This window comes from Enterobacter sp. kpr-6 (genome assembly GCF_900116015.1).
Taxonomy (GTDB): Bacteria; Pseudomonadota; Gammaproteobacteria; order Enterobacterales; family Enterobacteriaceae; genus Enterobacter_D.
The window spans coordinates 1-57671 of the sequence record NZ_FOYH01000009.1; the positions used below are offsets into that span (position 1 = coordinate 1).

51 protein-coding genes (1 of these 51 running past the window's edge) are annotated in these 57671 nt (G+C 55.7%); 34 read left to right on the top strand and 17 right to left on the bottom strand.

Going from position 1 to position 57671, the window contains the following annotated elements; translation table 11 throughout:
- The first annotated feature begins 165 nt into the window (after positions 1-165).
- The 5 genes from BM373_RS17650 (at position 166) to aceK (ending at position 6738) form a co-directional block, all read left to right on the top strand.
- Positions 166-621 carry a DUF4385 domain-containing protein gene (locus BM373_RS17650; RefSeq protein WP_090464357.1) on the top strand — a complete coding sequence of 152 codons (456 nt, stop codon included), beginning with the start codon at positions 166-168 and terminating at the stop codon, positions 619-621.
- Between the two features lie 120 nt (positions 622-741).
- Positions 742-1671 (top strand): homoserine O-acetyltransferase MetA, encoded by a 930-nt coding sequence (gene metA / locus BM373_RS17655; protein ID WP_090464360.1) that lies wholly within the window; start codon positions 742-744, stop codon positions 1669-1671.
- 244 nt (positions 1672-1915) lie between these two features.
- Complete coding sequence (gene aceB / locus BM373_RS17660; protein ID WP_090464363.1) at positions 1916-3517, top strand: malate synthase A; 1602 nt, start codon at positions 1916-1918, stop codon at positions 3515-3517.
- A gap of 30 nt (positions 3518-3547) precedes the next feature.
- Positions 3548-4852 (top strand): isocitrate lyase, encoded by a 1305-nt coding sequence (gene aceA / locus BM373_RS17665; RefSeq protein ID WP_090464366.1) that lies wholly within the window; start codon positions 3548-3550, stop codon positions 4850-4852.
- A gap of 125 nt (positions 4853-4977) precedes the next feature.
- Positions 4978-6738, top strand: a complete 1761-nt coding sequence (gene aceK / locus BM373_RS17670; RefSeq protein ID WP_090464369.1) for a bifunctional isocitrate dehydrogenase kinase/phosphatase — start codon at positions 4978-4980, stop codon at positions 6736-6738.
- Positions 6739-6818: 80 nt separating this feature from the next.
- Here aceK and iclR read toward each other — a convergent pair whose 3' ends face one another.
- The gene (gene iclR, locus BM373_RS17675; RefSeq protein WP_143102679.1) at positions 6819-7649 is read right to left on the bottom strand and encodes a glyoxylate bypass operon transcriptional repressor IclR; all 831 of its coding nucleotides are present in this window, start codon (positions 7647-7649) and stop codon (positions 6819-6821) included.
- A 193-nt stretch (positions 7650-7842) separates the two neighbouring features.
- Here iclR and metH point away from each other — a divergent pair, with 193 nt between their 5' ends.
- Together metH and BM373_RS17685 are read left to right on the top strand one after the other, a co-directional pair.
- The gene (metH, locus tag BM373_RS17680; protein ID WP_090464375.1) at positions 7843-11526 is read left to right on the top strand and encodes a methionine synthase; all 3684 of its coding nucleotides are present in this window, start codon (positions 7843-7845) and stop codon (positions 11524-11526) included.
- A 269-nt stretch (positions 11527-11795) separates the two neighbouring features.
- On the top strand, positions 11796-13427 hold the full coding sequence (locus tag BM373_RS17685) for a Na/Pi cotransporter family protein (protein ID WP_090464378.1): 1632 nt from the start codon (positions 11796-11798) through the stop codon (positions 13425-13427).
- Between the two features lie 52 nt (positions 13428-13479).
- On the opposite strand, the gene BM373_RS17690 is transcribed toward BM373_RS17685, so the two are convergent.
- The gene (locus tag BM373_RS17690) at positions 13480-13785 is read right to left on the bottom strand and encodes a type II toxin-antitoxin system YafQ family toxin (protein WP_090464381.1); all 306 of its coding nucleotides are present in this window, start codon (positions 13783-13785) and stop codon (positions 13480-13482) included.
- Positions 13766-14044, bottom strand: a complete 279-nt coding sequence (locus BM373_RS17695) for a type II toxin-antitoxin system RelB/DinJ family antitoxin (protein ID WP_090464384.1) — start codon at positions 14042-14044, stop codon at positions 13766-13768. Before BM373_RS17695 ends, BM373_RS17690 begins: the two co-directional genes overlap by 20 nt.
- 166 nt (positions 14045-14210) lie before the next feature.
- Between BM373_RS17695 and rluF the strand changes: the two genes are divergently transcribed.
- Positions 14211-15080 carry a 23S rRNA pseudouridine(2604) synthase RluF gene (rluF, locus tag BM373_RS17700; RefSeq protein ID WP_090464387.1) on the top strand — a complete coding sequence of 290 codons (870 nt, stop codon included), beginning with the start codon at positions 14211-14213 and terminating at the stop codon, positions 15078-15080.
- On the opposite strand, the gene BM373_RS17705 is transcribed toward rluF, so the two are convergent.
- The 3 genes from BM373_RS17705 to lysC form a co-directional block, all read right to left on the bottom strand.
- Positions 15077-15349: a YjbD family protein gene (locus tag BM373_RS17705; protein ID WP_090464390.1), complete on the bottom strand. Its 273-nt coding sequence runs from the start codon at positions 15347-15349 to the stop codon at positions 15077-15079. The genes rluF and BM373_RS17705 overlap by 4 nt on opposite strands.
- A gap of 98 nt (positions 15350-15447) precedes the next feature.
- Positions 15448-16389, bottom strand: coding sequence for a ketopantoate/pantoate/pantothenate transporter PanS (gene panS / locus BM373_RS17710; protein WP_090464393.1), 942 nt, complete (start codon positions 16387-16389; stop codon positions 15448-15450).
- A 93-nt stretch (positions 16390-16482) separates the two neighbouring features.
- Entirely contained in the window at positions 16483-17832 is a 1350-nt protein-coding gene (lysC, locus tag BM373_RS17715; protein WP_090464396.1) for a lysine-sensitive aspartokinase 3, read from the bottom strand.
- Between the two features lie 293 nt (positions 17833-18125).
- Here lysC and pgi point away from each other — a divergent pair, with 293 nt between their 5' ends.
- From pgi to psiE, 6 genes are all read left to right on the top strand, one after another.
- Positions 18126-19772 carry a glucose-6-phosphate isomerase gene (gene pgi / locus BM373_RS17720; RefSeq protein ID WP_090464399.1) on the top strand — a complete coding sequence of 549 codons (1647 nt, stop codon included), beginning with the start codon at positions 18126-18128 and terminating at the stop codon, positions 19770-19772.
- Positions 19773-20184: 412 nt separating this feature from the next.
- The gene (yjbE, locus tag BM373_RS17725; RefSeq protein WP_090464402.1) at positions 20185-20427 is read left to right on the top strand and encodes an exopolysaccharide production protein YjbE; all 243 of its coding nucleotides are present in this window, start codon (positions 20185-20187) and stop codon (positions 20425-20427) included.
- A 61-nt stretch (positions 20428-20488) separates the two neighbouring features.
- A complete protein-coding gene (locus BM373_RS17730) occupies positions 20489-21127 on the top strand; it encodes a YjbF family lipoprotein (RefSeq protein WP_090464404.1) in 639 nt (212 codons plus the stop codon).
- Complete coding sequence (locus tag BM373_RS17735; RefSeq protein ID WP_090464407.1) at positions 21124-21861, top strand: capsule biosynthesis GfcC D2 domain-containing protein; 738 nt, start codon at positions 21124-21126, stop codon at positions 21859-21861. The genes BM373_RS17730 and BM373_RS17735 overlap by 4 nt, the downstream gene beginning before the upstream one ends.
- Positions 21861-23957 (top strand): YjbH domain-containing protein, encoded by a 2097-nt coding sequence (locus BM373_RS17740; RefSeq protein ID WP_090464411.1) that lies wholly within the window; start codon positions 21861-21863, stop codon positions 23955-23957. The genes BM373_RS17735 and BM373_RS17740 overlap by 1 nt, the downstream gene beginning before the upstream one ends.
- A 290-nt stretch (positions 23958-24247) precedes the next feature.
- A complete protein-coding gene (psiE, locus tag BM373_RS17745) occupies positions 24248-24658 on the top strand; it encodes a phosphate-starvation-inducible protein PsiE (protein ID WP_090464413.1) in 411 nt (136 codons plus the stop codon).
- Positions 24659-24746: 88 nt separating this feature from the next.
- On the opposite strand, the gene malG is transcribed toward psiE, so the two are convergent.
- From malG to malE, 3 genes are all read right to left on the bottom strand, one after another.
- Entirely contained in the window at positions 24747-25637 is an 891-nt protein-coding gene (gene malG, locus BM373_RS17750; RefSeq protein WP_090464416.1) for a maltose ABC transporter permease MalG, read from the bottom strand.
- 14 nt (positions 25638-25651) lie between these two features.
- Complete coding sequence (gene malF, locus BM373_RS17755; protein WP_090464419.1) at positions 25652-27196, bottom strand: maltose ABC transporter permease MalF; 1545 nt, start codon at positions 27194-27196, stop codon at positions 25652-25654.
- Positions 27197-27382: 186 nt separating this feature from the next.
- Positions 27383-28573: a maltose/maltodextrin ABC transporter substrate-binding protein MalE gene (malE, locus tag BM373_RS17760; RefSeq protein ID WP_090464422.1), complete on the bottom strand. Its 1191-nt coding sequence runs from the start codon at positions 28571-28573 to the stop codon at positions 27383-27385.
- Positions 28574-28924: 351 nt separating this feature from the next.
- Between malE and malK the strand changes: the two genes are divergently transcribed.
- The 5 genes from malK to ubiA all read left to right on the top strand — a co-directional run bounded on the left by malK (position 28925) and on the right by ubiA (position 34077).
- On the top strand, positions 28925-30034 hold the full coding sequence (malK, locus tag BM373_RS17765; RefSeq protein WP_090464425.1) for a maltose/maltodextrin ABC transporter ATP-binding protein MalK: 1110 nt from the start codon (positions 28925-28927) through the stop codon (positions 30032-30034).
- Positions 30035-30129: 95 nt separating this feature from the next.
- Positions 30130-31449 (top strand): maltoporin, encoded by a 1320-nt coding sequence (locus tag BM373_RS17770; protein ID WP_090464427.1) that lies wholly within the window; start codon positions 30130-30132, stop codon positions 31447-31449.
- Positions 31450-31563: 114 nt separating this feature from the next.
- The gene (gene malM / locus BM373_RS17775; RefSeq protein WP_090464430.1) at positions 31564-32520 is read left to right on the top strand and encodes a maltose operon protein MalM; all 957 of its coding nucleotides are present in this window, start codon (positions 31564-31566) and stop codon (positions 32518-32520) included.
- 176 nt (positions 32521-32696) lie between these two features.
- Entirely contained in the window at positions 32697-33194 is a 498-nt protein-coding gene (gene ubiC / locus BM373_RS17780) for a chorismate lyase (protein ID WP_090464433.1), read from the top strand.
- Positions 33195-33207: 13 nt separating this feature from the next.
- Positions 33208-34077 (top strand): 4-hydroxybenzoate octaprenyltransferase, encoded by an 870-nt coding sequence (ubiA, locus tag BM373_RS17785; protein ID WP_090464436.1) that lies wholly within the window; start codon positions 33208-33210, stop codon positions 34075-34077.
- A gap of 155 nt (positions 34078-34232) precedes the next feature.
- Here ubiA and plsB read toward each other — a convergent pair whose 3' ends face one another.
- Positions 34233-36653 carry a glycerol-3-phosphate 1-O-acyltransferase PlsB gene (gene plsB / locus BM373_RS17790; protein WP_090464440.1) on the bottom strand — a complete coding sequence of 807 codons (2421 nt, stop codon included), beginning with the start codon at positions 36651-36653 and terminating at the stop codon, positions 34233-34235.
- 129 nt (positions 36654-36782) lie between these two features.
- Between plsB and BM373_RS17795 the strand changes: the two genes are divergently transcribed.
- The 4 genes from BM373_RS17795 to BM373_RS17810 all read left to right on the top strand — a co-directional run bounded on the left by BM373_RS17795 (position 36783) and on the right by BM373_RS17810 (position 39697).
- A complete protein-coding gene (locus BM373_RS17795; protein WP_090464444.1) occupies positions 36783-37151 on the top strand; it encodes a diacylglycerol kinase in 369 nt (122 codons plus the stop codon).
- Between the two features lie 109 nt (positions 37152-37260).
- On the top strand, positions 37261-37869 hold the full coding sequence (lexA, locus tag BM373_RS17800) for a transcriptional repressor LexA (RefSeq protein ID WP_090464447.1): 609 nt from the start codon (positions 37261-37263) through the stop codon (positions 37867-37869).
- A gap of 70 nt (positions 37870-37939) precedes the next feature.
- The gene (gene dinF / locus BM373_RS17805) at positions 37940-39259 is read left to right on the top strand and encodes an MATE family efflux transporter DinF (RefSeq protein ID WP_090464450.1); all 1320 of its coding nucleotides are present in this window, start codon (positions 37940-37942) and stop codon (positions 39257-39259) included.
- A 228-nt stretch (positions 39260-39487) separates the two neighbouring features.
- Positions 39488-39697, top strand: a complete 210-nt coding sequence (locus BM373_RS17810; protein ID WP_072570189.1) for a CsbD family protein — start codon at positions 39488-39490, stop codon at positions 39695-39697.
- Positions 39698-39778: 81 nt separating this feature from the next.
- Here the strand turns inward: BM373_RS17810 and zur are convergent, their stop codons facing one another.
- The gene (gene zur, locus BM373_RS17815; RefSeq protein ID WP_090464452.1) at positions 39779-40294 is read right to left on the bottom strand and encodes a zinc uptake transcriptional repressor Zur; all 516 of its coding nucleotides are present in this window, start codon (positions 40292-40294) and stop codon (positions 39779-39781) included.
- Positions 40295-40415: 121 nt separating this feature from the next.
- On the opposite strand from zur, the gene BM373_RS17820 reads away from it, so the two are divergent.
- From BM373_RS17820 to pspG, 4 genes are all read left to right on the top strand, one after another.
- On the top strand, positions 40416-40904 hold the full coding sequence (locus BM373_RS17820) for a cupin domain-containing protein (RefSeq protein WP_090464453.1): 489 nt from the start codon (positions 40416-40418) through the stop codon (positions 40902-40904).
- A gap of 189 nt (positions 40905-41093) precedes the next feature.
- On the top strand, positions 41094-42401 hold the full coding sequence (locus BM373_RS17825; RefSeq protein WP_090464455.1) for a conjugal transfer protein TraF: 1308 nt from the start codon (positions 41094-41096) through the stop codon (positions 42399-42401).
- Positions 42402-42508: 107 nt separating this feature from the next.
- Positions 42509-43507 (top strand): tRNA dihydrouridine(20/20a) synthase DusA, encoded by a 999-nt coding sequence (gene dusA / locus BM373_RS17830; RefSeq protein WP_090464458.1) that lies wholly within the window; start codon positions 42509-42511, stop codon positions 43505-43507.
- A 144-nt stretch (positions 43508-43651) separates the two neighbouring features.
- Entirely contained in the window at positions 43652-43894 is a 243-nt protein-coding gene (gene pspG, locus BM373_RS17835; protein WP_090464461.1) for an envelope stress response protein PspG, read from the top strand.
- Positions 43895-44071: 177 nt separating this feature from the next.
- On the opposite strand, the gene BM373_RS17840 is transcribed toward pspG, so the two are convergent.
- The gene (locus BM373_RS17840) at positions 44072-45055 is read right to left on the bottom strand and encodes a quinone oxidoreductase (RefSeq protein WP_090464465.1); all 984 of its coding nucleotides are present in this window, start codon (positions 45053-45055) and stop codon (positions 44072-44074) included.
- A gap of 63 nt (positions 45056-45118) precedes the next feature.
- Here BM373_RS17840 and dnaB point away from each other — a divergent pair, with 63 nt between their 5' ends.
- The 5 genes from dnaB to BM373_RS17870 all read left to right on the top strand — a co-directional run bounded on the left by dnaB (position 45119) and on the right by BM373_RS17870 (position 50591).
- Positions 45119-46525 (top strand): replicative DNA helicase, encoded by a 1407-nt coding sequence (dnaB, locus tag BM373_RS17845; RefSeq protein WP_090464467.1) that lies wholly within the window; start codon positions 45119-45121, stop codon positions 46523-46525.
- Positions 46526-46669: 144 nt separating this feature from the next.
- Complete coding sequence (gene alr / locus BM373_RS17855) at positions 46670-47749, top strand: alanine racemase (protein ID WP_090464469.1); 1080 nt, start codon at positions 46670-46672, stop codon at positions 47747-47749.
- A 244-nt stretch (positions 47750-47993) separates the two neighbouring features.
- Positions 47994-49187 carry an aromatic amino acid transaminase gene (gene tyrB / locus BM373_RS17860; protein ID WP_090464470.1) on the top strand — a complete coding sequence of 398 codons (1194 nt, stop codon included), beginning with the start codon at positions 47994-47996 and terminating at the stop codon, positions 49185-49187.
- 236 nt (positions 49188-49423) lie between these two features.
- Complete coding sequence (gene aphA, locus BM373_RS17865) at positions 49424-50137, top strand: acid phosphatase AphA (protein WP_090464472.1); 714 nt, start codon at positions 49424-49426, stop codon at positions 50135-50137.
- A 100-nt stretch (positions 50138-50237) separates the two neighbouring features.
- The gene (locus tag BM373_RS17870; RefSeq protein WP_090464482.1) at positions 50238-50591 is read left to right on the top strand and encodes an MmcQ/YjbR family DNA-binding protein; all 354 of its coding nucleotides are present in this window, start codon (positions 50238-50240) and stop codon (positions 50589-50591) included.
- Between the two features lies 1 nt (position 50592).
- On the opposite strand, the gene BM373_RS17875 is transcribed toward BM373_RS17870, so the two are convergent.
- From BM373_RS17875 to uvrA, 3 genes are all read right to left on the bottom strand, one after another.
- Positions 50593-50931: a hypothetical protein gene (locus BM373_RS17875; protein WP_090464484.1), complete on the bottom strand. Its 339-nt coding sequence runs from the start codon at positions 50929-50931 to the stop codon at positions 50593-50595.
- Between the two features lie 9 nt (positions 50932-50940).
- On the bottom strand, positions 50941-51363 hold the full coding sequence (locus BM373_RS17880) for a hypothetical protein (RefSeq protein WP_090464487.1): 423 nt from the start codon (positions 51361-51363) through the stop codon (positions 50941-50943).
- A gap of 131 nt (positions 51364-51494) precedes the next feature.
- The gene (gene uvrA / locus BM373_RS17885; protein WP_090464490.1) at positions 51495-54320 is read right to left on the bottom strand and encodes an excinuclease ABC subunit UvrA; all 2826 of its coding nucleotides are present in this window, start codon (positions 54318-54320) and stop codon (positions 51495-51497) included.
- Between the two features lie 256 nt (positions 54321-54576).
- Here uvrA and ssb1 point away from each other — a divergent pair, with 256 nt between their 5' ends.
- A complete protein-coding gene (gene ssb1, locus BM373_RS17895; RefSeq protein ID WP_090464495.1) occupies positions 54577-55110 on the top strand; it encodes a single-stranded DNA-binding protein SSB1 in 534 nt (177 codons plus the stop codon).
- A gap of 58 nt (positions 55111-55168) precedes the next feature.
- Here ssb1 and BM373_RS17900 read toward each other — a convergent pair whose 3' ends face one another.
- Positions 55169-55450 (bottom strand): YjcB family protein, encoded by a 282-nt coding sequence (locus BM373_RS17900; RefSeq protein ID WP_090464499.1) that lies wholly within the window; start codon positions 55448-55450, stop codon positions 55169-55171.
- A 570-nt stretch (positions 55451-56020) separates the two neighbouring features.
- Here BM373_RS17900 and BM373_RS17905 point away from each other — a divergent pair.
- A complete protein-coding gene (locus BM373_RS17905; protein ID WP_090464502.1) occupies positions 56021-57583 on the top strand; it encodes an EAL domain-containing protein in 1563 nt (520 codons plus the stop codon).
- A 6-nt stretch (positions 57584-57589) separates the two neighbouring features.
- Here BM373_RS17905 and soxS read toward each other — a convergent pair whose 3' ends face one another.
- A protein-coding gene (soxS, locus tag BM373_RS17910) for a superoxide response transcriptional regulator SoxS (RefSeq protein WP_090464505.1) crosses the window boundary here: on the bottom strand, positions 57590-57671 show its final stretch. Its footprint extends 242 nt past the window's final position; 82 of the gene's 324 nt are visible here — the last part of the coding sequence; the start codon falls outside the window, past its right edge — the gene reads right to left on this strand; it ends in the stop codon at positions 57590-57592.

Genomic DNA, 57671 nt, shown 5'->3' on the forward strand with positions numbered 1-57671 from the left:
GGTCTCCCCATGCGAGAGTAGGGAACTGCCAGGCATCAATCAAGTGAAGAGGCCATCCGGAAGGATGGCCTTTTTGCGTTTCTGCGCGTCAGACGCCGGCGGGCAGCGCGCACCCCCGATCCCGCCTACAATGATCATCATCAGCCCTTAACGATGAGGTCACCTTTGCCAAATCCGCCTTTCAACTATCAGCAGGATTTTAAAAACCTCGATTTTCGCCAGCACCCTGAGCTTTATCAGGTCGGTCGCGGCGAGCAAGGCGTCCTGCTTGTCGAACCCTATAAAAGCGAAATTCTTCCCCTCTGGCGCTTCAAAAACCCTGAAATTGCCGCTGTTTCAGCCCAACAAATCTACGATAAATTCGAAGAATACCGTCAGCAGGATGATTTTGTCGGCATGGATATGGCCCGTAAGTTCATCCAGATGGGCTATACACGCGCCAGACGGTACGCCAATCATCCAGGCGGGCGAAAATATGATCCCGACAAAAACGTTCTTCCCCGACAAAATGATCCCGTTAAGGCCGAAGCTGCCGCTATCTTCAAAAAATGGTGGGATAAATTACGCGCCGACGACGATTATTTGCGACGTAAAAAAGCGCATCAGGAAAAGTATGGCTGACGGCACTTCTTGAAACTTTCTCACACACCACATGCAGGCTCGACATTTAGCCCATTCCTGGTTATTGTCAGCTATCTGGATGTCTAAACGTTTAAACGTATGCTGTGAGGATATAAGGTTATGCCGATTCGGGTGCAGGACGAGCTACCAGCCGTCAATTTCTTACGCGATGAAAATGTCTTTGTCATGACGACATCGCGCGCAACAGGTCAGGAAATCCGCCCTCTGAAGGTGCTGATCCTCAACCTGATGCCCAAGAAAATCGAAACGGAAAACCAGTTTCTGCGCCTGCTTTCCAACTCGCCGTTGCAGGTAGACATTCAGCTACTGCGTATCGACGCGCGTGAATCACGCAACACGCCCGCTGAACACCTGAATAATTTCTACTGTAACTTTGATGAGATCTGTCACGATAACTTCGATGGCCTGATCGTCACCGGCGCGCCGCTGGGCCTGGTAGAATTTAATGATGTTGCCTACTGGCCGCAGATCAAACAGGTTTTAGAGTGGGCCAAAGATCACGTGACCTCGACGCTGTTTGTCTGTTGGGCGGTGCAGGCCGCGCTCAATATCCTGTATGGCATCCCCAAGCAAACCCGCAAAGAAAAGCTCTCCGGCGTATATGAACACCACATCACTCACGAACATGCGCTGTTGACGCGCGGTTTTGATGACTCTTTTCTTGCCCCGCACTCGCGCTTTGCTGATTTCCCGGCAGCCCTTATCCGCGATTACACCGACTTAGAGATCCTCGCTGAAACCGATGATGGCGACGCCTATCTCTTTGCCAGCAAAGACAAACGCATTGCCTTTGTGACAGGCCATCCTGAGTACGACGCCGACACGCTGGCAGGCGAGTATTTTCGTGACGTAGAGGCAGGACTGGATCCGGACGTGCCGTACAACTATTTCCCCGGCAATGATCCTGCGAAAACGCCGCGCGCCAGCTGGCGCAGCCATGGCAACCTGTTGTTTACCAACTGGCTCAACTATTACGTTTACCAGATCACACCGTTCGATCTGCGCCATATGAATCCCACACTGGATTAAGCGTTTCAGCCTTCATAAAAGCACCTTCGGGTGCTTTTTTTATTTCTGAAAACCACTTCATGCTTTGTACAAACTTTATTCTCACTGTTATCAATAGGTTAAATGTATATTAAATTTAAAATGGAAATTGTTTTTGATTTTAGTTTTTTATTGAGTAGTCTTAATTGTGCTGAACGAAAACTGCACAATTCTGCTTTCGTTCGCGATAGGGGGATTTTTTCTGATCAACGACGAGGAGCCACGCATGACGCAACAGGCAACGACAACCGAAGAACTGGCCTTCAGCCAGCCCTTTGGCGAGCAGGAGAAGCAAATTCTGACGCCAGACGCCGTTCAGTTTCTCAGCGAGCTGGTCGCGCGCTTTACGCCAAAACGCAACAAACTACTGGCGGCCCGCATCCAGCAACAGCAGGATATTGATAACGGCACGCTGCCGGATTTCATTTCGGAAACCGCTTCCATTCGTGAAGGTAACTGGCAAATCCGCGGTATTCCGCGCGACTTACAGGATCGTCGGGTAGAAATCACCGGCCCGGTTGAGCGCAAAATGGTGATTAACGCCCTCAACGCCAATGTGAAAGTTTTCATGGCGGATTTTGAGGATTCGCTGGCCCCCAACTGGCACAAAGTCATCGACGGGCAAATCAACCTGCGTGACGCGGTGAACGGTACCATCAGCTACACCAATGAAGCCGGAAAAATCTACCAGCTTAAACCCGATCCGGCGGTACTGATTTGCCGTGTGCGTGGCCTGCATTTGCCGGAAAAACACGTCACCTGGCGCAATGAGGCCATCCCCGGCAGCCTGTTTGACTTCGCGCTCTACTTCTTCCATAACCACAAAAATCTGCTCGCCAAAGGCAGCGGCCCCTATTTTTACCTGCCGAAAATACAGGCCTGGCAGGAAGCCGCCTGGTGGAGCGAGGTATTCAGCTACACCGAAGACCGCTTCAACCTGCCACGCGGCACCATCAAAGCCACGCTGCTGATTGAAACCCTGCCTGCGGTCTTCCAGATGGACGAGATCCTCCACGCGCTGCGCGACCACATCGTCGGACTCAACTGTGGCCGCTGGGATTACATTTTCAGCTACATCAAAACGCTGAAAAACTACCCGGACCGCGTGCTGCCGGATCGCCAGGTCGTGACGATGGACAAACCTTTTCTTAACGCTTACTCGCGCCTGCTGATTAAAACCTGTCATCGCCGGGGCGCATTTGCCATGGGCGGCATGGCGGCATTTATCCCAAGCAAAGAGAGCGAGCGCAATAACTGGGTGCTCAACAAAGTAAAAGCTGACAAAGAGCTGGAAGCGAAGAACGGTCACGACGGCACCTGGATTGCGCATCCAGGGCTGGGCGATACGGTCATGGATATTTTCAACGCCGCCCTTGGCGACAGGCAAAACCAGCTCTCCGTAACCCGCGAAGAGGACGCCCCTATCACCGCAGAACACTTGCTGGCTCCCTGTGATGGCGAGCGTACCGAAGAGGGGATGCGCGCGAACATTCGTGTCGCGGTGCAGTACATCGAAGCGTGGATCTCCGGCAATGGCTGCGTGCCGATTTACGGCCTGATGGAAGATGCGGCGACGGCGGAGATCTCGCGCACCTCGATCTGGCAGTGGATCCATCACGAAAAGACGCTGAGCGATGGCACGCCGGTCACCAAAGCGCTGTTCCGCCAGATGCTTGGCGAAGAAATGAGGGTGATCCAGGACGAGCTGGGCGAACACCGCTTTAGCAGCGGTCGTTTTGACGATGCCGCACGCTTGATGGAGCAAATTACCACCTCCGACGAGCTGATCGATTTCCTGACGCTGCCCGGCTACCGCCTGCTTGCGTAACTCACCCGATAACAATAAGGAGCATCTGCCATGAAAACCCGTACCCAACAAATCGAACAATTACAACAAGAATGGACAAACCCGCGCTGGGAAGGCATCACCCGCCCGTACAGTGCCGAAGAGGTGGTGAAACTGCGCGGATCGGTGAACCCGGAATGCACGCTGGCGCAACTGGGCGCGGCCAAATTGTGGCGTCTGCTGCATGGCGACGCGAAAAAAGGCTACATCAACAGCCTCGGCGCGCTGACCGGCGGGCAGGCGTTGCAGCAGGCGAAAGCGGGGATCGAAGCGGTGTATCTTTCCGGCTGGCAGGTTGCCGCCGACGCGAACCTGGCGTCGAGCATGTACCCGGATCAATCCCTCTATCCAGCGAATTCGGTGCCCTCGGTGGTGGATCGGATCAACAACACCTTCCGCCGCGCGGATCAGATCCAGTGGTCAGCGGGCATTGAGCCGAACGATCCGCGCTACGTGGATTACTTCCTGCCGATCGTTGCCGATGCAGAAGCCGGGTTTGGCGGGGTGCTGAATGCATTCGAACTGATGAAATCGATGATCGAAGCGGGCGCGGCAGCGGTGCATTTTGAAGATCAGCTCGCCTCGGTGAAAAAATGCGGTCACATGGGCGGCAAAGTGCTGGTGCCGACGCAGGAAGCGATTCAGAAACTGGTCGCCGCGCGCCTGGCTGCCGATGTCATGGGCGTACCGACGCTGTTAATCGCCCGTACCGATGCCGATGCCGCCGATCTCATCACGTCCGACTGTGACGAATACGATCGGGAATTTATTACCGGCGAACGCACCAGCGAAGGTTTCTACCGGACTCGCGCGGGCATCGAGCAGGCGATCAGCCGGGGCCTGGCTTACGCGCCGTATGCCGATCTGGTGTGGTGCGAAACTTCGACCCCGGACCTTGAACTGGCGCGTCGTTTTGCCGAAGCCATTCACGCGAAATACCCCGGCAAACTGCTGGCTTACAACTGCTCGCCGTCGTTTAACTGGCAGAAAAACCTCGATGATAAAACCATCGCCAGCTTCCAGCAGCAGTTGTCGGAGATGGGCTACAAATACCAGTTCATCACGCTCGCGGGTATTCACAGCATGTGGTTCAACATGTTTGACCTGGCCCACGCCTACGCTCAGGGCGAGGGGATGCGTCACTACGTGGAGAAAGTCCAGCAGCCGGAATTCGCCGCCGCCAAAGAAGGTTACACCTTTGTCTCCCACCAGCAGGAAGTGGGGACAGGGTACTTCGATAAAGTGACGACGATTATTCAGGGCGGCGTCTCGTCAGTGACGGCGCTGACGGGTTCCACGGAAGAACAACAGTTCTGAGTTTTCTCCTTTCACCCTCTCCCTGAGGGAGAGGGAATAGATTGCTCCCTTTCCGGGAAGAGGGGACGCGCTTTTCACCCTCTCCCCACGGGAGAGGGCCGGGGTGAGGGGAAAAGGAGATCACAATGACGCGTAACCTGGAACTGTTAATCGCACAAACCATCCTGCAGGGCTTCGACGCGCAGTATGGGCGTTTTCTGGAAATTACCGCCGGTGCCCAGCAACGCTTTGAGCAGGCGGACTGGCACGCCGTGCAGCAGGCGATGAAAAGCCGCATCCATCTTTACGATCATCACGTCGGGCTGGTCGTCGAGCAACTGCGCTGCATCACCGATAACCACAGCCCCGACGCCGATCTCCTTCTGCGCGTCAAAGAGCATTACATGCAGTTGCTGCCCGACTATCCGCGTTTTGAAATCGCCGAAAGTTTTTTCAACTCAGTTTACTGCCGCCTGTTCGATCATCGCTCGCTCACGCCGGATCGACTGTTTGTCTTCAGCTCTCAGCCTGAGCGCCGCTTCCGCACCCTTTCCCGTCCGCTGGCCAAAAACTTTTTTGCCGGCAATGGATGGGAGACGTTGCTGCATCAGGTGCTTGGCGATTTACCGCTGCGCCTGCCCTGGCAAAATATTTGCCGCGACGTGCGTTATATCCTTGAGCACCTGCTGAAAACCTTCGGCCAGGAGGCGCTCAGACACGCCCATTTACAGGTCGCCAACGAGCTGTTTTACCGTAATAAAGCCGCCTGGCTGGTGGGTAAACTCATTCTGGCGGATGCCACCGTCCCCTTTTTATTACCCATTCACCGCACCGATGACGGCGAACTGTTTGTTGATACCTGTCTGACCACCAGCGCCGAAGCCAGCATCGTTTTCGGCTTCGCCCGCTCCTATTTTATGGTGTACGCCCCGTTCCCCGCCGCGCTGGTGGAGTGGCTGCGCGAAATCCTGCCGGGTAAAACCACCGCCGAACTCTATATGGCGATTGGCTGTCAGAAGCACGGCAAAACCGAGAGTTTCCGTGAATACCTCAACTACATTAGCGCCAGCGACGAACAGTTTGTTGAAGCGCCCGGCATTCGCGGCATGGTGATGCTGGTGTTTACACTGCCGGGCTTCGACCGGGTATTTAAGGTCATTAAAGATCGCTTCGCCCCGCAAAAAGAGATGAGTGCCGCCCACGTGCGCGCCTGCTATCAACTGGTGAAAGAGCACGATCGCGTCGGGCGCATGGCCGACACCCAGGAATTTGAAAACTTTGTGCTGGAAAAACAGCGCATCGAACCGGCGCTGATGACGCTGTTAATGCAGGAGGCGAGCGGCAAGATCACCGATCTGGGGGATCAAATCTCCATCAGCCATCTCTATATTGAGCGGCGGATGGTGCCGCTTAATCTCTGGCTGGAGCAGGTGGAAGGTGCGCAACTGCGCGACGCCATTGAAGAATACGGCAACGCCATCCGCCAGTTGGCCGCGGCCAATATCTTCCCCGGCGACATGCTGTTTAAAAATTTCGGCGTCACGCGCCACGGGCGGGTGGTGTTTTACGATTACGATGAGATTTGCTACATGACCGAGGTGAATTTCCGCGACATCCCGCAGGCGCGCTACCCGGAGGACGAACTGAGCGCCGAGCCGTGGTACAGCGTCTCGCCCGGCGATGTCTTCCCGGAAGAGTTCCGCCACTGGCTGTGCGCCGATCCGCGCATCGGGCCACTGTTCGAGGAGATGCACGCGGATCTCTTTCGCGCCGATTACTGGCGCGCGCTACAAACACGCATCAAAGAGGGCTATGTGGAAGATGTCTACGCCTACCGCCGCCGTCAGCGTTTCTGCGTTCGTGATCCCCTCACCCTAACCCTCTCCCCAGGGGAGAGGGAAAGTTAATGCCCTCTCCAGGCGGATGAGTGGGGGCTGTTTTTCTCCCTCTCCCATCGGGAGAGGGCCGGGGTGAGGGGGAATGCGGTTCAGCGTACCCCGCCATACGCCAGCGTCACTTCCTTCGCCGCTTTAATCACCAGCGCACCCAGCTCCGTCACGCGGTCGTCGGTAATGCGCGAAATCGGCCCGGAAATGGAGATCGCCGCAAAAGGCGTGCGGTGCTCGTCATAAATACAGGCCGCCACGCAGCGCAGGCCGAGCGCGTGTTCTTCATCATCAAACGAATAACCGCGCTTGCGCGTCTGGGCGAGGTCATCTTTCAGATGCACCGGCGACACCAGCGTCGCGTGCGTATACACATGCAGCCCCTGGCGATGCAGCAAGCCGGTCACCTGCTCCTCGCTAAGCTGTGACAAAAACGCCTTCCCCGCGCCGGACGCATGCATCGGCAGCTTGCCGCCAATCGGCGCGGACATACGCATCAACTGTGTACACTGCACCTGGTCGATAATAATCGCCTGGTGATCGGCCGGGTCGAGCACCGCCAGATTGACCGTCTCGCCGGAATCTTCCATCAGTTTGCGCAGAATCGGGTGCACAATCGCCAGCAAATTGCGGCTCTGTAAAAAGCTACTGCCGACCATAAACGCATGTGCGCCCACGGCCCAGTGCCCGAGTTCGCCCACCTGACGGACAAACCCCAGTTGTTGCATGGTGGTCAGCAAACGATGCGTGGTGGAATTCGGCAGGCCCGCCTGTTGCGCCAGTTCCGTCAGCGCCACGCTGCCGTGGGATTCCGCGATCCACTCCAGTAGCTTCAGGCCGCGCGTTAATGACTGCACCTGCCCGGTGGGCTGTGCTGCCGCGCTTGTTGACGCGGGTTTTCTTCCGCGTTTCGCGGGAACGGTGGCAACCATGGCAGACTCCTTTTTCTGTATCGTGGAAATCATTTTCGTTTCATTTGATTATAATGCAACCATCCCGTGACTGATCGGATGAGTCGAAGTGAACATGTCTCATGTTCAGCGCTGTTCTCTTTTCCACCTGTGCGGTTTATGACAGTATGGACCGCTGGCCTTGTGGGCCTGGTTGAGCGTCGTGGGAGCACTCGTGAGTAGCAAAGTTGAACAACTGCATCAGCAGTTAAAAAAACGCATTCTGGTTCTGGACGGGGGCATGGGCACCATGATCCAGGGCTATCGCCTCAGTGAGCAGGATTTTCGCGGCGAGCGCTTCGCCGACTGGCCCTGCGATCTGAAAGGTAACAATGATCTGCTGGTGTTAAGCAAGCCTGAAACGATCGCCGCGATCCACAACGCCTATTTTGAGGCGGGTGCGGACATCATTGAAACCAACACCTTTAACTCCACGACGATTGCGATGGCGGATTACCAGATGGAATCCCTGTCGGCGGAAATCAACTTTGCTGCGGCAAAACTGGCCCGCGCCTGCGCCGACGAGTGGACCGCCCGCACCCCGGACAAACCGCGCTATGTGGCGGGCGTGCTTGGCCCGACCAACCGCACCGCGTCGATTTCCCCGGACGTCAACGACCCGGCTTACCGCAACGTCACCTTTGATGAGCTGGTGGCGGCCTACCGTGAATCGACCCGCGCGCTGGTGGAAGGCGGCAGCGATCTGATTCTGATCGAAACCGTGTTCGACACCCTCAACGCCAAAGCCGCGATTTTCGCGGTGAAAGAGGAGTTCGACGCGCTGGGCACTGAACTGCCGATCATGATTTCCGGCACCATCACCGATGCCTCCGGGCGTACGCTCTCCGGGCAAACCACCGAAGCGTTTTACAACTCGCTGCGTCACGCCGACGCGCTGACCTTCGGCCTGAACTGCGCCCTCGGCCCGGACGAACTGCGCCAGTACGTGCAGGAACTCTCCCGCATCGCGGAATGCTACGTCACCGCGCACCCGAACGCCGGGCTGCCGAACGCCTTTGGCGAATACGATCTTGACGCCGACACCATGGCCGCGCAAATCGGTGAATGGGCGCAGGCGGGCTTTTTAAATATCGTCGGTGGCTGCTGCGGCACCACGCCGGAACACATTGCGGCAATGTGCCGCGCTGTGGAAGGCCTGCCGCCACGTGCCTTACCGGATCTGCCGGTAGCCTGCCGTCTTGCCGGGCTGGAGCCGCTGAACATCGGCGCAGACAGCCTGTTTGTGAACGTCGGCGAGCGTACTAACGTCACCGGTTCCGCCAAATTCAAACGCCTGATCAAAGAAGAAAAATACAACGAAGCGCTGGAAGTGGCGTTGCAGCAGGTGGAAAGCGGCGCGCAAATCATTGATATCAACATGGATGAAGGGATGCTCGACGCGGAAGCGGCGATGGTGCGTTTCCTCAACCTGATTGCCGGGGAACCGGACATCGCCCGCGTGCCGATCATGATCGACTCCTCCAAATGGGAGGTCATCGAAAAAGGCCTGAAGTGCATTCAGGGCAAAGGCATCGTTAACTCCATCTCGATGAAAGAGGGCGTTGAGGCGTTCACGCATCACGCCAGACTGGTGCGCCGCTACGGTGCGGCCATGGTGGTGATGGCCTTTGACGAAGTGGGTCAGGCCGACACCCGCGAGCGTAAAATCGAGATCTGCCGCCGCGCCTACAAAATCCTGACCGAAGAGGTCGGCTTCCCGCCGGAAGATATCATTTTTGACCCGAACATTTTCGCTGTGGCGACGGGCATTGATGAGCACAACAACTACGCGCAGGACTTTATCGGCGCGTGTGAAGACATTAAACGCGAACTGCCGCACGCGATGATTTCCGGCGGCGTGTCGAACGTGTCGTTCTCGTTCCGTGGCAACGACCCGGTGCGTGAAGCGATCCACGCCGTGTTCCTCTATTACGCCATCCGCAACGGCATGGACATGGGCATCGTCAACGCCGGACAACTGGCGATTTACGACGACCTGCCTGCCGAACTGCGTGACGCGGTGGAAGATGTCATCCTCAACCGCCGCGACGACGGCACCGAGCGCCTGCTCGATCTGGCTGAAAAGTATCGCGGTAGCAAAAGCGACGACGCTGCCAACGCTCAGCTTGCCGAATGGCGCAACTGGGACGTGCGCAAACGCCTCGAATACTCACTGGTAAAAGGCATTACCGAGTTTATCGAACTGGATACCGAAGAAGCCCGCCAGCAGGCGGAGCGCCCGATTCAGGTCATCGAAGGTCCGCTGATGGACGGCATGAACGTGGTCGGCGATCTGTTTGGTGAAGGGAAAATGTTCCTGCCGCAGGTGGTGAAATCCGCCCGCGTGATGAAGCAGGCGGTGGCCTACCTTGAGCCGTATATCGAAGCCAGCAAAGAGAAAGGGCAGACCAACGGCAAAATGGTGATCGCCACGGTGAAAGGCGATGTGCATGACATCGGCAAAAACATCGTCGGCGTGGTGTTGCAGTGCAACAACTATGAAATTGTCGATTTGGGCGTGATGGTGCCAACGGAGAAAATCCTCAAAACCGCGCGCGAAGTAAACGCCGATCTGATTGGCCTTTCCGGGCTGATCACCCCATCGCTTGATGAAATGGTCAACGTGGCCAAAGAGATGGAGCGCCAGGGCTTTACCATTCCGCTGCTGATTGGCGGCGCGACCACCTCGAAAGCGCACACGGCGGTGAAAATCGAGCAGAACTACAGCGGCCCAACGGTATACGTGCAAAACGCCTCGCGCACGGTGGGCGTGGTGTCGTCGCTGCTTTCCGCCACGCAGCATGATGATTTCGTCGCCCGCACCCGCAAAGAGTACGAAACCGTGCGCATTCAGCACGCGCGTAAAAAACCGCGCACGCCGCCGGTGACGTTACAGGCGGCGCGTGACAACGATCTGGCGTTTGACTGGGAAAGCTACACCCCGCCTGTGGCGCACCGCCTCGGGGTGCAGGAAGTCACGGCCAGTATCGAGACGCTGCGTAACTACATCGACTGGACGCCGTTCTTTATGACCTGGTCGCTGGCGGGCAAATATCCGCGCATTCTTGAAGATGAAATCGTCGGTGAGGAGGCGCAGCGGCTGTTTAAAGACGCCAACGACATGCTCGACATGCTGAGCGAGAAAAAAGCGCTCAATCCGCGCGGCGTGGTGGGCCTGTTCCCGGCAAACCGCGTGGGCGATGATGTGGAAATTTATCGCGATGCCTCGCGCACGCAGGTGCTGACGGTGGCGCGTCATCTGCGTCAGCAAACCGAGAAAGTGGGTTTTGCCAACTACTGCCTCGCGGATTTTGTCGCGCCAAAACTGAGCGGCAAAGAGGATTACATCGGCGCGTTCGCCGTGACCGGTGGTCTGGAAGAGGACGCGCTGGCGGAGGCCTACGACGCGCAGCACGATGATTACAACAAGATCATGGTGAAAGCCATCGCCGACCGTCTCGCCGAGGCTTTTGCGGAATACCTGCACGAGCGCGTGCGTAAAGTGTACTGGGGCTACGCGCCGAACGAGAATCTCAGCAACGAAGAGCTGATCCGCGAGAATTATCAGGGAATTCGCCCCGCGCCCGGCTACCCGGCCTGCCCGGAGCACACTGAGAAGGGCACCATCTGGAAACTACTGGATGTGGAGGCCCACACCGGCATGAAGCTCACCGAGTCGTTCGCCATGTGGCCCGGTGCCTCGGTATCGGGCTGGTACTTCAGCCATCCCGACAGCAAATACTTCGCCGTGGCACAGCTTCAGCGCGACCAGATTGAGGATTACGCCCTGCGAAAAGGCATGAGCGTCAGCGAAGTCGAACGCTGGCTCGCGCCAAATCTGGGGTACGACGCGGATTAATCCCTGTCATATTTGTTTAATAATTATCAGGGCACCTTCGGGTGCCCTGATTCTTTATTGCGTTTCAGACCTTATACTTAGCGGTAAGGAACCCTCACCCTAACCCTCTCCCTCAGGGAGAGGGGACAGATCGAGTGCGGACTCGCCTTTCCCCTCTGGCTCGGGGAGAGGGAACATATTGAGCACGGGCTCGCCTTTCCCCCTCTCCCTGAGGGAGAGGGCCGGGGCGAGGGGAAAATCCCCCATAACAACAAGGAGGCAACCACGCTGTGTTAACGCTTTTACACCTGCTTTCTGCCGTTGCATTACTGGTCTGGGGCACACACATTGTGCGCACCGGGGTCATGCGCGTCTTTGGCGCGCGCCTGCGCACGGTGCTCAGCCGTAGCGTTGAAAAAAAACCGCTCGCCTTCTGCGCGGGCATTGGCGTCACCGCGCTGGTACAAAGCAGTAACGCCACCACCATGCTGGTGACCTCGTTCGTGGCGCAGGATCTGGTCGCCCTGGCACCCGCGTTAGTGATCGTCCTCGGTGCCGACGTTGGTACCGCGCTGATGGCGCGTATCCTGACTTTCGATCTCTCCTGGCTTTCACCGCTGCTGATTTTTATTGGCGTCATCTTCTTCCTTGGCCGCAAACAGACGCGCGCCGGGCAACTTGGGCGGGTGGGGATTGGTCTCGGACTGATCCTGCTGGCGCTGGAGCTTATCGTGCAGGCGGTCACGCCTATCACCCAGGCCAGCGGCGTACAGGTGATTTTTGCCTCACTGACCGGCGACCTGCTGCTCGATGCGCTGATCGGGGCCGTATTTGCCATCATCACCTATTCCAGCCTGGCGGCCGTGCTGCTGACCGCGACGCTGACGGCGGCGGGAGTCATTGCCTTCCCGGTAGCGCTCTGTCTGGTGATCGGCGCAAACCTGGGATCGGGCCTGCTGGCGGTGCTTAACAACAGCGCGGCCAATGCCGCTGCGCGTCGCGTGGCGATGGGCAGTCTGCTGTTCAAGCTGGTGGGCAGTCTCGCCATTCTGCCTTTCATTCATATCCTCGCGGAGATGATGGATCGCCTGCCGCTTAAAGAGTCCGAACTGGTTATCTATTTCCATGTTTTCTACAACCTGATCCGCTGCCTGGTGATGGTGCCTTTTGCCGAACCGATGGCGGCTTTTTGTAAGCGTATTATCCGCGACGAACCGGAACTGGACGCGCGCCTGAAGCCCAGACATCTCGATACCTCCGCCCTCGACACGCCTGCACTGGCGCTGGCTAACGCCGCCCGCGAAACGCTGCGCATGGGCGATGCGATGGAGCTGATGCTGGTTAATCTCAAAGAGGTGATGCACGGCGAACCGCGCCAGGAGAAAGAACTGCGTAAAACCGCCGATGACATTAACGTGCTCTACACCGCCATTAAGCTCTACCTGGCGCGGATGCCGAAAGACGAACTGGCGGAAGAGGAGTCGCGCCGCTGGGCGGAGATCATTGAGATGTCGCTGAACCTCGAACAGGCATCCGATATCGTCGAGCGGATGGGCAGTGAAATCGCCGATAAATCGCTCTCCGCCCGCCGCGCCTTCTCCCTTGCCGGGATTAACGAACTGGACGGTCTGCTCGATCAACTGCTCAGCAACCTGCAACTGGCGATGTCCGTTTTCTTCTCAGGCGACGTCCCCAGCGCCCGCCGTCTGCGACGTAACAAGCATCGCTTCCGCATCCTCACTCGCCGCTATTCCCATGCGCACGTTGACCGGCTGCATCAACAAAACGTGCAAAGCATCGAAACCAGTTCGCTGCATTTGGGCCTGCTGGGGGATATGAAACGCCTCAACTCGCTGTTCTGCGCGGTGGCCTACAGCGTGATGGCGCAGCCGGATGAAGACGACGAGCGGGACGAGTATTAAGCCCTGTGCCTGAATTCTTGAGTGGAATTCAGGCCGCCAGGTTAAGACAGTCTTACCCGAAAAGTTCGCTATGGGTACCGATGTCAATGAACGTAACCAGGTTTTGCGCTTCATCCACCCGGTACACCAGCAAAAAATCACCACCGATATGTAGCTCCCTGGCACCAGCCCATTCGGGGCCCTTCAATTCATGATCCAGATATTCGGCAGGTAGCAGGCGGCCGCTGAAAATAAGCATCATAATTTCAGCGGCTTTATGCATATCATGCCTGCCTGCGTTGTTATAACGCTTCCAGGATTTTTCGAACGTTCGAGTATATTCAACGCGGCGGGGTTGTTTACTTCTCTTTTCCGTCATCGCTATTCAGTCCTTTGAACATGTCTTCCGCCGAGTTAAAGCGGGGGCTGGCTTTTGCTTCAATCGCTGTTGCTTCCTGCAAGGCGATTTTCATTTTTGCAGAGGGACGTTTGACCTCAAAGGGTATCCCCTGGTGGCTTACTACCTGCTCAAGAAAAAGACGAACGGCGCTGCTGACGGTCAATCCACAGTCGCGCAGAATCTGAGTCGCTTCATCTTTTAATTCTTCAGAAATACGCATTTTGATACTGGTTTGCATGTCACTCTCCATTCATTTGTGGGTACATTGTGGGTGCAAAAAATGACTTTTTCAAGCAGCCAATTCTCTCTCTTCTATCCCCGCGCACAAAACAGCTGGCGCAACCCACAAACCCGTTTTTCCTCCCGCGGCAGGTAAGGTATATTTCGCCTTTAAAGGAGAATTTATGCTGCCAGACTCATCAACCCGACTAAACAAATACATCAGCGAGAGCGGGATCTGCTCGCGCCGCGAAGCCGATCGCTACATCGAACAGGGAAACGTTTTTATTAACGGCAAACGCGCCGGGATTGGCGATCAGGTGTCGCCCGGCGATGTGGTGAAGGTAAACGGACAGTTGATTGAGCCGCGCGAGGCGGAAGATCTGGTTTTCATCGCGCTGAATAAGCCGGTGGGGATCGTCAGCACGACCGAAGACAGCGAAAAAGACAACATCGTTGATTTCGTGAACCACAGCAAGCGCGTGTTCCCGATTGGCCGTCTGGACAAAGACTCACAGGGGCTGATTTTCCTCACCAACCACGGCGATCTGGTGAACAAAATCCTGCGCGCCGGGAACGATCACGAGAAAGAGTATGTGGTGACGGTGAACAAACCCGTTACCGACGAATTTATTCGCGGCATGGGCGCGGGCGTGCCGATTCTGGGGACGGTCACGAAGAAGTGTAAAGTGAAGAAAGAAGCCCCGTTCTCGTTCCGTATCACCCTGATTCAGGGGCTAAACCGCCAGATCCGCCGCATGTGCGAACACTTTGGATTCGAAGTCACAAAACTTGAGCGCACGCGCATCATGAACGTCAGTCTTACCGGCATCCCGCTGGGCGAATGGCGCGATTTGACCGATGACGAGCTGATCGACCTGTTCAAACTGATTGAGAATTCCAGCTCAGAAGCGAAGCCGAAAGCGAAGGCAAAACCGAAAACGGCGGCAGTGAAACGTCCGGTCGTCTCACCCGGCAAGAGCAGCGAGAAAGCGCGTCCGGCGTCAAACGGTAAACGTTTTACTTCGCCGGGACGCAAGAAGAAAGGGCGTTAACGTCTGCCGCGTGTCGGCGTGCTCGCCGACCAGGAAAACGACGCTTCCGTGTCCGGTTTATAAGCCTGCTTTTTCTTCAACTGGCGGGCTTTTTTTGCCTCTGCTTCACGCAATTCCATCAGCTTGTCGATGTACTCTTTTTTCACGCTGTTTGTTTCCGCGTTGGTCAGCAGGCGACCATGAGCGATGCGGGCGCGGTCGAGCAGCGTCTTCAGTTCGCGCTGTTCACGCTCGGTCATCTCTTTTTGGGTAATGCGGGGAAGTGCCATACGGGTGCCCTCAGTCTGCCAGATGGCCCAGTGTACGGGATTACCGGGCGGGCTGATAGAGCGCAGGCCGGGTAAGCGTGAGCCACCCGGCCTTTTTCTTACTGCTCTTTCACCGTCTCACGCTTTTGCTTCTCAACGGGCTTACCGGACCAGTAGCCTGCCAGCAGCGAGCCGGAAAGATTATGCCAGACCGAGAACAGCGCGCCGGGGAGGGCGGCCAGCGGGGAGAAGTAGATTTTACCCAGCGCGGCGGCAAGACCGGAGTTCTGCATTCCCACTTCAATCGCCAGCGTGCGGCAGGTGGATTCGTCGAAGCCGAACAGCCGTCCGCCCCAGTAGCCGCCGAGCAGACCGATAGCGTTGTGCAATATCACCGCGACAATCACCATCAGGCCAACCGAGGCAATATGAGCGGCAGAGCCCGCGACCACGGCGCTGATAATTGCCAGAATACAAATCATCGAGAATGCGGGCAGGTAAGATTCAACCGCTTTTACCACGCGCGGGAACAGATGATGCACAATCAGGCCAAGGCCAATCGGGATCACCACGATTTGCAGAATGCTTAACAGCATCCCCATCACATCCACCTGAATGTGCGCATCAACGTACAGGCGCGTCAGCAGCGGTGTGGCCACCACGCCTACCAGCGTCGAAACAGATGAAATCGTTACCGACAGCGCCACATCACCCTTCGCCAGATAGATCATCACGTTCGACGCCGTTCCGCTGGCGACGCTACCGACCAGCACCATGCCAGCGGAGAGATCCGGTGGCATATTAAACGCCATCGCCAGCAGCCACGCGGCGAGCGGCATCACCAGATAGTGCAGGAAAATCCCCGCAGCGACCGGCGCAGGCCGGGAAAGCACGCGCTTAAAATCGTCGATTCTCAGGTGGACGCCCATGCCGAACATGATCAGCATCAGCAGCGTGCTGACCCACGGGCCGAGCGGGGTAAAGGTCGAAGGGGTGTAATAGGCAATAACAGAGAGCAGCAGCGCCCAGAGCGGGAACAGCCGCGTGAAGATGGCTAACATAGTTAATTCCTTGCAAACGTTGTGTGTTGTTTCGTTATAAAAAAAGCCGGGTTCGAGCCCGGCTATAGGTATTGTTTATCGTTTGAGGAGTTTTTATTCAAACAAATTATGATGAAGTTTCTGCACGACCTGCTCGGCTTCGGTGCCTGGGACCAGGAAGCACAGGTTATGGCTGGATGCGCCATAGCAAATCATGCGGATGTTGAAGGGTTCGAGTACGCCAAACACCTCTTTGCCGACGCCGCAGGCTTTTGACAGATCGTTGCCAATCAGTGCTACCAGCGCGAGGTTTTCTTCTACTTCCACGCGGCACAGGGCGGAGAGTTCCATCAGCAGACTCTGGGTTAACAGCGTGTCGCCGGTGGAGGTGGAGCCGGTGGTATCCAGCGTCAGCGCCACGCTGACTTCCGAAGTGGTGATCAAATCGACCGAAATATTATGCCGCGCCAGGATGCCGAACACCTCAGCCAGAAAACCGCGCGAGTGCAGCATATTCAGGCTGTGCAGGGTTAACAGCGTCTGCTTACGGCGCAGCGCCAGGGCGCGGAACAGCGGCGGGTTCTGGGTTTCATTACACACCAATGTGCCGCCCGCTTTAGGATCTTTGCTGGAGCCAACAAACACCGGAATATCGCTGCGCACGGCGGGCAGCAGGGTGGCCGGGTGCAGCACTTTTGCGCCGAAGGTCGCCATTTCAGCGGCCTCTTCAAAAGCAATTTCGTCGATGCGTTTCGCGGAAGGCACCACGCGCGGGTCAGTGGTGTAAATGCCCGGTACGTCGGTCCAGATATCAACGCGGGTCGCATGCAGCGCTTCAGCCAGCAGCGCGGCGGTGTAATCGCTGCCGCCACGACCGAGCGTAGTGGTGCGGCCTTTAGCTTCGCTGCCGATAAAACCTTGCGTGACGATCAGGCCTTCCGCCAGACGCGGCGCAAGCTGCTGCGTCGCCAGTTCGGAAAGGGCGGCAATGTCCGGTTCGGCACGGCCAAAACGGTCGCTGGTGCGCATGATTTTACGCACATCAAACCACTGCGCATCGACATTGCGTTCACGCAGAATTTCCACAAACAGCAGCGTGGACATCAGTTCGCCGTGGCTGACCAGTTCGTCAGTGAGTGCGGTAGAAGTCGCCAGCGATGCGGCTTCGGCGAGTGTGGTGATGTTTTCCAGCAGGCGATCAATCTCTTCGCGGATCACGTTCGGATTGCGCATACGTTCGAGAATATCGAACTGGATTTTGCGGATGGCATCCAGCTTCACAAAGCGCTCGGTGGCTTCCAGGCCTTCGGCAAGGGCGACCAGTAAATTGGTAACACCTGCGGATGCGGAGAGCACCACCACGCGCACGCTGGCATCGGAGAGCACCACATCGGCGCTGCGGTTCATGGCATCAAAATCGGCAACGCTGGTACCGCCAAATTTGGAGACAACTATTTCTGTCATTACAACCTCGTGTCAGGGAATGAAAAAAGCGACCATGGCACAAAGGCAAAACAGAAACCGGTGCAGGCGCAAATACCGTATTTATAAATAAAAGGTGTGGCGGAGCCTGTCAACGCCGGGATTATGCGGATTTTTCATGCTGGGATTACGCTCAGTAACAGTACTTATATCAATTATAATTTTTATCGGTATTTGACCGGGGCCAGGGGAATGTCATTAAAACAATCCCACTTTTCTGAGACTGACGTTACAATCGATCCCAGTCACAATTCTCAATTCAGAAGAGTATTGCTATGAAAAACATCAATCCAAAGCAGACTTCTGCCTGGCAGGCGCTGCAAAAACATTACGATGAAATGAAAGACGTTTCGATCGCTGACCTCTTTGCTAAAGATGCCGATCGTTTCAGTCAATTCTCCGCAACCTTCAACGATTCGATGCTGGTGGATTTCTCCAAAAACCGCATCACTGCTGAAACCCTGTCCCTGTTGCAGGATCTGGCAAAAGAAACCGACCTGGCGAGCGCCATTAAATCCATGTTCGCGGGCGAGAAAATCAACCGCACCGAAGACCGTGCTGTGCTGCACGTCGCGCTGCGTAACCGCAGCAACACGCCGATTATCGTTGACGGTAAAGACGTGATGCCGGAAGTGAACGCGGTGCTGGAAAAGATGAAAGCCTTCTCAGAAGCGATCATCTCCGGCGAGTGGAAAGGCTACACCGGCAAGCCGATCACCGACGTGGTGAACATCGGCATCGGCGGCTCCGACCTCGGCCCGTTCATGGTCACCGAAGCGCTGCGCCCGTACAAAAATCATCTCAATATGCACTTTGTGTCTAACGTCGATGGCACCCACATCGCCGAAGTGCTGAAGAAAGTGAACCCGGAATCTACGCTGTTCCTGGTCGCGTCCAAAACCTTCACTACCCAGGAAACCATGACCAACGCCCTCAGCGCGCGTGAGTGGTTCCTGAAAACCGCCGGCGATCAAAAACACGTGGCGAAACATTTTGCCGCGCTCTCCACCAACGCGAAGGCGGTGGGCGAGTTTGGTATTGATACCGCCAATATGTTTGAGTTCTGGGACTGGGTAGGCGGTCGTTATTCCCTGTGGTCAGCGATTGGTCTGTCGATCATTCTGTCCGTGGGCTTTGATAACTTCGTTGAGCTGCTCTCCGGCGCACACGAAATGGATCAGCACTTCGCCAACACCGCACCTGAGCAAAACCTGCCGGTGCTGCTGGCGCTGATCGGCATCTGGTACAACAACTTCTTCGGTGCTGAAACCGAAGCGATTCTGCCGTACGATCAGTACATGCACCGTTTTGCCGCTTACTTCCAGCAGGGCAACATGGAATCCAACGGTAAATACGTTGACCGCAACGGCAATCCGGTGGATTACCAGACCGGCCCAATCATCTGGGGCGAGCCGGGCACCAACGGTCAGCACGCGTTCTATCAGTTGATCCACCAGGGCACCAAAATGGTACCGTGCGACTTTATCGCTCCGGCGTTAACGCACAACCCGCTGTCGGATCACCACCCGAAACTGCTGTCTAACTTCTTCGCTCAGACCGAGGCGCTGGCGTTTGGTAAAGCGCGCGACGTGGTAGAGCAGGAATACATTGACCAGGGTAAAGATCCGAAGACGCTGGAGCACGTGGTGCCGTTCAAAGTATTCGAAGGCAACCGTCCGACCAACTCCATCCTGCTGCGTGAAATCACCCCGAGAAGTCTCGGTGCGCTGATTGCGCTGTACGAGCACAAAATCTTCACCCAGGGCGCGATCCTCAACATCTTCACCTTCGATCAGTGGGGCGTGGAGCTGGGTAAACAACTGGCAAACCGCATTCTGCCGGAGCTGGGCGATGATAAAGAGATCAGCAGCCACGACAGCTCCACCAACGGTTTAATCAACCGCTACAAATCCTGGCGCTAAATTTACGTCATCCTTCGGGGGGCATTACTGCACCCCGAATGATTTAACAGAGCGCCTTTGTGATAAGCCGATATTATTATCGGCTTTTTTTATCGGATAATTCCCGTTGTCTGTGTCTGACTGCAAATTCTGTTATTGAGTTTAATCTGAAAAAGAGAAATACCCGGTCATTACCTGTGGGTTATTTTAGGATAATACGGAGAGAGCAAATAATGATGTTTATTTTAACATATTGATTATAAATAACTTTAAATAAAATAAATAAATCAACCCGACGCCTGTTATCCAATTATCTTAAAACCCTTCTGCTATTTCCCTGCGACATAAATCGCCTGCTTTAGTTGTGTATACTCGATTGCGCCTGAATCCCTTTCAGGTGAAATATCCATTCATTCAATGAAGGGAAATTGATATGCATAAAGTCCTGTATGGCATTTTTGCCATTTCCGCGCTTGCGGCGACTTCTGCGTTTGCGGCACCGGTACAAGTGGGTGAAGCAGCAGGGTCGGCAGCAACGTCTGTGTCTGCGGGGAGTTCTACCGCGACCAGCGTTAGCACCGTAAGTTCTGCGGTGGGTGTCGCGCTCGCGGCGACCGGTGGTGGTGATGGCTCCAATACCGGAACCACGACCACGACGACCACAAGTACCCAGTAATCAGGGGTGCATTAACCATAACCACACTTCGGTGTGGTTATTTTGACCCTGGAGAATTGTCGTGAAGCGACCCGGAATCCTTCTGCTTTGTCTGTTGCTTCAGGCGTGCTCAGGCACGACCAAAGGACTGGGCAATGCGCTGTGGGATAGCGTATTTGGCACACCCGGCGTGCACCTGACGGACGCTGACATTGCCGAAATGCCTTACGCCAGTCAGTACATGCAGCTCGACGGCGGGCCGCAACTGTTTGTCGTTCTGGCCTTCTCGGAAAACGGACAGCAGAAATGGGTTACTCAGGATCAGGCCAGCATCGTGACCCAGCACGGGCGCATCGTCAAAACGCTGCTCGGTAAAGATAACCTGTTAGAGGTCAGTAATTTAAACGCCGATCCGCTGATCAAACCGAATCAAATTGTTGATGGCGCGAACTGGACGCGGGTAATGGGCTGGACCGAACACGGACAGGTGCGCTACGCCACGGCACGCTCTGAGTTTCGCTGGGCGGGCACCGACACGCTGACGCTCGGCAGCGACGTCACCGCTGTTCGCGTGCTGGAAGAAGAGATCACCACCGGACAAAAAACGTGGACCAACCGTTTCTGGGTGGATAGCGAAGGGCAAATCAGACAGTCGACTCAGTACCTCGGCGCAGACTGGTTCCCGGTGAATACCCTGCTTATCAAGGCAGCAAAACAATGAAAATAAGAGCAATTGTTTCGTTTTTTTTAGCCCTGGCCTCACCGCTCGCTTTCGCGGCGGGCACGGTCACGGTCTATTCCTCGCAGGACACACAGCCTAAAAAATTAACCGATGCCGCCCATTTAATCGATCTGGTCGGTCAGCCCCGGCTGGCGAATAGCTGGTGGCCCGGTGCGGTCATCAGCGAGCGTCAGGCATCCGTGGTGGCAGAGCAGCGCCATCAGGCGCTACTGGCAAAACTGACCGCGCTTGCCGGAGAGGAAGGGGGCGATGCCGCCGCTGCCATTAATGCGCTGCGCCAGCAGTTGCAGGCTTTTAAAGTGACGGGGCGACAAATCGTGCCGCTCGATCCCGATCAGGTGCGCGTCCAGCCGGGGGCGAATCCACCGCTGGAAGGTGAATACACGCTGTGGGTGCGTAACCAGCCGTCCACGGTTACGGTCGTCGGGCTTGTCAGCCGTCCGGGGGAGAAGCCCTTCACGCCGGGGCGCGATGTGGTGAGCTATCTCGATGAGATGGATACCTTAAGCGGCGCGGAAAAAAGCGATGCCTGGCTGATTTACCCGGACGGGCGCACGCAAAAAGTGCCCGTCGCGTACTGGAACCGACGCCATGTCGAACCCATGCCGGGCAGCGTGATTTTCGTGGGGTTTGCCGATTCGCTCTGGACGAGCCGGTATAACGAACTGAACGCCGATATTCTCTACTCTCTGACGCACCGGATACCGGATTGATGAAAAAAACGTACCTTTACAGCCTGCTGGCGCTGGGCGTGAGTGCCGCCTGCCATGCAGAAACGTATCCGGCACCCGTTGGCCCGTCGCAGTCCGATTTTGGTGGCGTGGGCCTGTTGCAAACGCCAACCGCGCGCATGGCGCGGGAAGGGGAGATCAGCCTCAACTATCGCGATAACGATCAGTACCGCTATTACTCCGGCTCGGTGCAACTCTTCCCGTGGCTGGAAACCACGCTGCGTTACACCGACGTGCGTACCCGTGAGTACAGCAGCGTGGACGCGTTCTCCGGCGATCAAACCTATAAAGACAAAGCATTCGATTTAAAACTGCGCCTGTGGGAAGAGAGCTACTGGCTGCCGCAGGTGGCGGTGGGCGCGCGCGATATCGGCGGGACAGGGCTGTTTGACGCCGAATATGTGGTGGCGAACAAAGCCTGGGGCCCGTTTGATTTCTCGCTGGGACTGGGCTGGGGCTATCTCGGCACCGCAGGTAATATCAAAAACCCGCTGTGCAGCTACAGCAATAAATATTGCGTGCGCGATAACAGCTACAACCAGGCGGGGTCGGTGGACGCCAGCCAGATGTTCCACGGCCCGGCCTCGCTGTTCGGCGGCGTGGAGTACCAGACGCCCTGGCAGCCGCTGCGCCTGAAGCTGGAATATGAAGGCAACAACTACCAGCAGGATTTTGCCGGCAGCCTGCCGCAGAAAAGCAAATTCAACGTCGGGGCGATCTACCGCGTCACCAACTGGGCTGACGTGAATGTGAGCTATGAGCGCGGCAACACCCTGATGTTCGGCGTGACGCTGCGCAATAACTTTAACGATCTGCGCCCGTCTTACAACGATAACGCCCGTCCGCAGTACCAGCCGCAGCCGCAGGACGCCATTCTCCAGCACTCGGTGGTGGCGAATCAGCTAACCATGCTGAAATACAACGCCGGGCTTGCCGATCCGAAGATCCAGGTGAAGGGCGACACGCTGTACGTCACTGGCGAGCAGGTGAAATACCGCGACTCGCAGGAAGGCATTGAGCGCGCTAACCGCATCATCGCCAACGATCTGCCGGACGGCGTGCGCACCATCCGCGTGACGGAAAACCGCCTGAACCTGCCGCAGGTGACGACAGAAACTGACGTCGCCAGCCTGCAACGCCATTTGCAGGGCGAACCGCTGGGACAGGAAACGGAGCTGGTGCAAAAACGCATTGAACCGGTGGTGCCGGAAACCACCGAGCAGGGCTGGTATATCGACAAATCGCGTTTTGATTTCCACCTCGATCCGGTGCTGAATCAGTCTGTTGGCGGCCCGGAAAGTTTTTATATGTACCAACTGGGGCTGATGGCGACCGCCGATCTGTGGCTCACCGATCACCTGCTGACCACCGGCAGTCTGTTTGGCAACGTTGCCAACAACTACGACAAATTTAACTACACCAATCCGCCGAAGGATTCTCAGTTGCCGCGCGTGCGTACCCATGTGCGTGACTACGTGGAAAATGACTATTACGTCAACAACCTGCAGGCCAACTACTTCCAGTATTTCGGCAACGGTTTTTACGGTCAGGTGTATGGCGGCTATCTGGAAACCATGTACGGCGGGGCCGGGGCAGAAGTGCTCTGGCGTCCGGTCGACAGCAACTGGGCGTTTGGCATTGATGCCAACTACGTGAAACAGCGTGACTGGCGCAGCCCGAAAGAGATGATGAAGTTTACCGACTACACCGCGAAAACCGGCCATCTCTCCGCCTACTGGACGCCGCCGTTTGCGCAGGATGTGCTGATCAAAGCCAGCGTCGGGCAATATCTGGCGGGCGACAAGGGCGGCACGCTGGAAGTGTCGAAACACTTCGACAGCGGGGTGGTAGTGGGGACGTATGCCACTATCACTAACGTTTCGCCGGACGAATATGGCGAAGGCGATTTCACCAAAGGGGTGTACGTGTCGGTGCCGCTGGATCTGTTTACGCCAGGCCCGACGCGCAGCCGCGCTGCGATCGGCTGGACGCCACTGACCCGCGACGGCGGCCAGATGCTTGGGCGTAAGTTCCAGTTGTATGACATGACCAGCGACCGGAGCGTGAATTTCCGCTGAGTTTTACTTCACCCTCACCCTGGCCCTCTCCCTGAGGGAGAGGGAAAAGGCGGGACCGTGCACGATTTTACCCTCACCCTGGCCCTCTCCCTGAGGGAGAGGGAAAAAGGCGGGACCGTGCACCCTGAGTGAGAGGGAGAAAGGCGAGTCTGTGCTCGATCGGTCCCCTCTCCCCTGGGGAGAGGGTTAGGGTGAGGGGGCATTCCCTCTCTCCCTCATAAGTAAAAAATCTAGATCCAGATCACACTTCTGCGTTATACATGAAGCTCACCCCTGCTATGAGGTGCCGTATGACATCGCTAATTCGTCCACGCGTTGAGTTCATCTCCACCATTTTGCAGACCGTGCTCAATCTGGGTCTGTTGAGCCTCGGCCTGATCCTGGTGGTCTTTCTGGGTAAAGAGACGCTGCATCTGGCAGACGTGCTGTTTGCGCCGGTGCAGACCAGCAAATATGAGCTGGTTGAAGGGCTGGTGGTCTACTTTCTCTACTTCGAGTTTATCGCGCTGATTGTGAAGTACTTTCAGTCCGGCTTTCACTTCCCGCTTCGCTACTTTATCTACATCGGCATTACCGCGATTGTGCGGCTGATCATCGTCGATCATAAATCGCCGATGGACGTGCTGATCTACTCCGGGGCGATCCTGCTGCTGGTTATCACCCTCTGGTTGTGTAACTCGAAACGGCTGAAGCGCGAATAAAAAAAGGCGCTCCGGGGAGCGCCAAACAACAGTCACAAGTTAAGGGTCAATACAATTTGAGGATAACAGTGGCATATCACGATGAAGCTTAACCTTTCACCCCACCAGCCGTCAGGCCGTTGACCAGCCAGCGCTGCGCAAGCAGGAACACGGCGGTGATGGGGATTGCAGAAAGGACGGCGGCAGCAGCGAAATCACCCCACAAATAGTTCTGCGGATTGAGGTACTGCTGCATTCCGACCGCCAGCGTGTAGCTGTTTACATCACGCAGCAACAGCGAGGCGACCGGGACTTCGGTAATGGCGGCAATAAACGACAGAATAAATACTACCGCCAGAATAGGGACAGACAGCGGCAACAGCACCAGACGGAAAGCCTGCCATGGCGTTGCGCCATCCAGCGCGGCAGCTTCTTCCAGTGAGTTGTCGATGGTTTCAAAATAGCCTTTAATCGTCCACACATGCAGCGCGATGCCGCCAAGATAGGCGAAGATCACTCCGCCATGCGTATTCAGGCCAATAAACGGAATGTACTGGCCGAGGCGATCAAATAACGCGTACAGCGCCACCAGCGACAGCACCGCCGGGAACATCTGGAAAATCAGCATCCCTTTTAACAGTGTCGCCTTACCGCGAAAACGCATACGGGCAAAGGCGTAAGCGCAGGTGGTGGAGAGCGTCACGATGCCCACGGCGGTGATCACCGCAATCTTGATGGAGTTCCACAGCCACAGCAGCACCGGGAACGGGGGCGGCGTCACGCGCCCGTCAGCGTGTTCAACGCTAAAGCCCAGCGCCAGACGCCAGTGTTCCCAGGAGATCTGCTCCGGGATCAGGCTGCCGGTGGCGAAGTTGCCCGGACGCAGTGAAATCGCGATCACCATCAGCAGCGGGAACATGATCGCCGCAATAAAAATCAGCAGTCCTAAATGGGTGATGAGTAACCGCAGTTTTTGCGATTTGGGTTGCACCATAGCCATCGTTTTTTTCTCCCTTAATCAAACTTCATGCGTGTGGCTTTGAGGTTCACAATCGCCAGTGCCCCAACCAGCAGGAATATCAGCGTGGCAATCGCCGCCGCCAGGCCAAAGTCCTGCCCGCCGCCGCCTTCAAACGCGATGCGGTAGGTGTAACTCACCAGCAAATCGGTGTAACCGGCCGGTGTGGTGGTGCCGAGTCGGTCCGGACCGCCGTTGGTCAGAAGCTGGATCAGCACAAAGTTATTAAAGTTAAAGGCAAAGCTGGCGATCATCAGCGGCGTCAGCGGCTTGATCAGCAGCGGCAAAGTTATCTTAAAGAAGTTCTGGAAGGGTCCGGCCCCGTCCATTGCCGACGCTTCATACAGATCGTCGGGAATGGCTTTCAGCAGGCCCATGCACAGGATCATCATGTACGGATAGCCAAGCCAGGTGTTGACGATGACCACCATCGCACGCGCGGTATTCGGATCGCTGAACCACGCCGGTTTGATGCCAAACAGCCCGCTCAGCATCATGTTGATTTCCCCGAAGCTCTGGTTGAACAGGCCTTTGAAAATCAGGATAGAGATAAACGACGGCACGGCGTAGGGCAGGATCAGCAGCAGGCGGTAAACCGCTTTGCCTTTGAGGGATTCCCACTGCACCACGCAGGCCAGCACCATGCCTACCGCCACGGTCAGTACGACCGTCAGCAGGGAGAAAATCACTGTCCAGACGAAGATAGCGAAGAACGGCTTCTGGATCCCTTCATCGGTAAACACACGCATGAAGTTGCCCCAGCCGGTCGTCACGGTATAGCCCGGACTGAGTTTTTCGTCGCCCCAGTTGCCGTCGGCGTTTATCGCCTGGTAATAGCCGATTTCATTGTTCGGACGGTATTTCACGCCGCTCTGATTGTTGGTCAGCCCGCCGTCATCGGTACGCGTATAGAGCGGCTGGGTGCCGGAGAACTGGCGCAGCGAGCTCATTACCACTTTGCTTTCATCCGGCAGAATTGCCGAAAGCCGGGTCAGCGCCTGACGGTTTTGGGTGATGACGCGCAGGTTAGCCCGCTCGCCCGCAGGTAGCGCGTCGGCGGCTTTTAACGTCAGCGTTTGTTCGCCGCCAAATTTGAACGGTTCAGAAACGAAGTTTTTGCCGCTTTCACCGTCGGTCAGCGCCAGTTGCCACTGGTCACCCGCCGGGTAGAGGCCAAAGTTGAAGGTTTTGCCCGCCTCGTAAGAGCGATCCATCAGCACCTGCTCCGCACGCTCCTGAGTAAGCTGGTTGGTACTGCTGTAGTTGGTAAAAGCGATAGCGATGGTGCAGACCAGCGGAAACAGGACGAACAGCCCCATGCCCGCAAGACCGGGGTAAACGTAGCGCCAGGCGTAGGTTTTACGGTTGGCGAAAATATAGAGGCCAGCAGAGCTTAAAATCAGCGTCATGATGGCAAACAGGTACTCCCCCTGGGCGTACATCAAAACCACAAGATATGCCACCAGCAGGCCAATCACGGCGATCGCTGACCACTTCAGCGCCTCGCTTTGCCACCAATGACTCTTTTTAACGACATCCATGGGGATTCTTCCTCTTACCGCTATTGAACAATCTTTAGTGCATTTCCCCTCACCCCGACCCTCTCCCCCAGGAGAGGGGGAAGGGCGGGCCCGTGCTCTCCCCGGGAGAGGGAGAAGGGCAGACCCGCACTCGATCGGTTCCCTCTCCCGTGGGGAGAGGGTTAGGGTGAGGGGGGGACTTAAGGTTTACTTCGTAATACGACCCTGCGCATCTTTCAGCGCTTCATCAACCGTCTGGCGGCCGCTGGCGGCGTTAATCACCGCGGTACGCACGGCATACCAGAAGGCAGCCATCTGCGGTACGTTCGGCATGATTTCACCGGTCTGCGCGTTCGCCATGGTGGCGGCAATGCGCGGATCTTTCGCTAACGTATCCTGATAAGACTTCAGTGCCACCGCGCCTAACGGTTTGTCCTTGTTCACTTCTGCCAGGCCCTGATCGGTCAGCAGGTAGTTTTCAAGGAACTCTTTCGCCAGCTCTTTGTTCGGGCTGGCGGCGTTGATGCCTGCGCTCAGCACGCCCACGAACGGTTTCGAGGCTTTACCTTTAAACGACGGCAGCATGGTCACGCCGTAGTTCACTTTGCTCTTATCAATGTTCGCCCACGCCCACGGTCCGTTAATGGTCATCGCGGTGTCACCTTTGTTGAAGGCAGCTTCAGCGATGGAGTAATCGGTGTCAGCATTCATGTGTTTGTTTTTGATCAGATCGACCAGGAAGCCCAGACCCGCTTTCGCGCCTGCACTGTCCACGCCCACATCTTTCACGTCATATTTGCCGTTTTCAAACTTGAAGGCGTAACCGCCGTCAGCGGCAATAATCGGCCAGGTGAAGTACGGCTCTTGCAGGTTGAACATCAGCGCGCTCTTACCTTTCGCCTTCAGCTCTTTATCCAGCGCCGGGATCTCTTCCCAGGTTTTCGGCGGGTTCGGTACCAGATCTTTGTTGTAAATCAGCGAGAGTGCTTCAACCGAAATCGGGTAGGCGATGATCTTGCCGTTGTAGCGTACGGCGTCCCAGGTAAACGGGAAGAGTTTGTCCTGGAAGGCTTTGTCTGGCGTCACTTCCGCCAGCAGGCCCGACTGTGCGTAACCGCCAAAACGGTCGTGCGCCCAGAAAATAATGTCCGGGCCATCGCCCGTGGCGGCAACCTGCGGGTACTTCTCTTCCAGTTTGTCCGGGTGTTCCACCGTCACTTTAATGCCGGTGTCTTTTTCGAATTTTTTACCCACTTCAGCCAGGCCGTTATAGCCTTTATCGCCGTTGATCCAGATAACCAGCTTGCCTTCTTCAATCTTGGCGAGCGCCGGGGCGGTAAACATCATCGTCGCTAAGGCGGACAATGCGAGGATGCCTGCGCCAGTTTTGATTTTCATATCTCCATCCTTTTTGGTGATGTACACAGAGGTGGCTTAACGGATGCCAGTCTCCTGTTTTGACAAGCGCTTCTCATCCTCCTTCGGCCTACGCCCCACCCCTGCTTTCTGTGATCTTGCTTCCATAAATCAAAGTTATGCGCGGTGGCGCACAGAAAACCGCCACGGTTTTTGCCGCCTGCATCACGAAAATCGTCAGCGGGTTGAACTTGTGGGGGCAGACCCGGTCGCCTCATCCTCCCGCCTCCTCCCCCATAAAAAAGGGAGGGGGTGGAGGATTCACCAGAGTAATGAATCCCGCATAGTCGCCGCATCTTGAAGGTTTTAGGGTTGTCACTAAGGGAGAAGGACATGGCGAGCGTGCAGCTGCGAAACGTAACGAAAGCCTGGGGCGACGTTGTCGTTTCTAAAGACATCAATCTCGATATTCATGAAGGCGAGTTTGTGGTGTTTGTCGGACCGTCGGGCTGCGGTAAATCGACACTTCTGCGCATGATTGCCGGGCTGGAAACCATCACCAGTGGGGATTTAATGATTGGTGATACGCGTGTTAATGACGTGCCGCCTGCCGAGCGTGGCGTCGGCATGGTGTTCCAGTCTTACGCCCTGTATCCGCATCTTTCCGTATCAGAAAACATGTCTTTCGGCCTGAAGCTGGCGGGAGCCAAAAAAGAGACCATCAAATCGCGCGTCACGCAGGTGGCGGAAGTGCTGCAACTGGGCCACCTGCTGGACCGCAAGCCCAAAGCGCTCTCCGGCGGTCAGCGTCAGCGCGTGGCGATTGGCCGCACACTGGTGGCAGAACCGCGTGTATTTCTGCTCGATGAACCGCTGTCCAACCTGGACGCCGCGCTGCGCGTGCAGATGCGCATTGAGATCTCCCGTCTGCATAAGCGCCTGGGGCGCACCATGATTTACGTCACCCACGATCAGGTTGAAGCGATGACGCTCGCCGACAAAATCGTGGTGCTGGATGCCGGTCGCGTCGCGCAGGTCGGCAAGCCGCTGGAGCTTTATCACTACCCGGCAGACCGCTTTGTCGCGGGCTTTATCGGTTCACCGAAGATGAACTTTTTGCCGGTGAAGGTCACCGCCACCGCCATTGAACAGGTGCAGGTTGAACTGCCGAACCGCCAGCAAGTCTGGCTGCCGGTGGAAAGCAACAATGTGCAGGTGGGGGCCAACATGTCGTTAGGTATTCGCCCGGAACATCTGCTGCCCAGTGACATCGCTGATGTCACCCTGGAAGGCGTTGTTCAGGTCGTCGAGCAGTTGGGTCACGAAACGCAAATTCATATCCAGATCCCCGCCATACGGCAGAACCTGGTTTACCGCCAGACTGACGTGGTGTTGGTAGAAGAGGGTGCCACATTCGCTATCGGCTTGCCGCCGGAGCGCTGCCATCTGTTCCGTGAAGATGGCACCGCTTGTCGTCGGTTGCACAAAGAGCCAGGCGTTTAAGCACTCCATAACTACACAAAATCATTCGGGCTGCATCGAGCGGCCTGAATGATGAAGTGTAAAAAAGAAAAGCAAAGCTCTCAGGAGATAGAACGATGATTACTCTGCGCAAACTCCCCCTGGCAATCGCCATCACAGCAGGCATTCTGTCTGCTCATGCTGGCGCTGTCGATTTCAAAGGCTATGCCCGTTCCGGTATCGGCTGGACGGCAAGTGGCGGCCCGCAACAGTGTTTCCAGGCAACCGGTGCACAATCTAAATACCGTCTCGGTAACGAATGTGATACCTACGCCGAAATTAAATTAGGCCAGGAAGTGTGGAAAGAAGGCGACAAGAGCTTCTATTTCGACTCCAACATTGCCTATAACTCCTCACAGCTGAACGACTGGGAAAACGACAATACCCCGGCGATCCGTGAATTTAACGTGGTAGGTAAAAACCTGATCGACGCTCTGCCAGGTGCCAACATCTGGGCCGGTAAACGCTTCTACCAGCGTCATGACGTCCACATGATCGACTTCTACTACTGGGATATTTCAGGCCCGGGTGCAGGTCTGGAAAACATCGACGTCGGTATCGGTAAACTCTCTTTCGCGGCGACCCGTTCTACGGAAAAAGGCGGCTCTACTGGATCGGCTGAATTTGATCCGGTAACTGGTGAAAGAACCTATAACAACGACGTGCCGAACGACGTGTTCGACGTGCGTTTAGCCGGTCTGGAAACTAACCCGGACGGCGTGCTGGAGTTGGGCGTTGATTACGGTCACACCAACCTGCCAGACGATTACACCCTGCGTCAGGGCGGCTCGAAAGATGGCTGGATGTTCACCGCTGAACATACCCAGAGCATGATGAAGGGCTTCAACAAGTTCGTGGTGCAGTACGCCACTGACTCCATGACTTCCAACGGTAAAGGCCGTCCGGAAGGTGGCAGCATCAACAACGACGGCAGCATGATCCGCGTGCTGGACCACGGTGCCATCACCCTGGCTGATCGCTGGGACCTGATGTACGTCGGTATGTACCAGGACATCGATCGTGACGACAGCAACGGCACCCGCTGGTGGACCGTGGGCGTGCGTCCGATGTTCAAATGGACACCGATCATGAGCACCCTGCTGGAAGTGGGCTACGACAACGTGAAATCTCAGCGTACCGACGACACCAACAACCAGTACAAAATCACCCTCGCCCAACAGTGGCAGGCTGGTGACAGCATCTGGTCCCGTCCGGCTATCCGCGTATTCGCAACCTATGCGAAGTGGGATGAGAAATGGGGCTATGCCAGCACCAACGCTGATACTGCTGCGGGCTTCACCAGCGGCTTAGCGTACAACGACACCGCTGCCCGTACCTTCAGCCGTGGCGACAATGACGAAGTGACCTTCGGTGCACAGATGGAAATCTGGTGGTAATCACTTACTAACCTGATGCAATGACCGGAAGAGGGGCGTAAGCCCCTCAACCCATTGGGTACGACGCGCTATTGCCTGGCCGCTGTGGTACCTGTGAAAGAAAAGGTGATAAAAATGAAAATGAAAAAAAGTCTTGTCGCATTCTGCCTGAGCGCCAGCCTGCTGGCGGTCTGCCCAACCGGTGCGCTGGCCGACGTGAATTTCGTCCCTCAGAACACCACCAGCGCGCCCGCCATTCCCGCCTCGGCGCTGCAACAGTTAACCTGGACGCCGGTGAGTCAGGCCAAATCTCAGACCACCACGACCGCTACCGCGGGCCAGACCCTGAATGTGCCGGGTATTAGCGGCCCGGTCGTCGCCTGGAGCGTCCCGGCCAACATTGGCGAACTGACGCTGACCCTGACCAGTGAAGTGGATAAACAGACCAGCGTGTTTGCGCCGAACGTACTGATCCTCGACCAGAATCTGAAACCGTCGGCATATTTCCCGGCGGAATATTTTACCTATCAGGAACCGGGCGTGATGAGCGCCGACAGACTGGAAGGCGTGATGCGCCTGACGCCTGCGCTCGGCCAGCAAAAAATTTACGTCCTCGCTTTCACCCGCGATCAAGATTTACAGAAGACCACCAAACTGATTAACCCGGCAAAAGCCTATGCCAAGGGCGCGGGCAACGCCATCCCGGATATTCCCGATCCGCTGGCCCGCCACATTACCGACGGCAAGCTGACGCTGAAAGTGAGCACTAACACCTCCTCCAGCATTCTGGTCGGCCCGCTGTTTGGTTCGTCAGGCCCGGATGCGGTCACGGTCGGCAATACCGCCGCGCCTGCCTATAGCGCGCCCGCCGCCGCACCGGCTGCTGCCCCGGTCGCAGCTCCTGCGCCTGCACCGGCTGTGAAGAAAGAACCCGTACTGAATGAAACCGAAAGCTATTTTAATCAGGGTATTAAACAGGCCGTTGCCAAAGGCGAGATCGACAAAGCGCTGAAATTACTCAACGAAGCCGAAAGCCTGGGTTCAACCTCTGCCCGTTCCACCTTTATCAGCAGTGTAAAAGGCAAGGGGTAATCACCCCGCAATGCTGATTTTGCCTGTTTGGTGCACCTTAACCGGTGCACCTTTTTTTCAGCGCAACCTGACCTGTTGCGTATCTGTTACGCTTATGCAAAGCGAATGAACTTTACCCGCCCGTCCTTGCTATTCTGCGATACAATACGTTTACGTTATGTCCCGGAGAATCAGGCATGTCACACCCTGCGCTAACGCAATTGCGTGCGCTGCGCTATTTCGACGCAATTCCCGCACTCGACTCGCAACTGCTGGACTGGCTGTTGCTGGAAGATTCCATGACCAAACGCTTTGAGCAGCAAGGTAAGCAGGTGAGTGTTACGCTTATCCGTGAAGGCTTTGTTTCAGCCGGGGATGTCAGTGAAGAGTGCGCGCTGTTGCCTGCGGAATCCCGCTACTGGCTGCGCGAAATCCTGCTCTGTGCCGACGGCGAGCCGTGGCTGGCAGGACGCACCGTTGTGCCGGAATCCACGCTGAGCGGGCCGGAGCTGGCGTTGCAGAATCTGGGAAAAACCCCGCTGGGGCGTTACCTGTTTACCTCATCCCAGCTTACCCGTGATTTTATTGAGATTGGTCGCCATAACGATTTGTGGGGGCGTCGCTCCCGTTTGCGTCTCGGCGGCAAGCCGTTATTGCTGACAGAACTGTTTTTGCCTGCATCGCCGTTGTACTAAGAGGAAGATAAAAATGGAGTGGAGTCTGACGCAGAACAAGCTGCTGGCGTTTCACCGCCTGATGCGTACGGATAAACCGATTGGCGCGCTGCTGCTGCTGTGGCCGACGCTATGGGCGCTGTGGGTGGCAACGCCCGGTCTGCCGCCGCTGTGGATCCTGGCGGTGTTTGTCGCGGGTGTCTGGCTGATGCGCGCGGCAGGCTGTGTGGTCAACGATTACGCCGACCGCAAATTTGATGGCCATGTTAAACGCACGGCAAACCGCCCGATGCCGAGCGGGGCAGTGACGGAAAACGAAGCCCGCACGCTGTTTGTGGTGCTGGTACTGCTGGCGTTTGTGCTGGTGCTGACGCTGAATCTGATGACGATTTTGCTCTCGGTCGCGGCGCTGGCACTGGCCTGGGTGTATCCGTTTATGAAGCGCTACACCCATCTGCCGCAGGTGGTTTTGGGCGCGGCGTTTGGCTGGTCGATTCCGATGGCTTTTGCCGCCGTGAGCGAATCCCTGCCGCTGAGCTGCTGGCTGATGTTCTTCGCCAATATCTTATGGGCGGTGGCGTATGACACGCTGTACGCCATGGTGGATCGCGATGACGACGTGAAGATTGGCATCAAATCGACGGCGATTTTGTTTGGCCGTCATGACAAGCTCATTGTCGGCCTGTTGCAGATTGCGGTGCTGGTGTTAATGAGCGCGGTCGGCTGGTTGTCGGGGCTTGGCGCAGTCTATTACGCCTCAATTGCGGCGGCGGGCGCGCTGTTTATTTATCAGCAATGGCTGGTGGTGAACCGCGATCGTGACGCCTGTTTTAAAGCGTTTATGAATAATAACTACGTGGGGCTGGTGCTGTTTTTGGGGCTGGCTGCGAGTTACTGGGGGTAGTTGTTTTACCCTCACCCCGGCCCTCTCCCTGAGGGAGAGGGAGGTTTATGTCCGTGCTCGATCTGTTCCCTCTCCCTGAGGGAGAGGGTGAAGGGCAAGTCCGTGCTCGATCTGTTCCCTCTCCCATGGGGAGAGGGTTAGGGTGAGGGGGGAAATCACTCCCCCTGCGTGGCACTCTCAATCGTTAACCGCACATCCGAGGTCACCAAATCCGCCAGCAGCTGATACACCTGAAGCGTCTTCATCGGATCCGCATCGCCGGTATCACTGATATATCCCTCGTCACGCAGCGTCAGCACCAGCGTACTGAACACCGCCTTGTCGAAGAATTCCGGGGCGTTGATGCCGTGCAGCACTGACAGACGTTGCGCCAGGGTGCGGCTCTCTTTCTCCAGCGTACTGCGGTTAATCGACGGATTGGCACTCAGCAGCCAGAAGGTAATAGCGTAGCGTTGCAGCGTCTCACGTGCACCCGCAGCCAGCAGTTGCAGCGTGCGCGAATGGTGTGGGTTGATGTGCAGCTTATCGTCCTTCACCACCACCAGTTCCTGACGCAGCAGTTCTGTGGTCAGCGTCTCCAGTACGCCTGCCAGCTCCTCTTTTTCCCAGCGCAGGAACAGCTCGGCTTTCAGCATCGGATACAGCTCTTCAACATGGCGCAGCATTTCTTCGCGGGAAATGTGGCGATGCTGGGTGATGATCGCCGCCATCAGCGACGGCAGCACCAGCATGTGCGCGATGTTGTTGCGGTAGTAAGTCATCAGTACCGCCTGCTCGCGCGGCAGAATGATGATGTCGCCGATGGTGTCTTTCTCGACCTCAAACTTGTTCATTTGCAGGGCGTGATCGATAAGCTCGGAGGCGGTGACAGCCGGAGCCGTGGCATCAGATGCGTAAGGCGCGTTGCGCAGTAAACCCAGATAACAGTTCAACTGCTCGGTCAACTGCTCGCGGGTGAGCGAGCGCTGACGCGAGGCCAGCAGCGCCGTACAGCACAGGTTCATGGCGTTAGCCGCGCCCGCGTTGTTGATGCGTACCATCAGATCGGCGGCAATGTTGTTCACCGTCGGCGTCAGCCAGGCGGGGCGCACGGCCTCAATCGGATCGATGGATTCGCGCCACTCCGGTACGTGCTGGTTCAGGTAGGTCATCAGCGGCATCGGTTCGCCGAAGTTGACGTAGCCCTGGCCCAGATTACGCAGCTTGCTTAAACCGCGTACCATCTGCATCAGACTCTCTTTTTCTTTCGTCGCGCCGCGCAGCTCTTTGGCGTAAGTGCCCACTTCCATCACGTGCTCGTAACCGATGTAAATCGGCACCAGCGTGATAGGGCGCGTACCGCCGCGCAGCATCGCCTGGATGGTCATCGACAGCGTGCCGGTCTTCGGATCGAGCAGGCGACCGGTACGTGAACGTCCGCCTTCCACGAAATATTCAACGGAATAGCCGCGGCTGAACAGTTCGCCCAGGTATTCACGGAATACGGTGGAGTAGAGCTTGTTGCCCTTGAAGGTACGACGAATAAAGAACGCGCCCAGGCGACGGAAAATCGGCCCGGCGGGCCAGAAATTCAGGTTGATGCCAGCGGCGATATGCGGCGGCACCAGCCCCTGGTGATAGAGCACGTAAGAGAGCAGCAGGTAATCCATATGGCTGCGGTGGCAGGGCACATAGACGATCTCATGCCCGTCGTGCGCCAGTTGCCGCACGCGCTCTGCGTTGTGAACGTTAATCCCCTGATAGAGACGGTTCCAGGTAAAGCTCAGAATGCGGTCGGAGACGCGAATCATCTCGTAGGAGAAGTTCGCGGCAATCTCTTCCATCAGGGCGACGGCGTTTTGCTGCGCTTTCTCATGGGAGATTTTTTTGCTGCGCGCTTCGTCTTCCACCGCGCGGGCTATCGCTTTCGATGCCAGCAGTTTGTTAAACAGATCCTGACGGGCAGGCAGACGCGGGCCGACGGCGGCCAGACGCTGACGGGCAAAGTGCATACGCGCCACGCGAGCCAGCTTCTGAGCGATGATCTTATCGGTGCCGTGCTCCGTGGCCATGCGGCGCAGCGAAACAGGCGGCGAGAAACGCACAAAACTGTCGCGACCCAGCCAGGAGACCGCAAAAAACTTCTGCACACCGTTCAACATGCGCAGCGGCGGATTGACCTCGCCTTTTTCACGTCCTGGCCTGCGGCCAAACATGATCGAGACCGGCACCATCTGCACATCCAGATCGGGATGGCTGCGGTGCAAATCGAGATAATCATGGAACAGCTTGATGGACTCTTCTTTTGGTGTGTACCAGGTGAAGACGCGCGGCCCGCCGTGGATGAAGATGTAACGCGGCAGCAGGGTGCCGTCGATTTCCAGCGGTTCGAGTGGATCGGGCAGCTCATGCGCCAGACATTGCGCGCGCAGCGTCAACAAGTCTGACTTAGAGTTATACGGCAAGACGTACATAATAGGGCGCGACGTATCGAGCCCCAGTTCCTGGGCAGGTTCTGCCGGAATAGACTTGCTTTTTACCAATGCACTTAATGGTAAATTCAGTAATTTGTAGTAAATTCGTGGCCAGCCGGACATAAACGATGTGAAGCCTCTGGTTAATAATGCCATTGCGCCGCAAGAATATCAGAAAGCGCGCGGAAATTCTGTTGTACCAAGGTCTGCTCATAGAGACATTGACGCTAATTACATAAAAAGGTTCTTTTAATGGCCAATAATACCACTGGGTTAACGCGAATCATTAAGGCGGCAGGCTACTCCTGGAAGGGAGTGCGCGCTGCATGGATTAATGAAGCGGCGTTTCGGCAGGAGGCGGTCGCCGTGCTGCTGGCGATTGCGATTGCCTGCTGGCTGGATGTGGACGCCATTTCCCGCGTCCTGCTGATTGGGTCGGTTGCGTTGGTAATGATAGTGGAAATATTGAACAGTGCGATTGAAGCGGTCGTCGACCGAATCGGCACCGATTTCCACGAACTTTCCGGGCGGGCAAAGGATATGGGCTCTGCGGCGGTCCTGATGTCGATTCTGCTGGCGCTGGCGACCTGGGGCATACTGCTGTGGTCGCATTATCGATAACGCGCCCAAAATTGCGTAAATCCCCCACTTTTCGCTTAAAATGTGGTTCCAAAATCGACTTTAGCTGTATATACTCACAGCATAACTGTATATACACCCAGGGGGCGGGATGAAAGCTTTAACGGCCAGGCAGCAAGAGGTGTTTGATCTCATTCGCGATCACATCAGCCAGACAGGCATGCCGCCGACGCGTGCGGAGATCGCGCAGCGCTTGGGGTTCCGTTCCCCCAACGCCGCTGAAGAACACCTGAAAGCGCTGGCGCGTAAGGGTGTGCTTGAAATCGTCTCTGGTGCTTCTCGCGGCATTCGATTGCTGCAAGAGGAAGAGTCCGGGCTGCCGCTGGTGGGGCGTGTCGCGGCAGGTGAACCACTGCTGGCATCGCAGCACATCGAAGGCCACTATCAGGTCGATCCAACACTGTTTAAACCGAACGCCGATTTCCTGCTGCGCGTCAGCGGGATGTCAATGAAAGATATCGGGATTATGGATGGCGATCTGTTAGCCGTACATAAAACCCAGGATGTGCGTAACGGCCAGGTAGTGGTAGCGCGCATCGACGATGAAGTGACGGTCAAACGCCTGAAAAAACAGGGCAATACCGTTCAACTTCTGCCGGAAAACAACGAGTTTTCCCCTATCGTGGTCGATTTGCGCGAGCATAACTTCACCATCGAAGGGCTGGCCGTCGGCGTGATCCGCAACGGTGAGTGGCTGTAATTCTCTCTTTCAACGCAACGGCAATCTTCTGATTGCCGTTGTGCTTTTCTGATCTTCTCTGACCTTTACCATGACTTTTCTGACCGCATCCGATAAGGCCTTGTGGCGTCTCGCGCTGCCTATGATCTTCTCCAATATCACTGTGCCGTTGTTAGGGCTGGTAGATACGGCGGTGATTGGTCATCTCGACAGCCCTGTTTACCTTGGCGGCGTAGCGGTAGGGGCGACGGCGACCAGCTTCCTGTTTATGCTGCTGCTATTTTTACGCATGAGCACCACTGGCTTTACCGCCCAGGCGTTTGGCGCAAAAGATCCGCAGGCGCTCGCCAGAGCGCTGGTGCAGCCGCTGCTGCTGGCACTGATCGCCGGTGTCGCTATCGTGGCGTTAAAAACCCCGCTGATTCATCTGACGCTGCATATTGTCGGCGGCAGCGATGCTGTGCTGGAGCAGGCGCGCCGCTTTCTTGAGATCCGCTGGCTGAGCGCACCCGCGTCGCTGGGGAATCTGGTGCTGCTCGGCTGGCTGCTGGGGATCCAGTATGCCCGTGCCCCGGTGATCCTGCTGGTGGTCGGCAACCTGTTTAACATCGTTCTGGATGTGTGGCTGGTGATGGGGCTGCATATGAACGTGCAGGGCGCGGCGCTCGCCACCGCTATTGCTGAATACGCCACCCTGCTCGTGGGTCTGGTGATGGTCCGACACGGACTGCGGCGGCGTGGCGTGACGTCTGCGATGCTTAAAAGCGCCTGGCGCGGCAACGTGCGCCGCCTGCTGGCGCTTAATCGCGACATCATGCTGCGCTCGCTGTTGCTGCAACTGTGCTTTGGTTCGATAACCGTACTGGGCGCGCGTCTTGGCGGCGATATCGTGGCGGTGAATGCCGTGCTAATGACGCTGCTGACATTTACCGCCTATGCCCTGGACGGTTTTGCTTATGCGGTCGAAGCCCATTCCGGGCAGGCATATGGTGCACGCGATGGCAGCCAGTTACTTGACGTCTGGCAGGCCGCCTGTCGGCAATCCGGCGTGGTGGCGCTGGCGTTTGCACTGATTTATGCCTTGTTGGGGGAGCAGATCGTGGCTCTGCTAACCTCTATTCCAGAATTACAGCAGCTCGCCGATCGCTATCTTGGCTGGCAAATCGTCTTACCGGTTGTGGGCGTCTGGTGCTATTTACTCGACGGCATGTTTATCGGTGCAACGCGGGGCGCACAGATGCGAAACAGCATGGCCATTGCCGCCGCGGGTTTTGCCGTCACGCTGCTGACCGTGCCTGCCCTTGGCAATCACGGGCTGTGGCTGTCACTGCTGGTCTTCCTGGCGCTGCGCGGGATCACGCTTGGCTGGATCTGGCGTAAACACTGGCGTAACGGCACCTGGTTTTCATAACTGGTTACCTTTGCTGACGCACTCTGACGCTTTATCTTATCTTTCTGATCTGGTGATTATTTTCAGGTGCGTGCATCCGGGAAATCTTTCGCCCTATGGTTAAATATTCCGAATATCTCCCGGCCTGGAATATCCTCAACTACAATTATTATCACGTTCAGCAGATACTGAGCGAATTGATGGACATTGAATATATTGTTATTCAAACCGAACGATGAGGAAATCATTATGAATAAAGACGAAGTCGGCGGTAACTGGAAACAGTTTAAAGGTAAAGCGAAAGAGCAATGGGGCAAATTAACCGACGATGATATGACTGTCATCGAAGGTAAACGCGATCAGCTGGTCGGGAAAATTCAGGAGCGTTATGGCTACCAGAAAGACCAGGCTGAAAAAGAAGTGGGTGACTGGGAAACCCGTCACGACTACCGCTGGTAGTCTGTCATCCCTTCGTAGTTTAGCGTAACAGGACTACCCTGCCCGAACGGTACACGGATGTACCAACTCCCTTCTGATTTCTTAACGTGGTTTTTTCTTCGACTGAATGCTGTGATCGTGGTGACACTCACCCTGATGACGACACGCTTCCACTTCCGAACACTCAGTACACAGCCCATGCGCTTCAATGACATTATGGCGTAAGGCAAAGCCCATTTTGGCTGCCAGGCCATGCATAATATCTTCCACGCCTTCTGCTGCTTCTTCCTTCACCGCACCGCAACGATCGCAGATAAACATCGCCGAGGTGTGGGAGGGCTTATCAAACAGGTGGCACAGCACATAGCTGTTGGTGGATTCCACTTTATGCACAAAACCCTGTTCGAGCAGGAAGTCCAGCGCGCGATAAACGGTGGGGGGTTTAGCCTGTGGCTCAGAGACTTTCAATAAATCCAGCAAATCATAAGCGCTGATCGCGCCCTGTTGCAGGCTCATCAGGCGCAAAACTTCGAGGCGCTGTGGGGTCAGGCGCACATTGCGTTCGACGCACAGCTTTTCAGCCTGCGTTAACAACTCGAGCGAAGTGATCTTGTCCATGGCATCCCCGGTGATGTAGACGTGTTAAGCGGAAGCGTCCACTTTACCATGTTATGCCCGAAACGCCGAGATCCTCTCCCTGTGCTATACCTGTGGCATCAATAGCGACAGGAAACACATCATGAATAAACCTGACTGTATTCGCTCGTGGCAGGACGTTGAAGGGCCGGATAACTCGCGCTACGAGGATAGCGATGAGCTTTTTTCTATTGGCACCCCGCTTGCCCGTGTGCTCGGTCTTTCGCGTCTCGGTATTCATCATGAACGTCTTCCCCCTGGCCGACGCACCTCATACCCGCATGCCGAAAGCGATGAAGAAGAGTTCATCTATGTGCTGGAAGGGCATCCTGATGTCTGGATAAACGGGCATTTGTGGGCATTAAAACCGGGCGACAGCGTAGGTTTTCCGGCGGGAACCGGCATCTGCCATACTTTTATCAATAATAGCGAAGAGGAGGTGCGACTGCTGGTCGTGGGTGAAACCAACAAAAAAAGCAACCGCATCTATTATCCCCTGAATGCCGACTACGCCCATACGCGTGACGATCGCTGGATAGACCACCCGCCGCAGTTTTTTGGTCCGCATGACGGAAAACCTTCCCGAAATTAATATCCTCTTCTATACATAAATAGCGCCTCTAAGAAGAATGGGTGAAAGATGAATAAGCCCGTCACGCCGAGGTGCCATAAAAAAATGAAATAACCGTATTTAACAACGTTATTCACAGCAATAGTTGTTCCCTGTTTGGGCGATAAATGACAGGGGATAGATCTTCACTTTTTCAAAGACGGGCATACTGTGAAAAAAACATTTAAATATTCATTGGTTACTCTGGCAGTCTCCTTATTTGTGGCAAATCAGGCGACAGCCGCTAATACCTGGGCAGAAGCACGCAGTGACGCGATGGGGGGAACAGGTGTTGCGTCAGGCAGTTACGGCAGCGGGGCGTTAATCAACCCGGCATTACTGGCAAAAGCGAAACCTGACGATAATGTCACGGTGATCCTGCCAGCCGTGGGTGCGCAAATTACCGATAAAGACAATTTGCAGGATGAAATTGACGAGATTAACGACAAAGTTGATTACTACAGTGATGTTGTTGATACGCTGACGCTGACTGATGTTCTACTAAATCCAGGCAATGTCATCGGGCAGTTCCAGAATGCAGCAGGCGATCTGGCGGATGAACTGGAATTCCTCGACGGAAAAACGGCGCGAGCCAATGCCGCAGCGGGTATCACCGTCGCTATTCCTAACGATGTGCTCTCAGTCGCCTTCGTGACCAAGGCACACGCGCATGCTCGTGTAAGTTCTGATATTGACCAGCAGGATATTGAATTCTTACGTGGCATCGAAGCGAATCCGCTTCCTACCGCCGTTGCTGCCGCTTTATCACCTGATGCCGGGGATTTCCTCAAGCGTAATCTGAACTCCACCGCCTCTGGCCGCGCGGCGATTGTTTCCGATTACGGTATCGCCGTAGCTCGTCAGTTCCAGATTGGCGAGGTTCCGGTTTCTGTCGGCGTCACGCCGAAGTTCCAGAAAACCTGGGTCTACAACTACACCACGTCCATTTACGACTACGACAGCGATGATTTCAAAAGCAGCCGCTACCGTACCGACGATAACGGTTTCAACGTTGATGCCGGTATCGCCGCTGACTTCGGTGAAAACTGGACGGTGGGCCTGAGCGGGCAGAACCTGATTTCCCGTGATATCGACACGAAAGATATTCTCGTCGAAAACGGGCGTACCGGTGAAGTACGAAACTACAAAGATACCTACCAGATTAGCCCGGTGGTCACTGCGGGCGTCGCCTGGCATAACGACCTGGTGACGGTCAGCGCCGATGGCGACCTGACAGAAACCAAAGGCTTTAAAAGCGAAGAAAACTCGCAGTACGTGGGCGTCGGTGCCGAAGTGCGTCCGCTCGACTGGCTGGCGGTGCGTGCCGGTTACCGTGCGGACGTGAAAGACAACGACAGCAACGTCTTTACCGGCGGTGTCGGTTTTGCCGCCTTCGAACGCGCCCGTCTCGATCTGACTGGTCTCGTCGGTGAAGACGAAACCTGGGGCGCAGGCGTGCAGTTAAGCATGACGTTCTAAGCCATAGCTGGCCGGAGGTAACGCTTTCGGCCAGCGTTTTTGTGCCTCTGAAAAATGAGTGTGCTATAGTTACGCCCCTTTTTCACTTTGATGCAAAAATGTACGCTATGTCACCAGTCACTCCGTCCTCTGAATTTGCTGCCCACCGCTTCTCTATCGCTCCCATGCTCGACTGGACGGACAGACATTGCCGCTATTTCTTGCGTTTGCTGTCGCGTGAAACTCTGCTCTATACCGAGATGGTGACGACCGGGGCGATTATTCATGGCAAAGGCGACTATCTGGCGTACAGCGAAGAAGAACATCCGGTGGCGCTGCAACTGGGCGGCAGCGACCCGCAGCAGCTTGCGCAGTGCGCGAAGCTCGCTGAAGCGCGCGGCTATGATGAAATCAACCTCAACGTGGGGTGTCCGTCTGATCGCGTGCAGAACGGTATGTTCGGGGCCTGCCTGATGGGTAACGCGCAACTGGTGGCGGACTGCGTGAAAGCGATGCGCGATGTGGTGTCGATTCCGGTCACGGTTAAAACGCGGATTGGCATTGACGATCAGGACAGCTATGAATTCCTCTGTGATTTTATCAACACGGTATCCGGTAAAGGCGAATGCGGCACTTTCATCATTCATGCCCGCAAAGCCTGGCTGTCGGGTTTAAGCCCGAAAGAAAACCGTGAAATTCCGCCGCTGGATTATCCGCGCGTCTACCAGCTCAAACGGGATTTCCCGCATCTCACGATGTCCATTAACGGCGGCATCAAAACCCTCGCCGATGCTAAAGCGCATCTGGAGCATATGGACGGTGTGATGGTGGGCCGCGAGGCGTATCAGAATCCGGGCATTCTCGCCTCCGTGGACCGGGAAATCTTTGGCCTTGATACCCCGGACGCCGATCCGGTGGCGGTGGTGCGTGCCATGTATCCGTATATAGAACGCGAACTGAGCAACGGCGCATACCTGGGGCATATCACGCGGCATATGCTTGGCCTGTTCCAGGGGATCCCCGGCGCGCGTCAGTGGCGTCGCTACCTCAGCGAAAATGCGCATAAAGCGGGTGCCGATCTCAACGTCGTCGAACACGCCTTAAAGCTGGTGGCAGATAAGCGCTAAAGTTCGCTAAAAACTGGTCAAATTCACCACGCCGCGCTTAAACCAGCGCGGCGTTTTTATTGCCTGTCAATCACTTACGACTGGCATGATTCTTGTATTCATCCTGATAAAGACGTGCGGATTAATTACTTTTGGGAGAGAGCCATGCTGGAATTACTGTTTGTGGTGGGATTTTTCGTGATGCTGATGGTCACAGGCATTTCGCTGCTGGGGATTATCGCGGCACTGGTGGTGGCGACGGCATTAATGTTCGTCGGCGGGCTGTTTGCGCTGATGATTAAACTACTGCCCTGGTTACTGTTAGCGGTAGCCATTGTGTGGGTGATCCGGGCGGTCAAAACGCCAAAAGTCCCGCAGTATCAGCGTAATAAGCGCTGGCGTTATTAATGTAATGCGGGGTTGATCACAACCTCGCACATTTTCCTGGCGCGTTTTTGGAAACCGCATAGGCTTTAGATAACAAATCTGTCACTATTGCGCGGCTATCAAATTCATCGAGCTGTACCCTACATACAGCCGAACTAAAAAAAGAAAGGGCCTCCCGTTAACGGAGGCCCTAATTCTTTAGGGAATAAGCAAGCTCGACCCTTGCGTGGCGCGGCTTTCCAGCACTTCATGCGCACGTTGCGCGTCCGCCAGCGCAAACTTCTGATCCTCTGCCACATCCACCTTAATTACGCCGCTGGCGATCAGCGAAAACAGCTCATTGCTGGCTTCTTCTAATTCTTCGCGGTTGGTGATGTAACCCTGTAAAGAAGGCCGGGTGGCGTACAGCGAGCCTTTCTGATTCAGAATACCTAAATTCACGCCGGTGACCGGACCGGACGCGTTGCCGAAGCTCACCATCAGGCCATGACGTTGCAGGCAGTCCAGCGACGCTTCCCAGGTGTCTTTGCCCACGGAGTCATACACCACGCGGACTTTTTTACCGCCGGTGATCTCTTTGACCCGCTCAGAAATGCTCTCCTCGCGATAGTTAATCACCTGCCAGGCCCCTGCCTGCAATGCGCGCTGTGCTTTTTGCGCGCTGCCGACCGTGCCGATAAGTTTCGCACCTAACGCTTTTGACCACTGGCAGGCGATAAGCCCGACGCCACCGGCGGCCGCATGGAATAAGAAAGGTTCGTCAGGTTTAATTTCATAGGTTTTGCGCAGCAGGTAAAACACCGTCAGCCCTTTCAGAAAGGAGGCGGCGGCCTGCTCAAAGGAGATCGCGTTCGGCAGGATGGCGGCTTTATCGGCAGGCACATTGTGCACAGAACTGTAAGCGCCCAGAGCCGACTGCGCATACACCACGCGGTCGCCCGCTTTTATGTGCGTAACGCCTTTGCCCACTTTGCTGACCACGCCTGCCGCCTCGGTGCCCAGTCCGCTCGGCATGGACGGTGGCGGGTAGAGTCCGCTGCGAATATAGGTATCGATGTAGTTGATCCCAATCGCTTTGTTCTCCACCTGGATTTCATTTTCCGCAGGATCGGTGGGGGTAAACTCCACCGCCTTTAAAACTTCAGGACCACCGTGCTTGTGAAATTCGATTCGCGTTGCCATGCTTCCTCCTGAACTCTGTGATAATCTTTCGACCCACTCATCATCTCGGTAACTCCATTCACTATGGCAGGAAATAAACCCTTCAACAAACAGACTGAACCTCGCGACTTCCAGGTCGAAGGGATGAAAGTCCCCCCGCACTCGATTGAAGCGGAACAGTCGGTGTTGGGCGGTTTAATGCTGGATAACGAACGCTGGGACGACGTTGCAGAACGCGTCGTGGCGGAAGATTTCTACACCCGTCCGCACCGTCATATTTTTACAGAGATGCACCGTCTTCAGGAGATGAGTAAACCCATCGACCTGATCACGCTGGCGGAATCGCTGGAACAGCAAGGCCAGCTCGACAGCGTTGGCGGCTTTGCGTATCTGGCAGAATTATCGAAAAACACGCCAAGTGCGGCGAACATCAGCGCTTATGCCGACATCGTGCGTGAACGCGCGGTAGTGCGTGAGATGATCTCAGTGGCGAATGAAATCGCCACCGCCGGTTTTGATCCGCAGGGGCGCAGCAGCGAAGATCTGCTCGACCTCGCCGAGTCGCGGGTTTTCCAGATTGCTGAAAACCGCGCCAATAAAGACGAAGGGCCGAAAAGCATCGACCAGATCCTTGAGGCGACCGTCGCGCGTATCGAACAGCTTTTCCAGCATCCGCACGACGGCGTAACGGGCGTCGATACCGGCTATCAGGATCTGAATAAAAAAACCGCAGGGCTGCAACGCTCGGATTTGATCATCGTCGCGGCACGTCCGTCGATGGGTAAAACCACATTTGCGATGAACCTCTGCGAAAACGCGGCGATGTTGCAGGAAAAACCGGTGCTGATTTTCAGTCTGGAGATGCCCGCCGAACAGATCATGATGCGTATGCTGGCGTCGCTGTCGCGCGTCGATCAGACCCGCATCCGTACCGGGCAACTGGACGACGAGGACTGGGCGCGTATTTCCGGCACCATGGGCATTCTGCTTGAAAAGCGCAACATGTACATCGATGACTCCTCCGGCCTGACGCCGACGGAAGTGCGCTCCCGCGCGCGCCGCATTTTCCGCGAGCACGACGGCCTGAGCATGATCATGATCGACTACCTGCAACTGATGCGCGTGCCGTCGCTCTCCGATAACCGAACGCTGGAAATCGCAGAGATCTCCCGCTCGCTGAAAGCGCTGGCGAAAGAGCTTCAGGTGCCGGTGGTGGCGCTGTCGCAGCTTAACCGCTCGCTGGAACAACGCGCCGATAAACGCCCGGTCAACTCCGACCTGCGTGAATCCGGCTCCATCGAGCAGGATGCCGACTTAATCATGTTCATCTACCGTGATGAGGTTTATCACGAGAACAGCGATCTGAAAGGCATTGCGGAAATCATTATTGGTAAGCAGCGTAACGGCCCGATCGGTACGGTACGCCTGACGTTTAACGGGCAATGGTCGCGCTTTGATAATTACGCGGGACCACAATATGACGACGAGTAAATCCCCGTCATCCTTCGCGCCGCAGGTGCGTTGACTACGCCCGTTCACCCCGGTCACTTAGTTCACTAAGCTCCCGGGGATTCACGGACTTGTCGCCTTCCTGCAACACGAATGATTTAGGGGATTCTTAACTAAGGAAATTTAATGCAAGCGGCAACTGTTGTGATTAACCGCCGCGCTCTGCGACACAATCTGCAACGTCTGCGCGAACTGGCTCCTGCCAGCCGCCTGGTGGCAGTCGTGAAAGCGAACGCTTACGGACACGGTCTTCTGGAGACCGCGCGAACGCTCCCTGATGCCGACGCGTTTGGCGTCGCCCGTCTCGAAGAGGCCCTCCGCCTGCGTGCCGGGGGCATCACTCAGCCGGTTTTGCTGCTTGAAGGCTTTTTTGACGCCAGCGATCTGCCGACGATTGCCGCAGAGCATCTGCATACCGCCGTGCACAATAATGAACAGCTTGAAGCCCTTGAAGCCGCGGAACTCAGCGAACCGGTGACGGTGTGGATGAAGCTCGACACCGGTATGCACCGCCTCGGCGTGCGCCCGGAAGAGGCGAATGCGTTTTACCAGCGCCTGTCTGCCTGCAAAAACGTGCGCCAGCCGGTCAATATCGTCAGCCATTTTGCCCGCGCGGATGAACCTGAATGCGGAGCCACCGAGCGCCAGCTTGATATCTTCAACAGCTTTTGCGAAGGCAAACCCGGCCAGCGTTCCATCGCCGCGTCCGGAGGCATTCTGTTGTGGCCGCAGGCGCATTTCGACTGGGTACGACCGGGCATTATCCTTTACGGCGTTTCCCCACTGGATCAGAAACCCTGGGGCGCGGATTTCGGTTTCCAGCCGGTGATGTCGCTGACGTCGAATCTTATCGCCGTGCGCGAGCACAAAGCAGGGGAACCGGTCGGCTACGGCGGTACCTGGATCAGCGAACGCGACACCCGCCTCGGCGTGGTGGCGATGGGTTACGGCGACGGCTACCCGCGTGTGGCTCCGTCCGGTACGCCCGTGCTGGTGAACGGCCGCGAAGTGCCGATTGTCGGGCGGGTGGCGATGGACATGATCTGCGTCGATTTAGGCCCGTTGGCAGAGGACAAAGCGGGTGACCCGGTGATCCTCTGGGGTGAAGGCTTACCTGTAGAGCGAATCGCTCAGGCGACAAATGTAAGTGCTTACGAACTTATTACCCGTCTGACGTCCAGGGTGGCGATGAAATACGTGGAGTGAGTTTCCCCTCACCCTAACCCTCTCCCAGTGGGAGAGGGGACAGAATGTGCAAGAACTCGATTTTCCCCTCACCCTAACCCTCTCCCAATGGGAGAGGGGACAGATCGAGTGCGGACTCGCTTTTCCCCCTCTCCCCAGGGGAGAGGGCCGGGGTGAGGGGTCACCCTTCTGACCTTTCCCTCGATCTTCCCCCACTTCCGGTTTATTGTATTTCTCTCGCACCGTAAACCTGGAGAACCACCGCGTGTTTCAGAAAGTTGACGCCTATGCTGGCGACCCCATCCTTTCGCTGATGGAGCGTTTTAAAGAAGATCCCCGTAGCGACAAAGTGAACCTCAGCATTGGGCTGTATTACAACGAGGACGGCATTATTCCTAAGCTCGCGGCCGTTGCCGAAGCGGAAGCGCGCCTCAATGCCCAGCCGCACGGTGCTTCACTTTATCTGCCGATGGAAGGTCTTAACCAGTACCGCAACACCATCGCACCGCTGCTGTTTGGGGCCGATCATCCGGTACTGACAGAAAAACGTGTGGCGACTATCCAGACGCTTGGCGGTTCCGGTGCGCTGAAAGTCGGGGCCGATTTCCTTAAACGTTACTTCCCGGATTCCGGCGTCTGGGTGAGCGATCCCACCTGGGAGAACCACGTCGCCATTTTCGAGGGCGCGGGTTTTAACGTGGAAACCTACCCGTGGTACGACGCTGACACTAACGGCGTGCGCTTTGATGCCTTCCTCGAAAAACTCAGTGCACTGCCAGCGCAAAGCGTCGTGCTGCTGCATCCCTGCTGCCATAACCCGACCGGGGCCGATCTGACGCATGCGCAGTGGGATGCCACGGTAGAGGTGCTGAAAGCGCGTAACCTGATCCCGTTCCTCGACATCGCCTATCAGGGCTTTGGCGTGGGCATGGAAGACGACGCTTACGCTATCCGCGCGATTGCCAGCGCAGGCTTACCGGCGCTGGTCAGCAACTCGTTCTCTAAAATCTTCTCCCTGTACGGCGAGCGCGTGGGCGGGTTGTCGGTGGTCTGTGAAGATGCAGAGAGCGCCAGTCGCGTGCTCGGTCAGCTCAAAGCCACCGTGCGTCGCAACTACTCCAGCCCGCCAAACTTTGGCGCGCAACTGGTGGCGACGGTACTGGGTGATAATGCGCTCAAAGCCAGCTGGCTGGCCGAAGTGGAAGCGATGCGTGTGCGCATTCTGGCGATGCGTCAGGAGCTGGTCAACGTGCTGAAAGAGGCGATGCCGGGGCATAATTTTGATTATCTGCTCAAGCAGCGCGGCATGTTCAGCTACACCGGGTTGAGTGCCGCACAGGTAGAAAGACTGCGCGAAGAGTTCGGCGTTTATCTGATTTCCAGCGGCCGTATGTGCGTGGCGGGGCTGAACAGCCGCAATGTGCACCGCGTGGCGCAGGCATTTGCTGCGGTTATGTGAGTACTTACTTGCATGGGTTTCCCCTCACCCTAACCCTCTCCCACGGGGAGAGGGGACAGATCGCGTGCGGACCCGCCTTTCTCCCTCTCCATGAGGGAGAGGGCCGGGGTGAGGGTAATCCCGCTTTTCACATCAGAAAATTCTTCCTTTCCCCCGCCATGAACGTTAAGGTCAGATAACTTTTTGACCAACCGCTCATCTTCAAATGATAACGAGCTGAAAATTTAGGGAAAAATATGCGCAAAATCACCGCTGGACTCAGCGCGTTCTGCTTGTTGTTTACACTCAACGGTTCTGTCACGGCCCACGCCTCTTCACCGTCTCCGCTGACACCCGGCACCAATGTGGCGAAGCTGGCAGAGCAGGCACCAATCCACTGGGTGTCTGTCGCGCAAATCGAAAACAGCCTGCTGGGACGTGCGCCAATGGCGGTAGGGTTTGATATTGATGACACCGTGCTGTTCTCCAGCCCCGGCTTCTGGCGCGGGAAAAAAACGTACTCACCCGACAGCGAAGCGTATCTGAAGAACCCGGAATTCTGGGAAAAAATGAACAACGGGTGGGATGAGTTCAGCATTCCAAAAGAGGTGGCCAGAGCGCTGATCGCCATGCACGTGAAGCGCGGCGACACCATTTTCTTCATAACCGGTCGCAGCGAAACCAAAACCGAAACCGTTTCGAAAACGTTGCAGGACAATTTCCTGATCCCGGCCAGCAGCATGAACCTGGTGATTTTTGCCGGCGATCAGGAAGGGCAAAACAGCAAAACCCAGTGGCTGCAGGCGAAGCAAATCAAACTTTTCTACGGCGATTCGGATAACGACATCAGCGCGGCGAAAGATGTCGGCGTGCGCGGCATCCGCATTTTGCGCGCCTCCAACTCCACCTACCGTCCGCTGCCGGAAGCCGGAAAGTTTGGTGAAGAAGTAATCGTTAATTCCGAATATTAATCACGCCAACGGCAATCATAAAATTGCCGTTTTTTTACGCAAATCTGGCTGAATCCTGTCTCTTGTTGCACACTTAGAAAGATCTGACAAGGGGACAAAAATGATCAATTCGGAACTGCTGCCTTACTGCATGGGCAAACCTGGCGCGGAACAGAGCGTGCACAGCGACTGGAAAGCCACGCAAATTAAAGTCGCGGATGTGCTGTTTGCGATGGTACACGACGTGGAAAACCGACCTGCCGTTTCGCTGAAAACCAGCCCGGAACTGGCGGAATTACTGCGTAACGAGCATAGCGATGTGCGCCCCAGCGCGCGGCTTAATAAAGCCCACTGGAGCACCGTCTATCTGGATGGCTCGTTGCCGGACTCGCAGATTTACTATCTGGTGGACGCGTCGTATCAACTGGTGGTGAATTCGCTTCCCGAAGAGGCGCGAAAACAGTTGCCGCGCTGATTTACAGCGCGTGGATCAGCGTCGCTAATGACAGCGTAATCAGCTTATCAACGATATTCTGCATCCGGGTGCGGGTGGCAATCTCAGCATTGTTAAGCTGAATTTGCAGCAACGCCTTTTGCCCGGCGATCGCGACGGTGACATCCTCTTCGTCAAGCTCGCCCAGCGCTTTATCACGCAGCGCCTGCGCCATGATCCGGCAGGACTCGCGGATAAAGGCGTCGTTATCTTTCAGCCCCTCCCGAAATAATTCCAGAGACTCGCCTGCAAGGGTTTCGCCAACCTGCTGGCGGAAAGACGGACTGGAAAAAACGCTTTCAAGTTCATGAAGTACGCTCATTTTTGATCCTTATTTACAGGGGGAGCGGGGACGCAGGCATTCGCCGTAAATCGCCTGCTGCCAGGCGAGCGTGGCCTGCTGACGGAAAAGCGCCGCCTGTTTGGGCCTGAAAGGACGGTTCTGCTGCATCCGGCGTTGATACTGGCTCTGGTAAATCGTGTTGATGGCTTCCATATTTTTTAGCCGCAACGGGTCGCCCAGGCTTTCGGCAAAAAGCTGCGCCGTCCTGAATTGCAGGCGCATTTCCCGATCGTCGGACACGACTTTTTCCTCCCCTGGCAGGGCAGCGTCATCAATAAATTGCATATGCAGCGCCTGCAACATCACCAGTTGGCGATGGGCGTCGCTGTTGTAGTTGCCGGTAAAAGTACAGGCGGTGAGTAGCAGTAAAGACGCCAGCAAACAGGTTCTGGCAAAGCGAAAAATGGGCATAGTGGTTTACGAATGAAAAAGGATATCAAGGCTATACCATGCGCGTGGGGTCAGGCCTAATCAACTCGCCGGAATGATGAAAAATGGGGAAATGTGATGCGCCCCGGCGAAAATCGACGGGGCGCAGAGGCTTACTTCAGCATCGGTTTCAGGAAGCGAGCCGTGTGCGAGGCTTCGCATTCCGCGACCGTTTCAGGGGTGCCGGAGACGAGAATTTCCCCGCCGCCGCTGCCGCCCTCCGGACCGAGATCAACAATCCAGTCGGCGGTTTTAATCACGTCCAGGTTATGCTCAATCACCACAATCGTATTGCCCTGATCGCGCAACTGATGCAGCACCTGAAGTAGCTGCTGAATATCGGCAAAGTGCAGACCGGTGGTCGGTTCGTCGAGAATATAGAGCGTCTGACCGGTACCGCGTTTTGACAGCTCGCGTGCCAGTTTCACACGCTGCGCTTCACCACCAGAAAGCGTGGTCGCCGACTGGCCCAGACGAATATAGGACAGCCCCACGTCAATCAGGGTTTGCAGCTTACGCGCCAGCGCAGGCACGGCATCGAAGTATTCACGCGCTTCTTCGATGGTCATATCCAGCACTTCGTGAATGCTCTTGCCCTTGTATTTGATCTCCAGGGTTTCGCGGTTGTAGCGCTTGCCTTTGCACTGGTCGCACGGCACGTAAATGTCCGGCAGGAAGTGCATTTCAACTTTGATTACGCCATCGCCCTGACAGGCTTCGCAGCGTCCGCCGCGCACGTTAAAGCTAAAGCGCCCCGGCGTATAGCCGCGCGAACGGGATTCCGGTACGCCCGCGAACAGTTCACGTACGGGCGTAAACACGCCAGTATAGGTCGCCGGGTTAGAGCGCGGCGTGCGTCCAATCGGGCTCTGGTCGATGTCGATCACTTTATCGAAGTGCTCCAGACCGTGAACTTCACGGTACGGCGCAGGTTCGGCGATGGTGGCACCGTTAAGCTGGCGCTGAGCAATCGGGAACAGCGTATCGTTAATCAGCGTCGATTTACCTGAACCGGACACGCCGGTGATGCAGGTAAACAGGCCAACCGGCAGCGTGAGCGTGACGTCTTTCAGGTTGTTACCGCGCGCCCCGGTGAGCTTGAGCACTTTCTCCGGGTCGGCCTGAACGCGCTGTTTCGGCACTTCAATCTGCCGTTTGCCGCTCATGAACTGCCCGGTCAGCGACTCCGGCACCGCCATAATGTCTTTCAGCGTACCTTCCGCGACCACCTGGCCACCGTGCACGCCTGCGCCGGGGCCGATGTCGATCACATGATCGGCGGCGCGAATCGCGTCTTCATCGTGCTCCACCACAATCACTGTGTTACCGAGATTACGCAGGTGGATAAGCGTACCGAGCAGGCGTTCGTTATCGCGCTGGTGCAGACCGATTGACGGCTCATCCAGCACGTACATCACGCCGACCAGCCCTGCACCAATCTGGCTTGCCAGACGGATACGCTGCGCTTCACCGCCGGACAGCGTTTCCGCCGAGCGGGAAAGCGTCAGGTAGTTCAGGCCTACGTTCACCAGGAACTTCAGGCGGTCACCGATCTCTTTCAGCACTTTCTCAGCGATTTTTGCACGCTGACCGGAAAGTTTAAGATTGGTGAAGAAATCCATCGCATGACCGATGCTCATATCGGAGATGGACGGCAGCGGCGTATTTTCTACAAAGACATGACGCGCTTCACGGCGCAGACGCGTCCCGTCGCACGAGGCGCAGGGGCGATTGCTGATGAACTTCGCCAGCTCTTCGCGCACGGCACTGGATTCCGTCTCTTTGTAACGGCGCTCCATATTGTGCAGCACGCCTTCGAACGGGTGACGACGCACAGAGGTGTCACCACGGTCGTTCATGTATTTGAATTCAATGCTTTCTTTACCGGAACCCGACAGCACCACTTTATGCACGTTGGCGCTAAGGCTCGCCCACGGTGCTTCTACGTCGAATTTGTAATGCTCTGCCAGCGAGCGCAGCATCTGGAAATAATAGAAGTTACGGCGATCCCAACCGCGGATTGCGCCGCCAGCCAGCGACAGCTCCGGGTTCTGGATAATGCGGTCTGGATCGAAATATTGCTGAACGCCAAGACCGTCGCAGGTCGGGCAGGCACCCGCCGGGTTGTTGAACGAGAACATACGCGGTTCGAGTTCGTTCATGCTGTAGCCACAAATCGGGCAGGCGAAGTTAGCGGAGAAGAGCAGCTCTTCGGCTTTCGCATCGTCCATATCGGCGACGATTACCGTGCCGCCGGAAAGCTCCAGCGCGGTTTCAAACGATTCCGCCAGACGCTGGGTCAGATCGTCACGCACTTTGAAACGATCGATCACCACCTCGATAGTGTGTTTCTTTTGCAGCTCAAGTGAAGGCGGATCGGAGAGATCGCACACTTCGCCGTCGATGCGCGCACGGATATAACCCTGGCTTGCCAGGTTTTCCAGCGTTTTGGTGTGCTCGCCCTTACGCTCTTTAATGATCGGCGCAAGCAGCATCAGACGTTTGCCTTCCGGCTGCGAGAGCACGTTATCCACCATCTGGCTGACGGTTTGCGCCGCCAGAGGGACGTCATGATCCGGGCAGCGCGCTTCGCCCACGCGGGCGAACAGCAAACGCAGATAGTCGTGTATTTCGGTGATCGTGCCGACCGTCGAACGCGGGTTATGCGACGTTGACTTCTGCTCAATGGAAATTGCCGGTGACAACCCTTCGATATGATCGACATCCGGCTTTTCCATGAGCGACAGGAACTGACGCGCATAGGCGGAAAGCGATTCGACATAGCGTCGCTGCCCTTCGGCATAAAGGGTATCGAAAGCCAGCGAGGATTTACCTGAACCCGAAAGCCCGGTCACGACAATGAGTTTGTCGCGAGGGATAACGAGGTTGATGTTTTTGAGATTGTGGGTTCGCGCGCCCCGTACTTCTATCTTATCCATTCACCTTTCCCGGTAGAGATTCGGCTGCTCGGCATGTTTGAAGGACACCCAGCGGTCAGAACTGAAACGGCTAATTATGACACAATTTAACCTGATTGGATATACAGTATTATGATGCATCTTCCAGCCGGTTGTGCAAAAATGTCGCATGTTGGGCTGATTCTTTGAATCAGCTGCGCAAGGTATCTATTCGCTACTTTGAAATGGTACACTTGCGCGTTTACACTATTAAGAAACGTATTCAGGAGACACAACCATGGCCAGCAGAGGCGTAAACAAGGTGATTCTCGTCGGTAACCTGGGCCAGGACCCGGAAGTGCGCTACATGCCAAATGGTGGCGCAGTCGCCAACATTACGCTGGCTACTTCCGAATCCTGGCGTGATAAAAACACCGGCGAAACGAAAGAGCAGACTGAATGGCACCGCGTTGTGTTGTTCGGCAAACTGGCAGAAATCGCCGGTGAATATCTGCGTAAAGGTTCGCAGGTTTATATCGAAGGTTCCCTACGCACCCGTAAGTGGACCGATCAGAGCGGTCAGGAGCGCTACACCACCGAAATCAACGTTCCGCAGATTGGCGGCGTGATGCAAATGCTCGGTGGTCGTCAGGGCGGCGGTGCACCGGCAGGTGGCGGCCAGCAGCAGGGCGGTTGGGGTCAGCCTCAGCAACCGCAGGGCGGCAACCAGTTCAGCGGCGGCGCACAGTCTCGTCCGCAGCAGCAACAGCAGTCCGCTCCGGCACCGTCTAACGAACCGCCGATGGACTTTGACGACGACATTCCGTTCTAAGTTGTCGCAGTCAAAAAAAGCGCCTTTTAAAGGCGCTTTTTTTATTGCTCGCGAAAAATCAGGTAAGCACCATCGGCCATTCTGGTGGGGCATGACTGGATATTTCCACCATCACATCTTTGATGTTATTCCAGATAGTCGCCACATCAACCAGCGTGATGCCGAGCAGTCCCGTCGCGAACCAGCAGGCAGCCGCCATACCCAGACCGCTACTGATCACCGCAAGCCCGATGTAATCCGACTTGCGAAACTGAATATTCAACGTGCTCGCCATGAACATCAACACGGCGCTTAATAACTGCCAGCGAAGCAGTACCACACCAGTGGTAAGGGTAGCCATCAACCAGTCCTCAGAAAAACGTCCCTGCGAACGGGCATTAAACGCGGTGAGTTCGCAGCGGTTACACACTTAAATGAAACGAAATTTGCAGTTGCATGAGATGTGTGAACTATATCACGTTTGTTCTTTTATTCGCCAGCGTCAGTGCGCGGGATTTAAGCAATTTTTTGATCGTACAGGGCACAAGCGAGCGTTAACCTGGAAAAGCAGACAGAGTAACGAGGTGTATTTGAATATGAAAAGCGTCGTCTGACGCAGCCGGAATAGTTGAAAAAATAAACATTCTTTTCACGGGATTTTTATTCTTATGCGATTTAGCTTAATCACCGTTTCTCTCCCGGATTATCGAAAATCTTCGCTTTAAACTGGATAAATATTTACCTTAATATAAACAGGGGGAACACTTTTAGTTTGCCTTACGGACAAATATTATCTTCATAACTAAATATTAGGTTTTTAATGAGAAAAGTCAGTTGCTAATGTCGTATGATTCATGCAACGTAATCACCTGTTAATCAAAGCATCCTGCCGTCAATGCAGGCACACAAATTGCAGGGATATTGGGCGGAAATGAATCATAGCGCACGTCGCAAGGTGCTGAGAATCGTTGGGATCATCATGGTAGTTTTGCTACCTGTGATGCTGGCGCTATGGTTTGCGCACATTCAGGCAGTTAAAGAAACGGGAAGTCAGCTTCGGTCGTTTGCGCAACTGGCTTTAGATAAAACAGAAGTAGTGATCCGCGAAGTTGAAATAGCGCGCAATGAAGCGCTGAAATTCAACGGTCAAATTTGCTCGCCTGCTCACCGCCAGAATATGCTTAATGTTATTCGCGGACGATTATATGTTGCAGATTTAATCTACACCCGTGGCGATCATTTTTTATGCTCGACGTCATTAACGCTCCCCCGTCCGTATATTATTCCCGCTGCTGAATATAAACGCGCTCCCGATATTTCCATTTATTATTACCGCGACACGCCTTTTTATGAAGGTTATAAAATGGTGTATATGCAGCGCGGTAATTATACCGTGGTCGTCAATCCCCTGTCGTATAGTGAAGTGATGACAGATGACCATTCGTTGTCTTACGGCGTGTATGACACCGTTACTAAGTCATTCTTTTCCGTCAGTAATAACACCAGCGCTCACGCGTTATCAGGCCTGATCCACAATAACGATTTTAATTTTCAGCAAGACGGCCGCTTTTATACCATCGCCCGCTCCGGGAAGCGCCCTATTGCCATCATTGTCTCCACGTCGAGCGATCGTTATTTTAAGTTTCTTTATCACCAGGCGACGCTGACGCTTCCTTTAGGAATGATTTGCAGCATTATCGTGTTACTGGTCTGGTCACGAACGCGTCAGGAGTTTAACTCCCCGCGCCGTTTACTGCACCGGGCGTTATTAAAACGCCAGCTCAGACTGCATTACCAGCCCATCATTGATATCAAAACAGGACACTGCGTTGGTGCGGAAGCGCTGCTACGCTGGCCGGGTTTCGATGGCCCGGTAATGAGCCCGGCTGAATTTATTCCACTCGCAGAACAGGAAGGTTTGATTGAGCGGGTGACCGACTACGCCGTAGAAGATGTATTTACCGATTTAGGGAATTTTCTCGCCGTTAATCCACATCTGTATATCTCCATTAATCTCTCCGCCTCCGATTTTCACTCGTCCCGCTTAATTGCGCTGATTTCAGATAAAGCGCAGCAGTATTCCGTGCGCGCAGAGCAAATTAAAATTGAAGTGACCGAGCGCGGTTTTATTGATGTGCCGAAAACCACGCCGGTGATTCAGGCATTTCGTCAGGCGGGATATGAAGTAGCTATCGACGATTTTGGGACCGGCTATTCCAACCTGCATAACTTATATTCCCTCAATGTCGATATCCTGAAAATCGACAAATCCTTTATCGATACGCTGACCACCAACAGCACCAGCCATCTGATCGCCGAGCATATTATTGAAATGGCACATAGCCTGCGCCTGAAAATTATCGCGGAAGGGGTCGAAACGGCAGAGCAGGTCACCTGGCTGTTAAAACGTGGCGTCCAGTTCTGCCAGGGCTGGCATTTTGCCAAGGCCCTGCCGCCGCAGGAATTTATTACCTGGGTGCAGCGGCACGACTAGGCTGCCTTACATCTGGTGGCGGTAATCGCTGGGCGTTCTGTCGAACTCGCGGCGGAACACGCGTGAAAATGTCTGCTGCGAGACATAG

Coding starts and splice junctions, on each gene's coding strand:
- metA (WP_090464360.1), top strand. CDS start 742: ATGCCGATTCGGGTGCAGGACGAGCTACCAGCCGTCAATTTCTTACGC.
- aceB (WP_090464363.1), top strand. CDS start 1,916: ATGACGCAACAGGCAACGACAACCGAAGAACTGGCCTTCAGCCAGCCC.
- aceA (WP_090464366.1), top strand. CDS start 3,548: ATGAAAACCCGTACCCAACAAATCGAACAATTACAACAAGAATGGACA.
- aceK (WP_090464369.1), top strand. CDS start 4,978: ATGACGCGTAACCTGGAACTGTTAATCGCACAAACCATCCTGCAGGGC.
- iclR (WP_143102679.1), bottom strand. CDS start 7,649: ATGGTTGCCACCGTTCCCGCGAAACGCGGAAGAAAACCCGCGTCAACA.
- BM373_RS17690 (WP_090464381.1), bottom strand. CDS start 13,785: ATGACGGAAAAGAGAAGTAAACAACCCCGCCGCGTTGAATATACTCGA.
- BM373_RS17695 (WP_090464384.1), bottom strand. CDS start 14,044: ATGCAAACCAGTATCAAAATGCGTATTTCTGAAGAATTAAAAGATGAA.
- rluF (WP_090464387.1), top strand. CDS start 14,211: ATGCTGCCAGACTCATCAACCCGACTAAACAAATACATCAGCGAGAGC.
- BM373_RS17705 (WP_090464390.1), bottom strand. CDS start 15,349: ATGGCACTTCCCCGCATTACCCAAAAAGAGATGACCGAGCGTGAACAG.
- panS (WP_090464393.1), bottom strand. CDS start 16,389: ATGTTAGCCATCTTCACGCGGCTGTTCCCGCTCTGGGCGCTGCTGCTC.
- lysC (WP_090464396.1), bottom strand. CDS start 17,832: ATGACAGAAATAGTTGTCTCCAAATTTGGCGGTACCAGCGTTGCCGAT.
- pgi (WP_090464399.1), top strand. CDS start 18,126: ATGAAAAACATCAATCCAAAGCAGACTTCTGCCTGGCAGGCGCTGCAA.
- yjbE (WP_090464402.1), top strand. CDS start 20,185: ATGCATAAAGTCCTGTATGGCATTTTTGCCATTTCCGCGCTTGCGGCG.
- BM373_RS17735 (WP_090464407.1), top strand. CDS start 21,124: ATGAAAATAAGAGCAATTGTTTCGTTTTTTTTAGCCCTGGCCTCACCG.
- BM373_RS17740 (WP_090464411.1), top strand. CDS start 21,861: ATGAAAAAAACGTACCTTTACAGCCTGCTGGCGCTGGGCGTGAGTGCC.
- psiE (WP_090464413.1), top strand. CDS start 24,248: ATGACATCGCTAATTCGTCCACGCGTTGAGTTCATCTCCACCATTTTG.
- malG (WP_090464416.1), bottom strand. CDS start 25,637: ATGGCTATGGTGCAACCCAAATCGCAAAAACTGCGGTTACTCATCACC.
- malF (WP_090464419.1), bottom strand. CDS start 27,196: ATGGATGTCGTTAAAAAGAGTCATTGGTGGCAAAGCGAGGCGCTGAAG.
- malE (WP_090464422.1), bottom strand. CDS start 28,573: ATGAAAATCAAAACTGGCGCAGGCATCCTCGCATTGTCCGCCTTAGCG.
- malK (WP_090464425.1), top strand. CDS start 28,925: ATGGCGAGCGTGCAGCTGCGAAACGTAACGAAAGCCTGGGGCGACGTT.
- BM373_RS17770 (WP_090464427.1), top strand. CDS start 30,130: ATGATTACTCTGCGCAAACTCCCCCTGGCAATCGCCATCACAGCAGGC.
- malM (WP_090464430.1), top strand. CDS start 31,564: ATGAAAATGAAAAAAAGTCTTGTCGCATTCTGCCTGAGCGCCAGCCTG.
- ubiC (WP_090464433.1), top strand. CDS start 32,697: ATGTCACACCCTGCGCTAACGCAATTGCGTGCGCTGCGCTATTTCGAC.
- ubiA (WP_090464436.1), top strand. CDS start 33,208: ATGGAGTGGAGTCTGACGCAGAACAAGCTGCTGGCGTTTCACCGCCTG.
- plsB (WP_090464440.1), bottom strand. CDS start 36,653: ATGTCCGGCTGGCCACGAATTTACTACAAATTACTGAATTTACCATTA.
- BM373_RS17795 (WP_090464444.1), top strand. CDS start 36,783: ATGGCCAATAATACCACTGGGTTAACGCGAATCATTAAGGCGGCAGGC.
- lexA (WP_090464447.1), top strand. CDS start 37,261: ATGAAAGCTTTAACGGCCAGGCAGCAAGAGGTGTTTGATCTCATTCGC.
- dinF (WP_090464450.1), top strand. CDS start 37,940: ATGACTTTTCTGACCGCATCCGATAAGGCCTTGTGGCGTCTCGCGCTG.
- BM373_RS17810 (WP_072570189.1), top strand. CDS start 39,488: ATGAATAAAGACGAAGTCGGCGGTAACTGGAAACAGTTTAAAGGTAAA.
- zur (WP_090464452.1), bottom strand. CDS start 40,294: ATGGACAAGATCACTTCGCTCGAGTTGTTAACGCAGGCTGAAAAGCTG.
- BM373_RS17820 (WP_090464453.1), top strand. CDS start 40,416: ATGAATAAACCTGACTGTATTCGCTCGTGGCAGGACGTTGAAGGGCCG.
- dusA (WP_090464458.1), top strand. CDS start 42,509: ATGTCACCAGTCACTCCGTCCTCTGAATTTGCTGCCCACCGCTTCTCT.
- pspG (WP_090464461.1), top strand. CDS start 43,652: ATGCTGGAATTACTGTTTGTGGTGGGATTTTTCGTGATGCTGATGGTC.
- BM373_RS17840 (WP_090464465.1), bottom strand. CDS start 45,055: ATGGCAACGCGAATCGAATTTCACAAGCACGGTGGTCCTGAAGTTTTA.
- dnaB (WP_090464467.1), top strand. CDS start 45,119: ATGGCAGGAAATAAACCCTTCAACAAACAGACTGAACCTCGCGACTTC.
- alr (WP_090464469.1), top strand. CDS start 46,670: ATGCAAGCGGCAACTGTTGTGATTAACCGCCGCGCTCTGCGACACAAT.
- aphA (WP_090464472.1), top strand. CDS start 49,424: ATGCGCAAAATCACCGCTGGACTCAGCGCGTTCTGCTTGTTGTTTACA.
- BM373_RS17870 (WP_090464482.1), top strand. CDS start 50,238: ATGATCAATTCGGAACTGCTGCCTTACTGCATGGGCAAACCTGGCGCG.
- BM373_RS17875 (WP_090464484.1), bottom strand. CDS start 50,931: ATGAGCGTACTTCATGAACTTGAAAGCGTTTTTTCCAGTCCGTCTTTC.
- BM373_RS17880 (WP_090464487.1), bottom strand. CDS start 51,363: ATGCCCATTTTTCGCTTTGCCAGAACCTGTTTGCTGGCGTCTTTACTG.
- uvrA (WP_090464490.1), bottom strand. CDS start 54,320: ATGGATAAGATAGAAGTACGGGGCGCGCGAACCCACAATCTCAAAAAC.
- ssb1 (WP_090464495.1), top strand. CDS start 54,577: ATGGCCAGCAGAGGCGTAAACAAGGTGATTCTCGTCGGTAACCTGGGC.
- BM373_RS17900 (WP_090464499.1), bottom strand. CDS start 55,450: ATGGCTACCCTTACCACTGGTGTGGTACTGCTTCGCTGGCAGTTATTA.
- BM373_RS17905 (WP_090464502.1), top strand. CDS start 56,021: ATGAATCATAGCGCACGTCGCAAGGTGCTGAGAATCGTTGGGATCATC.